Genomic DNA, 56327 nt, shown 5'->3' with positions numbered 1-56327 from the left:
CTCGCGGGCGGTCTCGGTGTCCGGCGGTACGCGCAGCCAATAGGTGCGGATGGTGCCGTCCGGTTCGGGGGTGGAGTTGAGCACCTCGACCATCACGATCGGCTCGTCGTCGTCGAGTTCGATCTCCCACAACACGCCGGTCTCGTCCCGGTCCAGCGGTTGCGCGCCGACCTCGCGCAGGTAGCGGGCGTAGCCGTAGATCTCCAGCATCACCCGGCGCAGCTCGGCGTTGTCCTCGTTGTGGATCGCGCGTACGGTCAGCCGGCTGCCGCCGGGGCCGAGCCCGCCGACGAAGTCGGCCGGGACGGGCATCCCGCGCCACGCGTGCAGCGCGAAGCCGTCGGCGTAGCTCAGTGCGGGGCCGTCGCCGTTGTGCAGCCGCGACTGGTCGTCGCGGTGCATCGTGGTGGGCCGCTCGCTGACGAGCACGACCCGCTCGTACGGCCACCACCAGCCGATGTGCCGGGCCACCTCGCCGAGTTCGGCCAGGAGCGGGAACTCGAACTCGGGGAAGCGCTCCTTGAGTCCGTCGAAGACCGCGAGCCAGGCCGCGTCGTGCTGACCGCCCAGGGCACTGTGCGTGGTCGCGCGGACCTTGTCCGCGACGTCCCAGCGGCCTCGCGAGGCGGGGGTGCGCACGGACGGGTCCCACGCGCCGACGCCGGAGTGCACGGCCTCACGGATCCGTTCGGTGAGCTGCCGGGTGGGCTCCCACAGCCGATCGGCGCCCTCGGCCCAGGCGAGATCCCAGCCGGTTGCGCCGAGCGCCGCGGTGGCCTCGGCCTTGGCGGCCGTCCAGGGGCCGCTCCAGAGCCGTTCCTGCACGGGGCGGCCCGGACGGCCGGGCACCTTCACCGACAGCCGGGTGGCGGCGAGGTCGGCGGGCTTGCAACTGCCGGCCGCCACGGCGGCGGCCACCGCCGCCGCGAGGGGCGAGTCGTACCAGACCACCCGCTCCGGCTCGGGCATGCCGGCAGCCCGGTACACGGCCTTGATGGCCGCCTCGGCGGCGGGTCGGTCGGCGGGACCGGTGGCGGCGGCCACGTGCGCCCAGTCGGTGACGGCCTCCGCCAACGCGAGCCGATCCGCGAGGTCGAGCACGGCGAAGTGGCGGGGGACGGTCGCGTGGTGGGCGGTCGCGGTCGGCCCCGGTCGGCGGGTGGCGGCGGGCCGCGGGGTCTCGGGCCCGGTCGGCCCGGGCTCGTCGGCCGTGTGGGTCGGGGCGTGATGCGGGGCGCGCCTGGCGCGGAGGGCGGCCCGTGCCGCCTGGTCGGCTTCGGAGATCGCCGCTGGGGCGGGAGCCTGGGCGTCGGCTGCCGCAGGAGCCGGGGGAGCGGCCGGCGTCGCCCCTTCGGCCGCCCGGGCCGCCCGTGCTACGCGGTCACGGTGCGCGGCCCAGGACGCGGCGGCCGGGTTGGCGGGCGGAGCGGGTGGAGCCGGCGGGGGCGGGACGACCGCCTTGCGCGGCAGCGCGATCCCGGGCAACTTGCGGGGCGGCGTGGCCATCGTGTCTCCCGTGACTTGCGGTTGCGTCTTGGTCGGCTTGGGACGATCGCGCCCACCGGCTCCGCCCGAAGCATCCGAAGGCGGAGCCTACGGTTCTACCGGCAACGCCGTGCCCGCCTCCACCCGGCCGGCTCGATGGCAGTCGGGGAGCGGCTCCCGGCGTTCGGCGGTGATCCACCGGAACACTTCGGCGGGTGCGTTTCGGCGCGCGGTGGGTGTGGCGACCGGTCGTCGTGCCCTGCGCGCCACGCCGGGCGTGCCGCGGTGTCTCCGCTCCGCGGCTCGGAGTTCGGCGCCGAGCCGCGTCCGGCAGGTCTCTCGCATCGCCCACCGCGCAGGCACCGGCGGAGGTTCGGTGCGGGCCGCCGAAAGCCCCGGGCGGGCCCTACACCCGGCTTCAACCCTCGACAGGGCCCCGCGGATGCGATGCCGCGCGTCGCGGCGCTCGGCGAAGCGTCGAATTCGACGCTAGTCCGCCACCATCCGGACCGCGCCCGGGATGTACTCGCGCTGGCGGACCACGCGATACCAACCCATCGGGAGGTCGATCGTGGCGTGCTCCTCGTGCACGATGCGGGTGGCCTCGTCGAGGCGGAGGTGCCCGATCAGCATCGGCTCCGGGGCCAGGTAGAGCGTGCCGCTGCCCACGACGGCGTGTGCGTGCCCGGTGGCCTCGCCGAGCGCGAGCACCAACCGCCCACGCGCGTCACGGGGTTTGGTCGGCAGCGCCTTCACCCCGTTCGGCACGGTCTGCTCATGGATCGGCTGCAACAGGATGTCGCCCTGACGAAACACGGCGAACCTCCATCGTGATAGTCGAATCAGGGTCGGCTCAACCCCACCGCCCCACACGCTAACCACCCCGACCGACACCCGCGCCCCACCCGTGCGCCGGACCCCGCGTGCGCCGAAGAGCGACAGCCGACTCGGCCATCCGCCGGCGATGTCCCCCAAGCACCGACCGGCCCGTACATCCTCGTCGGCGGCACAGCCCCGAGCGCCCGCCGGCGCCGCCCGGCCACGCGCGCTCGGCCGGGCCCGACCGGCCCCACGTGCCCACCGGCGACACCCACCCCGCAGCCCCGAAGGCCCAGTGCGACACCGGCTCCGCCCCGAACCACCCGATCCCGCCCCGCGCGTCCCACGCACCGACCGCACCGCACCGCCCCGCGCGCTCGCCGCTCAATAGCCCGTCGGGCGGATCAGGCCGGATTCGTAGGCGTAGACCGCTGCCTGGGTTCGGTCGCGGAGGCCCAGTTTGATCAGGATTCGGCCGACGTGGGTCTTCACGGTTTGTTCGGCCACCACCAACGCGGCGGCGATCTCCGCGTTGGACAGGCCCTGGGCGATCAGGGACAGGACTTCGGTCTCCCGCTCGGTGAGGTCGCCGAGGCGCTCTTTGAGCGGGGTCCGGGGAGCGCCGCCGAGCCGGGAGAACTCGGTGATCAGGCGCTTGGTGATGTTCGGCGCCAGGAGCGCGTCGCCGGCGGCCACCACCCGTACCGCGTGCGCGAGTTCCTCTGCGGAGGCGTCCTTGAGCAGGAAGCCGGAGGCACCCGCGCGCAGCGCCTCGTACACGTACTCGTCCAGGTCGAACGTGGTCAGCACGAGGACCTTGGCCGAGCCGTCGCCGGCACCGGTGATCCGCCGGGTGGCCTCGATGCCGCCCAGCCGAGGCATCCGGATGTCCATCAGCACCACGTCGGGGGAGAGTTCGGCCACCCGCCCGACCGCGTCGAGGCCGTCCACGGCCTGCCCGACCACCTCGATGTCGGGCTCCGCGTTCAGCAGCACGGTGAAGCCCTGTCTGACCATCATCTGGTCGTCGGCGATCAACACCCGGATGGTCACGAACGGTCCTCCAACGGAAGCCTTGCCACTACCTCGTAACCGCCGCCGGGAATGGGCCCGTCGGCGAACTCCCCGCCCAGCATCGCGACCCGCTCGCGCATCCCGAGCAACCCGTGCCCGCCGGTCGACGCGGCCGGTTGCCCGGGCGGCTCCGACGCCTCGGCCGCGGTGTTGGCGATCCGGATGGCCAACCCGGTCGCCTGGTAGCCCAGTTCCACCCGGATCGCCGCGCCGGGCGCGTGCCGCAGCACATTGCTGAGCGCCTCCTGCACGATCCGGAACCCGGACAGCTCCACCCCCGGCGGCAGCGCCCGCCGCTCGCCGGTGATCCGGGTGTCGACCCGCAGACCCGCGCCGCGCACGTTGTCGACCAACTCGTCCAGCCGGTCCAACGTGGGCTGCGGGGCGTGCCGCATGGCGTCGGACAACTCGTCCTCCGAGCGCAGCACACCCAGCACCCGGCGCAGTTCGGTGAGCGCGTCGACCGCGTTCGCGCGGATGCCGACCAGGTTCTCCTTGAGCGCGTCGGAGGGGTTCTCCACCAGGTGCGGGGCGACCTGCGCCTGGATGGAGATCACCGACATGTGGTGCGCGACCACGTCGTGCAACTCGCGGGCGATCCTGGTGCGTTCCTCCAGGAGGGTGCGCCGAGCCCGCTCCTCGGCGGTCAGTTCCGCCTGGACCACCAACTCGGTCCGGGCCACCCGACGCCCGCGCAGCGCGGCGCCGATCACCGCCGCGGCCGTCATCATCAGCGCGGCCTGCATCAGGTCGGACCGGGACCCGGGGAGGGGGTCCGCCATGCAGCCCAGTCCGGCCAGCACACTGATCAGCAGCGCCTCGGCCGCGATGCGCGGGCGCGAGCGCAGGGCCACCAGGAACAGCACGCCCGCGTGCACCGCGATCCCGGCTCCGGTCCACGGATAGAGCTGCGGGCCGGCCGGATCCGCCAACAGGGCGGTCAGCACCATCGCCGCGGTCGCCACCCACCAGGCCGGCACCGGCCGGAACATCGCGGCCACCACCGCCGCCGGCCCGATCCCGCCGAGCAGCAGGCCGACATCGTTGCCCAGGCCGTACTGCCACGCGCTCTGGTTGACGTTGATCGCCCCGACGGGGATCACCAGGACCACCAACAGCACCGCGGAAGCCGGTTGCCAGTCCCGCCAGCCACGCGGCAGCGGATCGGGTTTCGGGTTCCACAGGTCGTGCCGCAGCACGCGCGCCACCGCGGTCGCCGCCGTCCCGATCCGCCCGATCCTCCCCTTTCGCACAGGATCAACCCTAGGCATGCCCCACCTCCGCCCTCCGGGCGGGCTCCGAGCACGCCCCGGAGGCGACGCTAGGCGCCCTCCGCACCCGCGGGCGTCCCGCCCAGGGGCCCACCCGCGGGGTAGCTCGGAAGTACTACGGGTATCGGGGCGCGCCCGCCCGCGTGGCCGACCCGCGCCGCCCGGCCCTCGGCCGAACCGCGCACCCCGACCCGCGCAGCCCGGCCCGCACCGGCCCGCGCGCCCCGACCCCGCACCCTCAGCTCCGCTCCTTGACCCCCGCCAGCATGCCCTCGATGCGATCGGGCGGCCCCGGCCGGGAGAAGTACCAGCCCTGCCCCGCGTCGCAGCCGATCGCCCGCAGCCGCTCCGCCTGGACCGCCGTCTCGATGCCCTCGGCCGTGACCGTGAGGCCGATCGCGTGCGCCAGTTCGACCAGCGAGGCCACGATCCGGCCGTCCACCGGATCGGAGTCGCCGGGTTGGCGCAGGCCCTCGACGAAGGAGCCGGCGATCTTCAGCTCGCACACCGGCAGTCGGCGCAGATAGGCCAGGTTCGAGTAGCCGGTGCCGAAGTCGTCGATCGCGATCCGGATGCCCATCGCGGCCAGTTCGCGCAGCCGCTCCAGCGGACCACCGTCGGTGGACATGATCTGACTCTCGGTCAGCTCGAATTGCAGCCGACCCGGATCCAGGCCGGTCTCGGCCAGCACCCGCTCCACCTGACGGACCAGGCCCGGTTCGCGGCACTGGCGTTCGGCCAGGTTGACGCTGATGAACGGCGCGCCGTCCGGCTCCAGGTCCTGCCAGCGGCGCGCCTCGCGGCAGGCCTGCTCCAGCACGTGCATGCCCAGCGGCACGATCAGCCCGGTCTCCTCGGCCAGCCCGATGAATCGATCCGGACCGACCAGGCCGTTGCGCGGATGGCGCCAGCGCACCAGCGCCTCGACGCCGAGCACCCCACCGTCGGCGAGCGAGACGAGCGGTTGGTAGTCGACGTAGAACTCGCCGTGGTGCAGCGCGGCGGGCATCTCCGCGGACAGCGTGTAGCGGGCCACCTCGCGGTCGTTGCGGTCGGTGTCGAACACCGTCCAGCGCCCCCGCCCGTCGGACTTGGCCCAGTACAGCGTTATGTCGGCCGCGCGCAGCGTGTCCGCCGGGCTGGTGCCGGCCACCGGCCGCTCGACGATGCCGATGCTCGCGGTGACCGTCAGGTCGTGGCCGCGGATCCGGAACGGCTCGCGCAACGCCGCGAACACGCCGTCGGCCAGCGCCACCACCTGCCCGGTCCCGGTGGAGTGTTCGACCAGGATGACGAACTCGTCGCCGCCCATCCGGGCCATCAGATGCCCGGCCTGGCCCGCGTACCGGCTCAGCCGCCGGGCCACCGCGACCAGGAGCTGGTCGCCCACGTCGTGCCCGAGGCTGTCGTTGACCACCTTGAACCCGTCCAGGTCCAGGTAGCACAGGCCGACCCGGTCCCCGGGGCCCGGGTGTTCGAACGCCGCGGTCAGCCGCTCGACGAACAACGCGCGGTTGGGCAGCCCGGTGAGCTGGTCGTGCATCGCCTGGTGGCGCAGCCTGGTGTGCAGGCGATGCCGGTCGGTGACGTCCTCCAGCATGCAGACCTGGTACTCCGGGTTGCCCTTGGAGTCGCGGACCAGGGACAGCGACAGATGCGTCCACAACGTCTCGCCGTCGGCCTTCTCGAACTGCTTCTCCAGGGCGAAGTGGTCGCGTTCGCCGCTGATCAACTCGTCGTAGAGCTTCCACATGTGGTCGGTGTCGCCGTCGTGCATGAAGTCGCGGACCTGCCGCTTGCACATCTCCTCGACGCTGGCCGCGAACATCGTGGTCATCGCCTGGTTGACGTCGATCACGTTGCCGTCGACGTCGCCGATCCCGATGCCGAGCGCGGCCTGATCGAAAACCGCCCGAAAGCGCGCTTCACTCGTGTGCAGTGCGTGCTCGGCACTGTCACGAGCGACCAGGACGGCGGCGTGGATGGCCTCCTGCTCGTCCAGGGTCCGTCTGCGCAGCGCCTCCGCGTAGCCCGCCGCGAGGGCGCCCATCAGCGCGGCGATCCGCTCCAGGTACGCCTCGGGGTCCTGGCCGCGGGCGACCGCGTCGCGGCGCAGGATGGGCCACCACGGGCCGACCAGGCCCAGCGTGCGCTCCAGCGTGCCGCTGCCGGTGAAGTGTTCGCCGACCAGGGACGCGCCCACGTCGCGCGCGGCGGCCGGGTCGAACGGCTCGGTGCGCAGCGCCTGCGCCATGCGCAGCGCCTGCCCGCGCAGGTATTGCTCGATCTCGGCACCGCTCAACGGGACGAAGCTGGTGCCCTCGATGGTGCGGGCCCAGTCGCGGGCGAACCGGCTCAGCGACGCCTCGGCCCCGTCGGCCCGCGCGTCGTCCGTTCCGCCGTTCACCCTGCGCTCCCCACGGTGGTCCGGGCGCACGCGCCGGCCCCCCGGCACGCCTGGACCCACGCTGTGCCCGGCGCCCACGATGGTCGATCCACCGCCCCACCTTTCCTCCTCGGGGGCGATCCGCCACCGCGCAATGTCGGTGCGGTCGCCGCTCGGACGAGCCGGCCGCAATCCCCGGCGGCCGTGTGAACGAGCCATATCACCCGTTATCACCCGTTCGGACGAGCCGGTTGGTACGTCCGGTGCGCCCCGACGATCGCGTGATCATCGTTGACGGTATCCGCCGCGGCGCGGAAACGTCTTGCAGTTGGACACGGCGCGAGGAGCATCACTCCGGAGAGGGACAGGTGGTGCGCGCGGGTCCGTACCGAATTGTGGCGTACGCCCTCGTACTCCGGCGCACGCAGGGCTCCCGACGCGACGACTGACGGACCATCAGGTTGCCACCCCCGGGCCACGGTACGCTCTACCGGCTTGCGTCGGCGAGGTGGGGCGCAGCCGCCGCGGGCGAACGACGCACCACCCGAGTGGGGGTCGTGGTCTCGATGTTGGTGGAACTCGCGGTCGGTGACGCGTACGGGGCCGGGTTCGAGTACGCGGATCGGTCGTTTGTGGCGCGAGGCAACACACTCGCCGGTTATGTGCAGCATCCTCGTCATCGTGACGTGCTGCCCGGCCGATACACCGACGACACGCAGATGAGTATCGCGGTCGCGGAATGGATACTCGGCGACGATCACGGAATCCCGGCGCTCGCGGACCTGTTCGTGCGGGCGTACAAGCGCGACGCGCGCGCCGGATACGCGCGGGGCTTTCGAGGCGTTCTGGAGGAAGTCGCGGACGGGGCGCAGCTCCTGGCGGTGCTGCGGCCGGAGAGCGACAAGAGCGGCGCTGCGATGCGCGCGGGTGTGCTGGGCCTGCTGCCCGACCTTGCCGAGGTACGCCGCACGGCGGCGCTGCAGGCCCGGATCACCCACCGCACGCTCGGCGGGATGACCTCGGCGACCGCCGCGGCGCTCGCGGTGCACTACTGCCGGTACGGCCTGGGCCCGGTCGCGGAGCTGCCGACCTGGCTGGCCGCGACGTTGCCGGCCTCCACCGGCCCGGCGGTGTGGGCCACGCCGTGGCGCGGCAAGGTCGGTTCGCCCGGCATGGACAGCACCCGCGCGGCGATCACCGCGCTGGCCGCGAACACCGGCACGGCCGCGCTGCTGAAGGCGTGCGTGGCGTACACCGGCGACGTGGACACGGTGGCCACGATCGCGCTCGCGGCGGCGAGTTGCTCCGCGGAGTACGCCCAGGACCTGCCGCCGGCGCTGTTGGCGGGCCTGGAGAACGGCCCGTACGGGCGGGACCATCTCGCGGGCCTGGACGCCCGGTTGACGGCCCGGTTCGGCTGAGTGTCGCCGCCGGCACCGCCCGACCGTTTCCGGGGGGTGTGGGCCGGTGAAAGGTCGGCGAAAGACCGCCCCCGAGTCGTCCCGAGGCGCGCGCGGGCGACGCGACGGGATGGGCGGAAAGACGGTCGGCCCGAACCGCCGTCGGGCGACGCGCCGGACGGGCCTGCCGGCGGCTCGGTGACACCCCGGTCGGGCGACGAGCCGGACGCGCGAAACACGAGAGGCCCCCCGGCGGACCGGGGGGCCTCTCGCTTGCCTGGAGCCCCAATACGGAATCGAACCGTAGACCTTCTCCTTACCATGGAGACGCTCTACCGACTGAGCTATTGGGGCCTGCGCGGCGAAAACTTACCGGATCCGCGTTCGGTTCGCCAACTTGATCCACGAGCGGGTCCCGGGCCGGTTCGCCGGAGCGTGTTCACCACTCGCCGGGGCTCATCGTGAACTGCGCGTAGGGGACCGTCCAGACCACGTCGCGCGCGTCGGCCGTGTCCGCTTCGCCGCCCTCGGCGTAGGCGGTTCCGTGGTCGCTGGTGACGATCGCGAAGCAGGGCCTGCGGCAGCTCATGGCGCGAAACAACCGCCCGATGTGTCGGTCGACGTACTCCAGCGCGGCGGCGTGGGTGTCGCGGTTGTCGCCGTCGGCGGCGGTGGCACCGGGGGTGTGGAACCAGTTCGGGTGGTGGATGGCCGCGACGTCGACGAGCAGGAACAGCCGGCGGTCCGGGTCCAGGCCGCCGACCACCAGTTCGGCGCGGGCGACCTGGGCCTCGAACGAGATCGGTGAGGTGACGCCGAGTTCGGGGTCCCAGTGGCTCTCGGCGAACATGCCCGGCAGCACGGAGTCGAGCGCGCCCTGCTTGTCGAAGCAGCCGACGCCGCCGATGCACGCGGTGTGATAGCCCGCCTTGGTCAGCGCGCTGGGCAGGTCCGGGGTGTCGAACTGCCACGTGTGCGCGTTCGTGGACTCGGTGTCGCCGAGCCGGGCGGCGAACAGGCGCGGGTGCGGGCCGGGACCCGCGGGGGTGGGCAGGTAGCCCGCGAGGAACGCGGTATGCGCGGCGAAGGCCAGGCTGGCCGGGGTGAATCGGCGCTGCCAGCCGCCCTCGGGCAGGACCCGGGAGAGGTTGGGCAGCCGGCCGGCCGCGGCGAGTTCGACGGCCACGTCGTACCGCAGCGCGTCGAGCGTGACGAGCAGTAGGTCCTGCTCGCCGACGACGGCGTTCATGTCGGGACCGGTCATATCGGACATGCCACCTTCTCCGCTTCTGCTCGGGTGTTCCGGGCCGCCGCCGGTGGCCCGCACGCGGGCGGCGAATGGATCGCCCATGCCTACCAGAGGGAGGCGACTCTTCGAGGGATAACCCCCTCGCCGGTGTCCGGGTCGCCGTGTATGTTGTTCTCAATCTAAGAACATCTCATTCGGAGAACAACCGTCGCGTCGGTATCGGGAACGTGAACCGCCGGGGCCGCGTCGGACGTGCAGCGCAGTGGGCACATCGGAGGGAAGTGCGACATGGCCGACACCGCCATCACCGAACGCGACTGGCTCGCGTCCTACGACCCCAGAGCCTGGGAACCGATCGCGGTGACCGTCGACATCGTGGCGCTGACGATTCGTCAACTCACCGGCGCGGCCGGGGGCGACCCCGACGGCGCGGCCGAAGGCCCGGCCAAGGCGCTGCACGTGCTGCTCGTGCGGCGCGGCGAGATGCCCTTCGCGGGCCGGCTCGCGCTGCCCGGCGGCTTCGTGCGGCCCGTGGTCGACCCGGACGGCACGCGGCGCGAGGAGGACCTCGGCGAGGCCGCCGAGCGCGAACTGGCCGAGGAGACCGGGCTCGCCGCCAGCGCCCGGCTCGACCGGGTGCACCTGGAACAACTCGGCACCTACGGTGCGCCCGGGCGCGATCCGAGGATGCGGATCGTCTCGGTCGCGCACCTCGCGTTCGCGCCGGACCTGCCCGACCCGACCGCCGGCGGCGACGCCGCGCACGCCCTGTGGGTGCCGGTGGCCGACGTCGATCCCGGCGCGCTGGCCTTCGACCACGCGCGCATCCTGGCCGACGGCCTCGAGCGCGCCCGCGCCAAACTCGAATACTCGCCACTGGCCACCGCGTTCGCGGGTGAGGAGTTCACCGTCACCGAACTGCGCGAGGTCTACCAGGCGGTGTGGGGACAGCCCATGCACGCCGGCAACTTCCATCGCAAGGTGCTGTCGGTGCCCGGCTTCGTCCGCGACACCGGCGCCACCACCGCGCGCGGCGGGGCTCGCGGCGGTCGCCGCGCCCGGCTGTACCGCGCGGGCCCCGCACGTCTGCTGCACCCGGCGCTGCTGCGCCCGTCCCCGGAGGAGGACTCCCGATGACCAGGACGCCCGGCACCACCTCGACCACGCCCACCACCTTCGAAGCCGCGCTCGACCTGCTGGTCGGAGCGCCGGATCCGCAAGGTGTCTTCGGGCCCTACGACGGCACGCCGGAGGCCTGTCTGCGTGCGGGCAACCGCACCTACCGACAGTTGGCCCGCCTGCTCCACCCGGACACCGCCCCGGCCGCCCGCCGGGCCGAGGCCGCCGCGGCCTTCACCGAGCTGGGCGAGTTGTGGAACCGCTATCAGCAGGACATCACCGGCGTGACCGGCCGCCAAGTGGTGATCACCACCAAGCGCCGGGTCTACTCGGTCGGCGAGGAGCGCGCGAGCGGCGACATCGCCACGCTGTACAAGGTCGGCTACCGGGCCGAGGACGACGGCGAGGCGCGCGCGCTGCTCAAGCTGCCGCGCTCGGTCGCCGACAACGACCTGATGGAGCGCGAGGCCACCGCACTGGAGCGGATCGCCCGCGAGGGCGACCCCGAGTACGCGAACTACGTGCCCCGGCTGATCGAGACCTTCCGGCACCGGGACGCCAAGTCGGGTGTCGAACGGCGTGCCAACGTGATCGAACGGGTGCGCGGCTTCCGCTCGTTGACCGAGGTGCGCGAGGCGTACCCGGACGGGCTGGACGCGCGCGACGTGGCCTGGATGTGGCGCCGCCTGCTGGTGGCGATCGGGTACGCGCACCGCGCCGGCGTCGTGCACGGCGCGATCACCCCCGACCACGTGCTGATCCACCCACGCGAGCACGGCCTGGTCCTGGTCGACTGGTGCTACTCGGTGCTGCTCGACGGCCCGGGCGACGCCGCCCGACCGGAGGCGATCCTGCGCGCCAAGGCGGTCGAGCACGTGCCCGCGATGATCGACCGGCACGCGGACCTGTACCCGCCGGAGATCCCCGGAAAGCAGCCGCCGGAGACCGCCGCCGACGTGTACATGGCGACCAAGTGCGTCACCGGCCTGCTCGCCCCGGACGCGCCCAAGCCGCTGCTGCGCTTCGCCCGGGGCTGCTCGTTGCCGGCTCCCGCGCGCCGCCCGCACGACGCGTGGAAGCTGCTCGGCGAGCTGGACGAACTGCTCGGCAAGCTCTACGGCCCGCGTCGCTTCCGGCCGTTCGCGATGCCCACGCGGCGCGAGCCGCGAGCCGCGGGCGGCGCCGACCGGACCGAGCGCGCCGGCGGCGAACCGGCCGACGGCAAGCCGGCCGCGAGCAAGCCGGCCGCGGGCACATCGACCGGGGGCGGGTCGGTCGCCGGCGGGTCCGTCGATTCCGTATAGAGCCGGCGCGGCCCGACGGCCGTCCCGGCGCAGTGATCCATTCGTCCCGATCGGGGAGTGAGCACCATGGGCAGTGGCAACTGGTCCACCAACGTCTACGACGCGGCACAGAGCTACAACGCGGCCGCCGGCCGCAGCGCGTTCCACTACAACCACGTCACCAAGCACAGCACGCCGCGCAGCGCCTGGAAGGCGCACGCGGACCTGGACCCGACCCTGGCGAGCACGCGGGAGAGCCGGGACAGCGACGAGCACCCCACGTCGCTGGCCATCTCGGTGCTCTTCGACGTGACCGGCTCGATGCTTCGGGTTCCGCAGACCCTGCAGACCAAGCTGCCCGAACTGTTCGGCCTGTTGCTGCGCAAGGGCTACGTGCAGGACCCGCAGATCATGTTCGGCGCGATAGGGGACGCGACGTGTGACCGAGTCCCGTTGCAGATCGGCCAGTTCGAGTCGGACAACCGGATGGACGACCAGCTCGGCAACATCCTCCTGGAGGGTGGCGGCGGTGGACAAAAGCGCGAATCCTACGAGCTGGCGCTGTACTTCATGGCCCGGCACACCTCGATCGACTGTCACGAAAAGCGCGGCAAGCGCGGCTACCTGTTCGTGATCGGCGACGAGATGCCCTACCGCAAGGTGCGCCGTTCCGAGGTCAAGGAGTTCATCGGCGACGACCTCGCCGAGGACATCCCGATCGAGCGCATCCTGGCCGAACTCCAGCGGATGTACGAGGTCTACTACATCCTCCCGGCCGGATCGTCCTACGTGGGCGACGCCGAGGTGCTGGGCGAGTGGAAGGGCCTGCTGCGGCAGAACGTGATCGAACTCGACGATCCGGACGGCGTGTGCGAGACGATCGCGCTGACCATCGGACTCGCCGAGGACGCGATCGACCTGGACGAGGGCCTGGACCACCTGCGCGAGGTGGGCGCCACGGCCCAGGTCGCGAACGTCTCCAAGGCGCTGGCGTCCTACGCCCGCGCCGGCGGCGGCGTGGCCGTCTCCGGCTCGCTGCCGGGCCTGGACGGCGACGGCACGGGCACCCCGCGTCTGTGACCCCACGTCATGTCGCGGTCGTTGACCTGGGGTTCGGCGACGCGGGCAAGGGCACCACGGTGGACCGGCTGTGCGCGCGAGCGCGCGAGGAGGGACGGCCGGTCCACGCCGTGGTGCGCTTCAACGGCGGCGCGCAGGCCGCGCACAACGTGGTCACCGACGACGGGCGGCACCACACGTTCGCCCAGTTCGGCTCGGGCACCTTCACCCCGGGCACGCGCACCCACCTGTCCCGGTTCATGCTGGTGGACCCGCTCGCGCTGGCGGCCGAGGCCGAGCACCTGCGCGGGCTCGGCGTGCCCGACCCGTTCGCGCTGCTCACCGCGGACCGGGAGGCGCTGCTGACCACGCCGTACCACGCGGCGGCCAACCGGGCCCGGGAGCTGGCCCGCGGGGCCGATCGGCACGGGTCGTGCGGGATGGGCGTGGGGGAGACCGCGGCGTTCGCGCTGGCCCACCCCGAGGCGGCGCCGCGGGTGGGGGACTGCGGCTCGCCGCGGCTGTTGCACCGCCGGCTGAGCGCCGTACGGGACGCGCTGAGCGCCGAATTCGGGACACCGCTGGGGCCGGACGTGGCGGCCTGCGCGGAGGCGTTCCTGGGCTTCGGGCGGGCGGTGCGGGTGGTGGATCGCGCGTACGCGCGCGAGCTGCTGCGCGGCGGTCCGGTGGTCTTCGAGGGTGCGCAGGGCGTCCTGCTCGACGAGTGGCACGGGTTCCACCCGTACACGACGTGGTCGACCACGACGTTCGCGAACGCCGAGACGCTGGCCACCGAGGCGGGCGAGCCGCTGTATCGGCTCGGCGTGCTGCGCACCTACACCACCCGGCACGGCGCGGGGCCGCTGCCCACCGAGGACGCGGCGCTGACCGCCGCGTTGCCGGACGCGCACAACGGGACCGGGCGCTGGCAGGGCGCGTTCCGGGTCGGCCACTTCGACGCGGTCGCGCATCGGTACGCGGTCGCGGTGTGCGGGGGCGTGCACGGGCTGGCGCTCACCCACGCGGACGTCCCCGGGCGGGCGCCGGTGGGCGTGGTCCGGTCGTACCGGGGTGTCGAGCCCCGAGTGGGTCCGGACGGCGACCTCGCGCATGCCGAGAGTTTGACCGGGCACATGTTCGCCGCGCGGCCGGTCGTGGAGCCGGGGCCGGCGCCCGCGGCGTGGCCGGAATTCGTCGCTGCCGAACTGGGTGCCCCGGTGACCTTGCTCTCGTTCGGACCGCGTACCGGTGACAAGCGTGAGGAGCCGGTACTAGGCTCCTATTACTCTCCGGTAACATAGCTGTCGGGGGGTCCGCAGGAGGTCGAGTTCGGGTCGGTGGTCAGCGGCTTTACCGGAACCGCGTACTCTCGAAGCAGAAGTTGACGGACCGTCAGAACTGAATGTGCCCTGTGTCACGCGTGTGCCCCCGCGCGGGCGTGGCATCGTGGCGCGAAGATCGATGGATCTTGGGGCCGGAACCGTGGGCCTGTCGCCGACCCGGTCGACGGGCATGACACCCTCGGACCGGCACCTGGGTGACCGGACGACCACAGGAGAACTGTTGTGAAAATCGTTGTCTGCGTGAAGTACGTACCCGACGCGACCGGGGACCGGGGCTTCAACGACGATGGCACCACCGATCGCGAGTCGGTCGACTCCCTGCTGTCGGAGCTGGACGAGTACGCGATCGAGCAGGCTCTCAAGATCGTGGAGTCCGGCGTCGAGGCCGAGATCACGTACCTGACGGTCGGTCCGGACGATGCCAAGGACGCGCTGCGCAAGGCGCTGGCGATGGGCGGCGACAAGGCCATCCACGTCAACGACGACGACATCGCGGGCACCGACGCGCTGGGCACCTCGCTGATCCTGGCGAAGGCGATCGAGCACGCCGGCTTCGACCTGGTCCTGTGCGGCATGGCCTCCACCGACGCCTCGATGGGCGTCGTGCCGGCCATGCTGGCCGAGCGCCTGGGCGTCCCGCAGGTCACCTACCTGGACGAGATCGCGGTCGAGGGCGGCACCGTCAAGGGCCGTCGCGAGGGCGACGTCGCCACCGAGCGCATCGAGGCCGCGCTGCCCGCCGTCGCGTCGGTCACCGACCGCACCGGCGAAGCCCGTTACCCGTCCTTCAAGGGCATTATGGCGGCCAAGAAGAAGCCGCTGGAGTCGCTCGACCTGGACGACCTGGGCATCGAGTCGGACCAGGTCGGCCTGTCCGCCGCGTGGTCGATCGTGGACACCGCGACCAAGCGCCCGCCGCGCGCCAAGGGCGAGGTCGTCGAGGACGAGGGCGAGGGCGGCGTGCAGCTCGCCGCGTTCCTCGCCGCCAAGAAGTTCATCTGAGTCGGTCAGCAGCACCGGACTGTTTCGACACGTTTGTGGCGGTCGCTCCCGGAGCGACCAAGCATCGCAACCCGGCCGGAGAAATCCGGGCTGTACCGGACAAGGAGAGAACCCCACATGGCCGAGATTCTCGTTCTCGTCGACCACGCCGACGGCGCGGTCCGCAAGCCGACCCTGGAACTGCTCACGCTGGCCCGCCGCCTTGGTGAGCCCGCCGCGGTCTTCCTGGGCAAGGGCGCCGAGGGCGCCACCGAGACACTGGGCAAGTACGGCGCGCAGAAGGTCTACGTCGTGGACGCTCCCGAGGTCGACGACTTCCTCGTCGCCCCGGCCGTCGACGCGCTCACCCGGATCGCCGAGAGCGGCGAGCCGGGCGCGATCCTGGTCGCCTCCTCCGCCGACGGCCGCGAGATCGCGGCGCGCGTCGCGGTGCGTCTGGAGTCGGGCCTGATCACCGACGCCGTCGACGTCGAGGCCGGCGCCGACGGCCCGGTCACCGAGCAGTCGGTGTTCGCCGCGACCTACCAGGTCAAGGCGCACGTCACCAAGGGCACCCCGATCATCACCGTCAAGCCCAACGCCGCCACCCCGGAGGAGGCCCCGGCCACCCCCGCCGTGGAGGCCGTGACGGTGGACTTCAGCGCCGCCGCCACCGGCACCAAGGTCGTCTCGCGCGCCCCGCGCGAGAAGTCCGACCGCCCGGAGCTGACCGAGGCCGACATCGTCGTCTCGGGTGGCCGCGGCGTCAACGGCGCGGAGAACTTCCACGTGATCGAGTCGGTCGCGGACGCGCTCGGCGCGGCCGTGGGTGCCTCGCGCGCGGCGGTGGACGCCGGTTGGTACCCGCACAGCCACCAGGTCGGCCAGACCGGCACCCAGGTCTCGCCGCAGCTCTACATCGCGGTGGGCATCTCCGGCGCGATCCAGCACCGCGCGGGCATGCAGACCTCGAAGACCATCGTGGCGATCAACAAGGACGAGGACGCGCCGATCTTCGACCTGGTCGACTACGGCGTGGTCGGCGACCTGTTCAAGGTGATGCCGCAACTCGAAGCGGAAATCAACAAGCGCAAGTAGCGCACGGGGGCGCCTTCCAGGCCCCTTCGCGCGCGTGACGACCCCGCACCGGGACGACCGGTGGCGGGGTCGATCCATTCCCGCCGGGCCGACACGGGCGCCGGCGAGTCCCCGCCCCCGGACGCTACTTGCCGGCCGCCGGGCCGTACCACTGGAGTGCCTGCCCGGTAACGGCCGCGATGCAGTCGAAGTCTCGATCGCGGTGCAGGAGTGTCAGGCCCTGGAGTTCCGCCGTGGCCGCGACGACCAGATCCACGGCTCCGGCGCTGCGATGATGCCCCCGATCGGTGAGTTCGCCCTGGACCTGCCAGGCGCGGTCGTACGCCCGGTCGTCCACCGGAACCCAGCCGAACAGCAGCCGCATGTCCTCGATGCCCCGGGCCCGGTCCGCCGCCGTACGGGCGCTGTAGAAGAATTCGAGTTCGGTGATGGGGCAGGTCGCGATGAGGCCGGCCCCGGCGGCTTGGTCCCAGCCGAATTGCTCGGCGTCACCCCGCATGAATCGCGCGAGCGCGCTGGTGTCGATCAGGAATTGCGCGGCGCTCACCGACGGTAGTTTCGCTTGTCCTCGAGGACATCGAGGTCGAAGGCATCGGCGTCGGCCGCCGCACGCAACCGAGTGAGCGCGAGTGCACGCCGCCGATTGTCCAGGACTTCGCGGAGGGCGGTGTTGACCGTCTCCCGCTTCGTGCCGGTTCCCAAGGCCTGGGCCACGGCGGCGACCAGATCGTCGTCGAGGTCGATCACGGTTCGAGCCATCGATGCACCTCCGTTGATATCATCTATTGCGTCAATGATATCCGATCCGGAATCCGGGTGCCGGCCAGTGCCGGTCGCGGGTCCGCACGCGGGACCTCGGCGGCCTCGTTGGGGTGGAGCGCAGCCGCCATTCGTTGAATATGTTCCGAAATCCAGGGTGGCTCGAGGCCGGCCATCGGCGCCCGCGAGGTCGGGTCAGGTTCGGGTGCCGCCGGTGGCTTCGAGGGGGAGTGGGGGGAGTGGCAGGTTGGTGGACGACGCGGTGGGGGTGGTCGGGGGCGGCTTGGGGGTGCCGGTGAAGGTTGCCAGGCCGATGCCGATGAGGACGATCGCGGCGCCGAGGGATTCGAGCCGGCCGGGGCGTTCGCCGAGGATGGCCCAGGCGGTGACGATGCCGACGATCGGGACGAGGAGGCCGTAGGGGGCCACGGCGGAGGCGGAGCGGCGGCCCAGGAGGGCGAACCACAGGCCGTAGCCGAGCCAGGAGGACAGTACGACGGTGAAGGCCAGGCCGCCGACGCCGCTCCAGGAGGCGGAGGTGAGCGCGTCCAGGTCCCGGCCGGGGCCCTCCACCGTCAGCGACAGAGCCAGCAGCGGAAGCGGTGCGGCGAGCGCGGACCACACCACCAGGCCGGTGCCGCCCGGGATGCCCGCCTTCCGGGTGAGCATGTTGCCGAAGCCCCAGGACGCCCCCGCGCCGATCACCAGTACGAAGGGCCACAACGACGCGCCCTGGCCCCGCCCGAACGCGATCACGCCCATCCCGAGGGCGGCCACCGCGAGCGAGATTAGCCGGGTCCGGCCCGGGATCTCGCGCAGCATGACCACCGCGAACAGCACGGTGAACATCGCCTGGCACTGGATCACCACCGAGGACAACCCGGCCGGCATCCCCGCGTGCATCGCGCTGAACAGGAACGCGAATTGGCCCACGTTGACCGTGAGCCCGACCCCGATGATCAGCCACCAACTCGTCTTCGGCCGCTTGATGAACAACACCGCCGGAAACGCGACGAGGGTGAACCGCAGCGCGGCCAGCAGAAAGGGCGGGAAGTCGTCGAGGCTCGCGTCGATCGCGACGAAGTTCACTCCCCAGATCACGCTGACGAGCGCGGCCCACAGGGAATCGGTACGGGTCATGATCAGAAGTGTGTGGCCCGGCCATCCATCAGGTCCATCTACATTTTCCGGACTTCAATCGGTAGTTTTCCTTTATGGAACTCAAGCGACTGAACATTCTGCGCGCGCTCGACGAACACGGCACCGTCGCCGCCGCCGCGCAGTCGCTGCACCTGACCCCGTCCGCCGTCTCGCAGCAGTTGGCCGTGCTCGCCCGCGAGGCGGACGCGGTGCTGCTGGAGAAGCACGGTCGCGGCGTACGCCTGACCGCCTCGGCGCACGTGCTGCTCGGCCACGCCGACGCGATCGCGACCCGCCTGGAGCAGGCCCGAGCCGACCTCGCGGCGCAGCGCGACGGGCGGATCGGCCGGGCCCGGATCTCCGCCTTCCCGTCCGGCATCTCCGGCCTGGTCGGGCCGGCGCTGGCCCGGCTCAAGGTGAGCCATCCGGGCTGGCGCTTCGAGGTGGTCCAGTACGAGACCGAGGAGGCGCTCCCGCTGCTGCCCGCCCGGGAACTGGACGTGGCGGTCGTGATGACGCACCCGGACATGCCCGCGCCCGACCATCCGCGGATCGAACTGCACCCGTTGTTGGACGAGCCGTTCGAGATCGCGCTGCCCAGCGGGCACCCGCTGGCCGAGCGGGCCGAGGTGTCCCTGGCGGCCGACCTCGCCGACGCCGACTGGATCATCACCGCGCCCGGGACCGCGTGCCACGGGTTGCTCCTGACGGCCTGTCATCAAGCCGGGTTCCAACCCCGCCTGGTGCACACCTCGACCGACTTCGGCGCTCAACTGGCGCTGGTGGCGGCCGGTCTGGGGGTGACGATCATCCCCCGGCTGGCCCAGCCGGCCCTGCCGTCCGGCGTACTGCTGCGGCCGATCGCCGCGCCCGCGCCGCGTCGGCATCTGATGGCGGCGGTCCGTCGGGGGTACGGCCCGTCGCCGCTGCTGAGCACGCTGCGGGCGGTCGGCGCGGAGCTCGCGGCCCGGGACCGAGCGGGAGCCGGCCGGCTCTGAGGGCCGGCCGCCCCCGGTCAACCCCGCGCGGCGGCCTCGGGCGTCTCGGCGGGATCCGGATCCGGCGTGCCGGAAGGCTCCTGCGGTTCGTGCTTGCCGAAGTACGCGACGGCCACCGCGCCGGAGACCGCGAGCACGAAGCCCAGCACGGCCATCCAGGCCAGTCCGTCCCGCGAGGTGTCGCCGAGCCACAGCACGCCCACCGCGCCCGGCACCACCGTCTCGCCGACCACGAGCGCCGCCGTCGCGCCGTTCACCGAGCCGATCTGCAACGCGATGGTGTGCAGGTACATCCCGCCGATGCCACCGATCAGTACCGCGTACAGCGCCGGGTCGGCGGCCAGCTTGCCCAGGTCGAACGGGTCGACGCCGTCCAGGATCCGTACGCCGATACCGAGTCCGCCGAAGCCGAGTCCGGAGAGCAGGCCCGCGACGATCGCGCCGTTGGCGCCGAGGAAGCGGACCAGCACCGTGCCGCCGACGATCACCACGAACGTGACGATCAGCACCCACCAGTGCGTGGCGCGCGGACTGTGCCCGTCGCCCTCGGGCCCGGCCGCGATGCCGAGCAGGACCAGCGCCCCGCAGACCACCCCGATCGAGGTCCAGTCGGCCCGGTACAGCTTGATTCCCAGCAGCTTGATCCCGAGTACGGCGGTGATCACCAGGTTCGCGCTGATGATGGTCTGGGACAGGAACAGCGGGAGCAGCCGAGCGGCCAACGCGCCCAGCGCGAAGCCGACGAAGTCGAGCAGGGTCCCGACGATGAACTCCCACGTGACCGCGGCCTTGGCGGTCGAGGACAGGCTCGGACCGCCGTACCCGGTCACCTGGGCGGTGCCGCCGCCCCGCTCGGCCCGCTTGGCCTCCTCCTCGCGCGCGGATCGCCGCGACCCGACCGCTTGCAGCACCGACCCGACGCCGTAACACGCGGAGGCCGCGACAGCGGTGACCAGTCCGACGATCACAGAAGACTCCCATGCACCAAGATTTCGGATGTACCGCGAGGACGGCTACGGACACCCTGCCGGCCACGCGAGGGTGCGACGCACGACCCCTGCGGCGGCCCGTCCGCGCGCGGCTCGATGCCGACCCTCGCGCGGCGCCCTCCCCGCCTCGTCTCGCCACGCCAACGATCGTGTTCCGTACCCGGTTTCCGATTCGGACCGGCGGATCACATCCCATACCTGCGGCGTAGGCGGACCGTACGCATCTCGGTTGACGACGAGCGACGCGCCGCCTCGGAAGAGGCATTCGGGGGAATCTCCTGCGCGCCTTGTGACGATTTGTAGACTTATGTCCGATCTTTCATGAATGCACAGGAAACCGAACGCCCGGATCCGCGCGACGGGCCTCGCGCTGTCCGGAGTCGTCACCCTCGGCGGTGTGATCCTCGTCTGCGTGTTCGCTGTCATGGGCTTCGCCAAGCCGCTGCCCGGCGGCCTCGGCCCCTGTATTCCAGGGACCTGTCCGGACACCTCGAATGTCGAACCCAACTCCGGTCCGATCCTGGGTCGAGACAACGGCATCAACATGTTCGTCGGCGGTGACTGGTCCGTGCGCGGATCCGCCGCGGAGGCCGAGGGCAAGCTGGTCGCCCTCGGCAACTTCGACTTGAACAAGACATCCCCACCCGGGTCCAGCGTCTACAACGTGGGCGTCGTGGGCGTCGGCACCCGGGTGCCCCCCGACAACGGTACGGACTTCCTCACCGTCGGCGGCAACCTCACGGTCGCGACCGGCCAGAGCCTGCTCGCCGAGGAGGGAGCGGTCAGTGGCGTGGTGCGCTACGCGGGCAACTTCACCGGTGGCACCGTGACGCCCGCCCCGGTGAAGGACGGGTCCGCGGCGGCGCCGTACGCCGGGCTGCGGCCCCAGTTGACCGACTCCTCGAGCTGCTACGCGTTCCCGGACGGGAGGCTTCGCGCCGCCACGGGCACCGCCACGAACGTGGGCTTCGAGACGCTGTTCACCGGTGACGGTACGTCCGATCTCCAGGTGTTCAACGTCGACTTCGACATGGTCAATCCCAATCCCATGACCAACGGCGACCAGGGCATCTCGTTCGTCGGAATCCCCGCGACCGCCACGGTCCTGGTCAACCTGACCGGAACGACCCGGGTGATCAGCTCCTTCATCGGCAGCACGAGCATCCCCGCCGGGCTGCGCGAGCGGCTGCTGTGGAACTTCCCCGAGGCCACGTCGGTGACCATCAAGGGCTCTGCCCAGTTCCAGGGCAGCGTGCTGGTGGGCAACCCGGCGAGCACCACGACCGTGTCGGTGCCGGGGATGAACGGGCGGTTCTTCACGGCCGGTTCGTTGATCCACGAGTCGACGTCGGGTTCCGAGTTCCACCGGTACCCGTTCGACGGTGACCTGCCGGACTGCGGCGGACCCACGTCGGCGTCGCCGTCCGTGTCGCCGTCGACCAGCCCGTCGGCCTCGCCGTCGGCGTCTCCGTCGACGTCCCCGTCCGCTTCGCCTTCGGCGAGCCCGTCCGCCTCCCCGTCGGCGAGTCCTTCGGCCAGCCCGAGCGCGAGCCCGTCCGCCTCCCCGTCGGCGAGTCCTTCGGCCAGCCCGAGCGCGAGCCCCTCGGCTTCGCCTTCGGCCTCCCCGTCCGCGTCTCCTTCGGCCAGTCCGTCGGCGTCGCCGTCCGCGTCTCCTTCGGCCAGTCCGTCGGCTTCCCCGTCGGTGTCGCCGTCCGCCTCGCCGTCGGCCAGTCCGTCCGGCTCCTCCTCGGCCTCGCCCTCCGCCAGCAAGTCGGCCGTACCCTCCGGTGCGCACACCAAGCCGCACGGCGGCGCCGGTGGTGGCCACGCCGGCGGCCCGGGCGGCGGCCACGGCGGTAACGGTGGCGGTGGTGACGGCGGTGGGATCGGCGGATCCGGTGGATCGCACCTCGCGCACAGCGGGATGCCCGGCAGTGCCGCGGTACTGCTCGGTGGAAGTGCGATCGTCATCGGCATCGGTGTGGCCCTGATGTTCATCTACCGCTCGCGTGGTCGTAGCCGCGCGTAGCACCCATCCGACCCCCGAACGGCCCCCGATCTCCGAGGAGATCGGGGGCCGTTCCTACCTCCGGCGGCCGGTCCCGTCTCGGCGGCCGTCGTCGAGGGCCGCTACCCGAGCCAGGCGCCCGCCGCGATCAGGAGCGCGCGTACGCCGGTCTCGATGGTCGGCTCGATCACCGGCGCGAAGTACGGCGAGTGGTTGGCCACCACCGGTCGGCTCGGACCGTCCGGACCGAAGTCGGCCGGGTCGTCGCCGCCGAACATCCAGAACACCGACGGCACGCCGGCCTCGGTCGCGAACAGGCCGAAGTCCTCGCTCGCGGACGCCGGGCCCATGATCCGGACCCGCTCCTCGCCCAACGCCGCCGCGTGCGCGGCCCGGACCCGCTCGGTCTCGGTCACGTCGTTGACGGTGACCGGGAAGTTGTGGATCGTCTCGATCTCCGGGTCCCTCGGCGCGCCCGCCCCCTGCGCCTCGGCAACCGTCAACCGCTCGATCGCGGCCAACACCCGGGCCCGCACACCCTCGTCGAAGCTGCGTACGTTGACGCCCAGTTCGGCCTCGGCCGGGATGATGTTGTCCTTCGTGCCGGCCTGCAACCGGCCCACCGTGACCACGGCCTGCTCCATCGGACCCACCGTCCGGGAGACCACCGTCTGCAACCGCATCACCAACGACGCGGCCATCACCACCGGGTCCACCGCGTGTTCGGGCTGCGACCCGTGTCCGCCCCGGCCGTGCAGCCGGATGGTGAGCGAGTCGGCGGCGGCCAGCATCGTGCCCGGGCAGTGCGCGAGCATCCCGGCCGGCCCGGGGGCCACGTGCTGACCGAGCACCACGTCCGGACGGGGGAAACGCTCCAGCAGCCCATCGTCGAGCATCGCCCGCGCGCCCCGACCGATCTCCTCGGCCGGTTGGAACAGCGCGACCACCGTCCCGTGCCACGTGTCGAGGTGGGTCGCGAGCACCTGGCACGCACCCAGCAGGCAGGTCACGTGGACGTCGTGCCCGCACGCGTGCATCACCGGTACGCCGTCCGCGGTGGTGACCGTCGACGCGTAGTCGAGCCCGGTTGCCTCGCGGACCGGCAGCGCGTCCATGTCCGCGCGCATCCACACCGTGGGTCCGTCCCCGTTGCGCAGCACCGCGACCACACCGGTGCCGCCGACGCCCCGGGTGACCGTCCAGGCCGTGTCGAGCCGTTCGGCGATCACGTTCGCGGTGCGGTGTTCGTGGAAGGAGAGTTCGGGGTGCGCGTGCAGGTCCCGGTAGAGCTCCGCGAGGCCGGGCGGAACCTCGTCCGGTCCGGTCGGCAGGTTCCCCATGGGGCAGCTCCTTTCGCGACCCGCGCGCCGTGCGCGCGTCGTTCGACCGCGTGGTCCGACAAAGGATGTACGCGGCAACGGTCTCAACATACTGTGACCTCCGTAGCGGTCGTCGGAAGCGGTCGACAAGCATCGGAGGGGTCACATGAGCGGGATCTGCGAGGGACGCGTCGTCGTCGTGACGGGTGCGGGCAACGGCATCGGGCGGGCGCACGCGCTGGCGTTCGCGGCCGAGGGTGCCAAGGTCGTGGTGAACGACCTCGGCGGCGCGCGCGACGGCACGGGCGCGTCGGCGGGTCCGGCGCAGGCCGTGGTGGCGGAGATCGTCGCGGCGGGCGGCGAGGCGGTGGCCAACACCGACGACATCTCCGACTTCGCCGGTGCCGAGGCGCTGATCGGGCAGGCGACCGAGACCTATGGCCGGCTCGACGTCCTGGTCAACAACGCGGGCATCCTGCGTGACCGGATGCTGACCAACATGTCCGAGGCGGAGTGGGACGCGGTGATCAGAGTCCACCTCAAGGGCACCTTCGCGCCCGCGCACCACGCGGCGGCGTACTGGCGGGGGCTGGCCAAGGCGGGCGAGCACGTCGACGCCCGGATCATCAACACCAGTTCACCGTCCGGCATCTTCGGCAACGTCGGCCAGACCAACTACGGCGCCGCCAAGGCCGGTATCGCGGGCTTCACCATCATCGCGGCGCAGGAACTGGGCCGCTACGGCGTCACGGTCAACGCGATCGCCCCCACCGCGCTCACCCGGCTGACCGAGGACCTGGCAGGTTTCGCCGACGAGGACGCCGCCGCGAAGCTCGCCGAACAACTCGCTCCCGAGCACATCGCCCCGCTGGTGGTCTGGCTCGGCAGCCCCGCCTCGGCCGGCGTCACCGGCCGGGTCTTCTCCGTCACCGGCAGCTCGATCAGCGTCGCCGAGGGCTGGTCCAACGGGCCCACGATCGACAAGGGCGCCCGCTGGACGCCCGCCGAACTCACCGAGGTGATCCCGGACCTGGTCGCCAAGGCCGCCGGCAACGCCGACATGAGCGGCACCCGCAAGTAGTCCACCCGAAAGTGCTTCGGTCCCTGGGGCGGCCGCCGTCGATTTCGCTTCGGGCGGCGGCCGTTGCCACGGCGAGGGCGCCGCACGAACGAAGCCGCCGGCCGCGCCCCGGGGGAGTGGGGTGCGGCCGGCGGGGGTTGGGCGGTGGGCTACTTCGTGATGCCGAAGCGCTCCAGGCCGAAGGCCTTGATCGCGTTGGTGCGGAAGAGCTTGTCGCACTCGGCCTGGGTCAGACCCGCCTTCGTGGCGATGTCGAAGGCGACCTTGTGGGTGTTCGGGAAGGTCGAGTCGGCGTGCGGGTAGTCGACCTCGAAGCAGATCTGGTCGATGCCGATCACGTCGCGGTTCCGCAGGCCGATCTCGTCGTCGAAGATGCAGCCGTAGATCCGGTCCTGGATGTACGAGCTGGGCTTCTGGGTCAGCGACGAGCCGAACGCGTTGTCGTCGCGCTCCTCCCAAAGCTTGTCCGCGCGCTCCATCACGTACGGCATCCAGCCGACCTGGCCCTCGGCGTAGGCGATCTTCATCTTCGGGAAGCGGTCGAAGACACCGGAGAAGATGTAGTCGACCATCGAGCCCATGGCGTTTTGGAAGGTCAGCACCGAGGAGACGATGAACGGCGCGTCCGGCGACGTGGACGGCATCTTCGAGGACGACCCGATGTGCATGCAGACGATGGTGTTCGTCTCCTCGCACGCCCGGAAGAACGGGTCCCAGAAGCGGTCCTTGTCGTGCACCGACGGCAGTCCCAGCGGAACCGGGTTCTCCGAGAAGGCGACCGCGAACGAGCCCTTCGCCGCGCACCGCCGCACCTCCGCGGCGGCCAGGTTCGCGTCCCACAGCGGGATGATCGTCATCGGCAGCAGGCGGCCCTTGCCGTCACCCGCGCACCACTCGTCGATCATCCAGTCGTTGTAGGCCTGCACGCACAGCAGCGCGAGTTCCTTGTCCTCGCGCTCGTAGAACGCCTGGCCGCAAAAGCGCGGCAGGATGTTCGGGAAGCACAGCGACGCGTCCACGTGGTTCGCGTCCATGTCCTTGAGCCGCTCGGACTGGATCCACGCGCCCGGCCGAATGTCGTCGAAGGTGACCGGCGTCACGTCCAGGGTGTCGAAGCCGACCGCGGCCGAGAGCTTGGGGAACGGGTAGACCAGGTCGTCGTACAGCCACCAGTCGCACCACTCGCCGTCCTCGACACCGCGCTCGTAGGAGAACACGCCGCCGATGAAGTTGAACTTCGCCTTGTCGCGGACCACGCGCGGGCCCCGGTCCTTGTACTTGGCGGGCAGCCGCGAGGTCCACAGGTCCGGGGGCTCGACCACGTGGTCGTCCACGGAGATGATGCGCGGGATCTCAAGCGTCATGACCTGCTCCTAGGTGCACGTGCGGTGGGCCTCGGTGGCGGCGGTGGCCCCGCTTGCTGCGCGTGGACCCTGCGCTCTCCAGGAAACCTGCTGACGGGTCGTCAGCCAAGCCCCTGTTCTTGCTAACGTTATGCCGACACGGCATAGGTGGGTATCCATGGAACTGCGCGACCTGAGATGTTTCCTGGCCGTCGCCGAGGAACGGCACTTCGGCCGGGCCGCGGCACGGCTGTACCTGTCCCAACCGATGGTCAGCAAGGCGGTGCGCCGTCTGGAGCAGCAACTGGGCACCCGACTGGTGGACCGATCCTCGCTGCCGGTGGCGCTCACGCCGCTGGGCGAGGTGTTCCGCAGTCGGCTCGACGAGTCGTTGCGGGTGCTCGACGACGCGTGCGCCGAGGTGCGTCGGCGGGCCAGTTGGGACGCCGATCAGGTGCGCGTGGGATATACCTCGGGCCTGGGCCCATCACTCGTGTCCGCCGCGATCTCCGCGCTGCACATCCGCCACCCGGCGCTGCGCGTGCAGTGGACCAGCGAGCCGACCGCCCGTCAGGTGGCCGACGTGCGCGAGGGTGTCCTGGACGCGGGGCTGGGCTGGCTGCCGGACCTGGGCCCGGGCTTCGAGTCCGCGCGGGTCGGTACGTTCGCCTTCGTCGCGCTGCTCCCGCAGGAACACGCGCTCGCCGGGCGGTCGTCGGTGAACCTGACCGAGTTGGTCGGCAGCGGCGAGCCGGTCGTGGTGTGGCCGCGGCAACCGCACCCCCGGCTGTTCACCCGCGTCACCGAGGCGCTGCGGCGGTCGGGGGCGACCGAGATCGTCGAGGCGTACGGCAGCGTGGACGACGTGATCGCGCGCGTGGTGGATCGCCAGGGGGTGGGCCTGTCGCCGCGCGGGTGGGCCCGGCAGCGTCCCGTGCGCGGGGTCGTCCAGGTCCCGCTGACGGGGGCGCCGGACGTCGCGGTGACCGCCTTCTGGCGGGCCGACGCGGACCACGAGGGGGTCGGCGTACTGGTCCAACTGCTGCGCGAGGTGGCGGCGGCCAGCGACCTGGCCGATCAGCTCTGAGCGTGCCGCACACCGCATCCGCCCGCGCGGCCCCCGGTGACGCGTGCCTGCGGCCCGAGTGCGCTTCCGCACGACCCCGCACACCGCGTCCCGGCGCGCGGCCCCGATGGCGCGCGATCGTGCCCGAAGCGTTGGCGAGGCCCTTCACCGTCCCCAGTAAAGGGCCTCCCCTGCTCAACGGCGCGGCCCCGTCGCCGGTTCCCGCCGCGCCGGACTCATTGCAACAGGCGCCCCAGCCGTCCCGGCAGGTTGGGCAGCCCGGGAATCCCCGGCGTGCCCTGCTGCCCGGCGGGCTGGTTGGCCGCCGCGGCCTGGGTCGGGATCAGATTCGGGTCGATGGAGATCTCCGAGGACTGCATCAGCACCGTTCCGCTACCGACGAAGTCGTACTGGTGCTCCTCGCCGGACGCGCCGCCCAGACCGGTCAACCGCCGCGCCATGCCCAGCGCGCCGCGCATGTACTTGGTGTCGAAGTGGTGGCACGGCGTCGGGCAGTCCGCCCAGCCGAGCAGTGCCTCGGGGTCCACCCGGATCGGCGGCTCGACGAAGTGCACCGCGCCGTTGGAGGCGGCCACGAACTTGCCGGTGCCGATCAGGGTGACGAACCCCGGCACGATCGACTGCTTCAGGTCCAGGCCGGGCTGGAACGCGAGCAGGTTGGCCGCCCGGATGGTCAGGTTGCCCAGTTCCAGGTCGTACGAGTTGACGTCGAAGCCGCGGTCGGCGAGCAACAACCGGCCCTTGCCCTGCGCGACGATCCAGTCCTGGATGTACAGCGGCGAGTTGAAGTTCGCGGTGACCAACCGGTCGAGCGCGCCGACGCCCAGCGCCTCGAACTTGATCCGCCCGTAATAGGCGATCATCTTGCCCTTCTGCACGAACCACTCGCCGTCGAGTGCCACGCAGAAGGCGTACGGATTGACGTTGTCGTCCTCCGGCAGCGTTCGTGCGTCGAACACCGCGGGGCCGGAACCGAGGGCGGTCACAACTTCTCCTCGCTCGCCTGGACGTAGACCGTGCCCGTGCCCGACAGTTCCAATTGGAACGCCTCGCCGGAACCGCGTCCGATCACGTCGCGCCAACCCACGTTGGCACCGATCCGGTTGTCGATTCGGCCGCGATGTGCCACATATGCCTGCGGGTCGACGTGGATCGAGCGGCCCGGCTGGACCGGCAACTCGATCACGCCGCCGTGCGCGAGCACCCCGCACCAGCCGTGGCCGGTCAGCGTCGTGGTGAACAGCCCCTGGCCGGTCACCTGGCCGCGGATCATGCCGCGCACGCCGCCCTGCGAACCCATGAACATCGTGCCCTGCTGCAACGAGTCCTCGAACACGAGCAGCCGGTCCGCCTCCACATGCAGGGTGTCCCCGGTGATCTGGATCAGGTGCACGTGCCGGCCCGCGTGGCCGAACATCACCGTGCCGTCGCCCTCGGCCTTCATCAGCGGTACCGACTCGCCCGCCAGCCGCCGTCCGATCATCCCGCCGACGCCTTGGGCTCCGGTGGTGGTCGGGGTGAAGGAGACCTCGCCCCGGTAGGCCAACATCGCGCCGCGCAGGCAGTACAGCGTCTGCCCCGGACGTACGGTGGCCTCGATCATCTTGGAGTTGACCTGGTCGAACGTCACGTCTGGCCCCCGATGGTCTGCCGCTCGGTGGGCTGTACGTAGACCAGCCCCTCGCCCTGGAAGCGCAGCTGCACGCTCTCGCCGGATCCCTCGCCGATGAAGGTGCGCCAGTTGACGTCCTTGACGAACTCCTTGCGGAGTTGCCCGGTGTGCGCGACATACGCCCCCGGGTCCACCGACAGCGGTTCGCTCTGCGACACCCGCAGTACGATGGCCGGCCCGTCGGAGGTGACCGCGACCGTGCCCTGACCGGACACGGTCGTGGTGAACAGACCCTGGCCGCTGGTCGCGCCGCTGAGACCGGTGAACTCGGTGCCGGTGCGCAGACTCTGGTCGACGGCGAGCAGGTTGCTCGACTCGACGTGCAGTGTCTCGCCGGTCAGCTGGACGAGATTGATCTCGGTGGCCCGGTCGGCGAACCAACAGGTGCCCTCACCGCTCACCTCCATGAGGGTCATGCCCTCACCGGTGAGACGACGGGTCACCATGCCGCGCAGGCCCTCGCCCCCACCCGACAGTCGTTTGAAGGTCATCCGTCCGTCATAGGCGATCATCGTCCCGTTCCGGGCCTTGACCGCCTCTCCGCTCATGCCCACCGCGAGAACTCGCGTGCCATGCATCACAAAGGTCGCCACGGTCCGGAAGCTAGCAGCGGGCCACCGGTTGCCGGAGGGTGGAAACCCCTCATCTTGCCGGGGTTTTACCAGCGGCGGGGCGATCGGCTGCGGGACCGCGGGTGCGGGAGGAAGCGGTGGTGTCGCCGGGACGACCGGGGCAGCGGTGGGGCGTCGTCGCCGGAACCGGCACGCGGTGCGACGGGCGCCTCGGTGGAGGACGCGGACGGCGCCCGCCCGCCGGGTCCGGCCTGCCCGGTGGAGCCGACCCGGGAAGAGCGGAGAACTCCCCACATGTCGGCCGTTCGGCGTCGGGGGTCGGGCATGTGACGGTCTGTCAGGTGCATCGGGTGGCGATTCGGGCGGTACGGCCACGCCGTTGCGTCGGCGCGGAGGGCCTCTTGTAGCTTGAGAGGGCAGCCGGCCGGATCCGGCGCATCGGCAGGCCGCGGACCGCGAGGAGTGCACCACCATGACGATGTTCGCCTCGCCCGAGGACGCCCGCAGTCGGCTCGGCGCCGTCGACTACCTGACCGACCCCGGCATCGCGACCGCCGTCTTCCTGGCCGACGCGCTCGGCAAGCCGCTGCTGATCGAGGGGCCGGCGGGGGTCGGCAAGACCGAGCTGGCCAAGGCGGTCGCCGCGGCCGGCTCCGCCGAGCTGATCCGGTTGCAGTGCTACGAGGGCCTGGACGAGTCCCGGGCGCTGTACGAGTGGGACTACCGCAAACAACTGCTGCGCATCCAGGCGGGCGTGGACGGGTGGGACGAGGCGCGCGCCGGGATCTTCGCCGAGGAGTTCCTGCTGGCCCGGCCGCTGCTGACGGCGATCCGTCGGGACGAGCCGACCGTGCTGCTGATCGACGAGACGGACAAGGCGGACGTCGAGGTCGAGGGGCTGTTGCTGGAAGTGCTCTCCGACTTCCAGGTCACCATTCCCGAGCTGGGCACGATCACCGCCTCACGGCGCCCGTTCGTGGTGCTCACCTCGAACGCGACGCGCGAGCTGAGCGAGGCGCTCAAGCGGCGCTGCCTGTACCTGTACATCGACTACCCGACGCCGGAGCGCGAGCGGGACATCGTGCTCACCCGGGTGCCCGGCATCCGCGCGCAACTCGCCGAACAGGTGGTCCGCACCGTCGCGTCGCTGCGCGCGTTGGAACTCAAGAAGGCGCCGTCCATCGCCGAAACCCTGGACTGGGCACGGACGTTGATCGCGCTGGAGGCCGACGTGCTGGACGAGGAGGCGATCGCGCGCACGCTCGGCGTCGTGCTCAAGCACTCCTCCGACCACACGCGGGCCGCGAAGGAACTCGGCCTGCCCGGCATCGGCGGCTGATCGCCGATGTCCCTCCTGGACCGTCACACCGGATTCGTCCGGGCACTGCGGCACGGCGGATTGCCGGTGTCACTGGCCGAAGGGCTGGACGCCGCCCGCGCGTTGACCGTGCTCGACCTCGGAGACCGGGAGACACTGCGGGCCGCCTACGCCGCGTCGCTGGTCAAGCGGCACACCCACCGGGACGTCTTCGACACGCTGTTCGAACTGTGGTTCCCGGTGGGCACGGCGGCGACGACCGAGGTCGATCCGATGGACGCGGCGCCCGAGGAACCGGCCGGCGCGGCGCGGGGCGGGGCAGATCCGGACGTCGCCGACGCCGAGGTCTTCCGCGACCGGCTGCGCGAACTCCTGCTCGGCGAGGACGACATCGCGCTGCGCCGGTTGGCGCGCGAGGCGGTCGGGCGGTTCGGCGCCTTCGACGGGTCCTCGGGGCCCTCGTGGTCCGCGAACATGGTCGGTCGCGCCCTGGACCCGCGAACGCTGATGGCGGGCCTGCTGCGCGCGGTGCTGGGTGGCGAACTCCCGGGCGGGGTGGCCGAACGCAACGCGCGACGGATGATCCAGACCCGGATGGACCGGCTGAACGGGCACGTCCTCGCCGACGTACGCCGTCGACTCGCCGAGGAACGCGGTGTCGACCGGGTCGCCGAGACCGCGGTCAAGCCGGCGGTGGAGAACCTCGACATCCTGCGCGCGAGCCGGACCGACCTGATCGCGCTGCGCCGGGAGATCCAACCGCTCGCGCAGCGCCTGGCCACCCGGCTGACGATCCGTCAACGGGCGGGCCGGCACGGCCGTCTCGACTTCCGCCGCACGGTGCGCGCGTCGTTGTCCACCGGCGGCGTGCCGCTGACCACCCACCACCGGCCGCGCCGGCCGCACAAGCCCGAACTGGTGGTGTTGTGCGACGCGAGTGAGTCGGTCGCCTCGTTCGCCCATTTCACCCTGATGCTCGCCTACGCGCTGCGTGAACAGTTCGCCCGGGTAAGGGCGTTCGCGTTCATTGACACGGTGGACGAGGTGACCCGGTTCTTCGAGCGACCGGGCGGGGACGTCACGGAGGCGATGCGCCGACTGACCGCCGAGGCGAATCTGGTGCGGCTGAGCGGACACAGCGACTACGGACACGCGTTCCGAGTCTTCGTGGAGCGCTACGGCGACGTGATCGGGCCGAAGACCTCGCTGCTGATCCTGGGCGACGCGCGGAACAACTATCAGGACCCGGCCCTGGCCGCCATCGAGGCCATGGTGGCGCCGGCCCGGCACGCGTGGTGGCTCAACCCGGAACCGGAGCGCGACTGGGACACCGGCGACTCGATCGCGAGCGTGTACGGTCGGCGGATTTCCATGATCGAGTGTCGCAATCTGACCCAACTAGGGTCCTTCATCGGCGAGTTGGCCTGATCGCGAGCAGTCGACCGCAGCCCGGGGATGGCCGCGAAAGGTCGGCCGAAGGGCTCGATCGAACGTGTTCGTACATTCGGGGGAGTGCCTTGACGTGCCGACTTGACTACCTCTCGGCAAGCCGCGAGGGTACGTGCCGTGATCACGGCACACGTCGATGCCCCTGCTCCGCGAGGCGGGCGGGAGAGATGCCTCGACGGTCGCCGCCGGCTTTTGAGGATGGGTGACAAATGCGAGCTCAGGCCGACGCTCCCGCATGGCGCAAGAGTTCGAAGAGCGGCGGAGGCAACTGTCTCGAGGTCGCGGTCCTCGACGGTGTACTCGTGCGCGACTCGAAGCAGTCGGCAATCGGTCCTCGGCTGCGATTCGCCGGAGCCCAGTGGCGGCTGTTCACGACGCTGACGGGTGCGGCCCGGGTATCCCGGTAGAACCCGCGGAGAGATGGTCGAGCGCTCGTCGAATCAACTCCTCCGCCTGATCGAGATGGGCGATCTGTTCGAGTCGCCAGAAATCCTCCAGGTAATTCAACGGCGCCTCGACCTCCGAATTCTCCCGAATGGTCAGATGCTTTTCCTCGGGACCCTCGACGGAGAGCACCAGACCGTCCTCGGGATCGCGGAACTCGAAGATCGTGTAGCCGAGATTCACGATCGAATTCAGTCCGGCGCTCAGCGGCGCGATCCGTACGAAGACCCGAGGGTATTCCCGGACCGTCAGCAGATGGCGCAACTGCTCGCACATCGCGGAAACCCCGCCGACCGGGCGATACAGCACACCTTCGTCGATCACGAAGTTCAACAGCGGCTCGTCCTCGCCGTTCTGCAGGATCCGCTGCCGGTCCAGGCGCAGCCGAACCTGCTCGTCGACGTGCCGGCCCGGGCTGAGGTGTTCCAGGATCGCCCGCGCGTACCCCTCGGTCTGCAACAGGCCGGGGATGCGCAGCGGTTCGAAGTTGCGGATCAGCGTGGCCGAGGACTCATAGCCCAGGAAGGTGAGCAGGGCCGGGGAGACGATCGTGCGATACGCACTCCACGGGGTGCGTCGCCGTGCGCCTCTGGCCAGGGCCAGGAGTTCGTCCACCCGGGTGCGGTCGGTGATGCCGTACTGCTGGATCAGCGCCCGCAGATCGGTGACGGTCACCCCCACGCCGCCGGATTCGATGCGGATCACTTTCGAAAGCGACCATTCCAGACGGGTCGCCACATCGCGTTGGGTCAATCCGGCCGCTTCGCGAAGTCGCCGCAGCTTGTCGCGTAAGCGCCGACGCAAAATCATCGGATCCTGGCTCGTCGGCATCCATGCCCTCCCCGTGGTGGTCGAAAAGATCACCCATCGGCTTTCCGGTCGGCCATCTCGCGTCTGGCGAGGTGGCAGAAAGCCAACGCACGACCGACATATCGAGCTGTACTGCATGGGGATACCCCACGGCAAGAGGCCCGGCACCCGAGGTCCCGCCACGCGTCGTGCCGGGCGGGAAATTCGGCCGGCCGCGCGAACTCGCGAGCCTGGGGCCGAGGTGGCGGGTGGGTGTGCGGATGCGAGTGGGGCGCGAAGCGGGTGGGCGCGAGCGGCCTTCGAGGCGGTCGTACATCCACCCGGTCGGTGCGAACGTGGCCGGTTTGTCGTCGCCCGATCGCCGGGTTCGATCTGTCAGGCTCGATCCCATGGACGCGAATCGGCTCGCCGTGGACTTCTGGGACAACGCCTACGCGGACGGGATGTACGCCGACGCCGGACCCGATCCGTTCGTGGACCGCATCCTCGCGGTGGCCGCGCCGGGCACCTCGGGCGTCGAGATCGGCTGCGGCAACGGACGCAACCTGATCCCGTTGACCGAGGCGGGCCTGGACCTGGTCGGCGTCGACCCCTCCCGCCTGGCACTGGAGCAACTGGCCGCCCGCGCCCCGGAGTCGACCCTGGTGCACGGCACCCAGGAGGATCTGCCGCCGGGTCGACGCTACGACCTGGTGATCGGCATCCAGGTGCACCAGCACGGCACCCGCGACGCCGCCCGCGAACTGCTGCGCGGCTCGCTGGCCCGGGTCGCCCCCGGCGGCCTGCTCGCGCTGCGGACCGCCTCCGCCGAGACCGAGGCGGTCGAGGCACACGAGGTGCTGGACGTCACGAAGGACGGCGGCAGAACCTTCCGCTACCTGGAGGGCTTCAAGGCCGGCCTCGTCGTGCACTACTACGGCCGACTCGAACTGGAGTCCCTGCTCCGCGACTTCGAACCGGTACTGCCGCTGCGCGCGGAACACACCGAACGCCGCGACCCGCCGGCGGGCATCTGGACCCACTGGGAGACGATCGTGCGCAGGCCGGCGTGACCGGGCCCGATCGGTCCCGCGCGGGCGCGGTCGCTCTTGTGATGGTTGTCGACCTGGGCTAGAGATCATCCGGAGGCGAGAGTCGATCGATCGTGAAGGAGCCTGCCATGACGGTGACCACCGAGCGGCGCGGACGGGTGCTGGTCGTCTCGATCCGGCGGGAGGCCAAGCGCAACGCCATCGATCAGCGGGTGGCCGACGGGATCGAGGCGGCGCTCAACCTCCTCGAAGACGATCCGGAGCTGTGGATCGGGGTATTGACCGGCACCCCGACGGTCTTCTCGGCCGGCACCGATCTGGCCGCCGGGCTGAGCCCCAAGGGTGAACGCGGCGGCGAGTACGGGGTGATCCGCAGGCGGCGGAGCAAGCCGTTGATCGCCGCAGTGGAGGGGTTCGCGCTGGGCGGCGGCTTCGAGATCGTGCTCGCGTGCGACCTGGTGGTGGCATCGAGCACGGCGCGGTTCGGACTGCCCGAGGTCAAGCGCGGACTGATGGCGATCTGCGGCGGCACGTTCCGGGCCCCCCGGGCGCTGCCGCTGAATCTGGCCAAGGAAATGCTCCTGGTCGGCGACCCGTTGCCCGCCGAACGGCTGTACCAGGCGGGCGTGGTCAACCGGGTGACCGAGCCGGGCGAGGCGCTGGCGGGCGCCCTCGAGTCGGCCGAGCGGATCTGCGCGAACGGCCCGGTCGCGGTGCGCGCGAGCCTGAAGGCGGTCGAGGACGTGGTCGCGGCCGACGACGAGCTGGGGTGGAGCAGCACCGCGGAGGGGTTCGCGAGCATCACCGCGTCCGAGGACATGAAGGAAGGCGTCGCCGCGTTCCTGGGCAAGCGGGCACCCGAGTGGACCGGCCGCTGAATCGCTACGCCTCCACGTCCGCGGCCGTACCACCCGTCATCCGCAACAATTCGGCGTACGTGGTCGGGTACATGTGGTTGTGGTCGCCGGCCCCGGCCCAGACCACCTCGTGCTTGTCCAGCCAGGTGTCGACCAGGGTGCGGATCCGGAACGGGTGGCCGACCGGGGCCACGCCGCCGACCTCCTGGCCGGTGGCCGAGAGCACGAACTCCGGGTCGGCCCGGCGCATTTTGCGGATGCCGAGCAGGCGGGAGACGACCCGGGTGTCCACCCGGTGCGCCCCACTGGTGACCACCAGCAGCGGTTGGCCGTCGGCGGAGAACACCAGGCTGTTCGCGATCGCGCCCACGTCGCAGCCCAGTACCTCGGCGGCGGCCGCCGCGGTCGGCACCGTCTCGGCGAATTCCCGAATCTCTCCCGTGCCGCCGAGCGCGCGCAGCGCCTCGGCGACCTTCTCGACCGGCGTATGCATGAGGTGAGACTAGTACCCGTGCGGTGCTACCTTGACCGGCCATGACAGCCAATCGTCGGGTGCTCTTGATCAGTGGGTCGTTGCGGGCGCAGTCCACCAATTCCGCGCTGGTGCGGACCGCGCGGGCGGTCGCGCCGGAGGGGGTCGAGACCATCGTCTTCGACCAGTTGCACGCGCTGCCGCACTTCAACCCGGACGAGGACCGCGAACCGTTGCCGCCCGCCGTGGTCGAGTTGCGGACCGCGATCGACGCCGCCGACGCGGTGCTGTTCTCCACCCCCGAATACGCCGGTGCGCTGCCCGGCTCGTTCAAGAACCTGCTGGATTGGACCGTCGGCGGCGTGGAGACCAGCGACAAGCCGGTCGCCTGGATCAACGCGTCCACCAACCCGAACGGCGCGGCCAAGGCACACGAGTCGCTGCGCGTCGTGCTCGGCTACACCGGAGCCGACGTCGTCGAATCGGCCTGCGTACGCGTCGGCGTGGCCCGCGACGCGGTGGGCCCGGACGGCCTGATCGCCGACCCCGAGGTACGCGCGGGCATCTCCGCGGCCTTGACCACACTCACCCACGCGGTTCCCCCACGCGCCTGACCGCCCCGGCCCGTGGAGCGGTCGATGGCCCGGGCGCTGCTTGCCCGGGTGAGGACCGGCTGATCCATCGCCGGAAGTGGCCTCCCGAACGGTGTTTCGCCGCTCTATGCTGACCCCGCCATCGAGACGGGGGTTACGCGTGCCTGTGATCGTGATCGCTCTGGGGATCGTCTTTCTGGTCGACATCCTGCGGGTGTGGTTGCCCTCGCTGATCACCGTGTACGGCGACGCCGGGGCCACTCCCGCCGAACAACTGGGCCTGTTCGCGATCGCGTGGTTCGCGGTCGCCTTCGCGGTGGTGCCGCTGTGCCGTCGGGTCGGCGGACGACCGGTCGCGGTCCTGGCCGGCGTGGCCATGGTGATGCTGCGGCTGTGGCTGCAGTTCACCGACGGCGGCGACGCGCAGCTCTACCTCGCGTGCCTGGCGCTGGTCGCCGCGCTGTGCTGGCTGATCGCGGTCGCGCACACCGGCTGGGACGCGAGCGTGGGCGTGCCGGCCGGCCTGGCGGCGGCGGTCGCGCTGCACGCCGGGCTCGGCACCCTCGACCCGATGTGGCTGGAGGTCTGGCGCGGCTGGGCCGTACTGGGCACGCTCGCCGTGGTGTTCGTCGCCGCGCAGGTGTGGATCCAGGCCCCGGCCGTACCCGCGCCCGGGCCGGTGTTGTGGGCCGTGTTCGGTCCCGCGCTGTTCCTCACCGGCGTGTTGTTCGGCAACGTCGGTGTCGCACATGCCGCCGCCGGTGAACCACGATGGGGCGTACCGGTGTTGGTGGCCGCATGGGCGCTCGCGGTGCCGGTGTCCCGGCTGCGCGGGGTGTGGGTGCTGCCAGTGGGTCTGGCGCTGCTGATCGCCGGCGTGGCCGGCGCGGGCTACCTGGAGACGAGCGCGCACGACGGCGTCGTCGGCCTGGCCCCCACCGGCGCGGCCGGTTGGCAGGCGCTGGGCGTGCTCGGCCTGGGTCTGGTCCTGGGCGACGCCGCCGCGCGGACGCGGCCCGCGGTGCGCTGGGCGCCGGCCTGGAGCATGGTCGGCTTCTTCGCGCTGACCTTCCTGCACTATGCCCGCTACGACATCGAGATCGGCGTACTGGCTCGCGGGCGGGTGCTGCTCCTGGGGGTGCTCGCGCTCGCGGTGCCCGCCGGCCTCGCGGCGGTACGGGACCGGCGCACACCCACCGCGCCCGAGCCCGAGCCGGAGGCCGCGCCCGTGCCCGCCCGGGCGCCGGTGCGTGGTCGGGGCCGGACCGTGGCGCACGGCGGCGGGCACGGCGGCGGGCACGGCGGCGCCCGGTCCGACGTCCCGCTCGGCGGCCGAACCCGCGCCGGCCGGCCCGCGCAGCGACCCGGCCACCGGCCCGGCGCACGTCCCGGCGCCAAGCCCGCCACCGGTCGTGCGGGCAGCCGACCGGGAGCACCCGCCGTCGGCGGTCCCGCCGGACGCAAGGCGGATCGGGGTCGGGAACTCCCGCCGCCGCCGTCCCTGGCCGAGCGCGTGCACGCGCCACTCGCGCTGGCGACCGTCTTCCCCGTACTGATCGCCCTCGCCGCGTTCGGGCTGCGCCCGGGTGCCGGGTCGGCGCCGGAGCCGGACGTGGCGGCGGGGACGATGCGGGTGGTCACGTACAACATCCGCATGGGGTACGGCGTCGACGGGCGGTTCGACCCGGATCGCACGGCGGACACGATCCGGGCGTTGAAGCCGGATGTGCTGGTGCTCAACGAGGTGGACCGGGCCTGGTTCCTCAACGGCGGCCACGACGTGCTGACCCTGCTCGCGCGCCGGCTCGACCTGCCCTACCGGTTCGCGCCGGCGGCCGACCCGCAGTGGGGCGACGCGGTGCTGACCCGCAAGCCGATCCGGCACCTGGAGTCGATCAAGTTGCCCGCCGGTGGTGCGCCGACCGGTGCGCAGGCGTTGGGCGTGGTGATCGAGGCGGCGCCCGGGAAGCTCGTCGGCGTCGTGTCCACTCATCTCCAGGACGCCGACGACAAGGTCCCGCAGGAGCAGGCGGAGCGGGCCGCGGCGTTCGCCGTGCGGTTGGGGGCGTCGGCGCCGGTGGTGGTGCTCGGCGACATGAACGCGACGATCGACAGCCCCCAGATGCGGGCGTTCACCGGGCGCGGACTCGTGGACGGCCTGGGCCGGGTGCGGCCGTTGCGGACCTATCCGGCGGATGAGCCGAAGCAGGAGATCGACCAGGTCCTGGTGGACCCGCGGTTGCGGGTCGCGGCCGTCGACGCGCCGCCGTCGACGGCGTCCGATCACCTTCCGGTCGCGGTGACGCTCGTGTATTGACCCGGATCGGGCGCGGGCGGGAGGGCCCGCGTACGGTCGACCGCCGGGCGGCGGCAGGCGAGCGGACCGCCCGGGATCGACGGGTCACCCGGGCGGCGGCCTTGCGGGTGGGGAATGTGGGCACCGTCCTTCGGATGGCCACCATCGCGGTGGCTGCGGAGGAGGGGTGTGGGACGGTGACCGAGCGCGACGAGCCCGATCCGCATCGGTGGCAGGCGCTCGCGGTCTGTCTGATCGCGGGGTTCATCACCCTGCTGGACGTGTCGATCGTCAACGTCGCGCTGCCGTCCATCCGCGAGGGCCTCGGCGCGAGCGAGAGCGAGATCCAGTGGGTGCTGTCCGGCTACGCGCTGACCTTCGGACTCGCCCTGGTACCGGCCGGGCGGATCGGCGACGCGCGCGGTCGCCGGATGATGTTCATGACCGGCCTGGCGCTGTTCACCGGCGCCAGCGCGCTGTGCGGCGCGGCGCAGACCTCGCAGTGGCTGGTCCTGGCCCGACTGCTCCAGGGCATCGCCGGCGGCATCCTCACACCGCAGGTGTCCGCGCTGATCCAGCAGATGTTCTCCGGCCGCGAACGCGGCCGCGCGTTCGGCATGTTCGGCACGGTGATCGGCATCTCCACGGCCGTCGGCCCGCTGCTCGGCGGCCTGATCATCAAGGCGTTCGGCGCCGAAGAGGGCTGGCGATGGGTGTTCTACGTCAACCTCCCGATCGGCATCGTCGCGTTCGTGTTGGCCTGGCGCCTGCTGCCGGGGCCCGACCACGCGCATCGGGCCTGTCTGCGCGAACTCGACCCGATCGGCGTGCTCCTGCTCGGCTCCGGCGTGGTGTCGCTGCTGCTTCCGCTGGTCGAGGAACGCCAGTGGAAGGGGCCCGCGAAGTGGCTGCTGGTGCCGGTCGCGGCGGCGTTCTTCGGTCTCTTCGTGCTGTGGGAGATCCGCCAGGGCCGACACGGTCGCAAGCCGGTGGTCGACCTGGCGCTGTTCAAGGTGCGTTCGTACACGCTGGGCCTGCTGGTGATGTTGTTCTACTTCGCCGGATTCACCTCGATCTTCTTCGTCTTCACCCTCTACTTCCAGTCCGGACTGGGCTACAGCGCACTGCTCGCGGGCGTGGCGATCACCCCGTTCGCGCTCGCCTCGGCGGTGGGCGCCTCGATCGGCGGACGCCTGGTGAACCGCTTCGGACACGCGCTGGTGACCGGCGGCCTGGTGCTGGTCGCGGTCGGCCTGGGCGGCGCGATCCTGGCGGTGTACGAGGTGCCCGGGGAGGGAGCCGGCTGGGCGCTGGTGGCGCCGCTGGTGTGTGCGGGGCTGGGCAGCGGAATGGTGATCTCGCCCAACCAGACGCTGACCCTGGCCGAGGTGCCCCCAGCGCAGGGCGGGTCGGCGGGCGGGGTGTTGCAGACCGGCCAGCGGATCGGCTCGGCGATGGGGATCGCGGCGGTGGGGGCGGTCTTCTTCTCCCGACTGGCGGCCGTGCACGGGCAGGACTGGGCCGGGCCGCTGCGTCACGGGCTGGTGGTCTCGGTCGGGTTCGTGCTCGCCGCGTTCGTGGTCGCGTTCCTGGATCTGCGCAAGGAACGCGCGCCGGCGCCGGCCGAGGCGGGCCGGGGCGGCTCGCGGGTGACCCGGTAGCGTCCGGGCATGACCTTCGACATCCACGCGGCACTGCCCTCCGCGCTCGCGGATCGGGCCGGAGCCTGGGAGTTCATCCGCGCGTTCGCCGCCGACCGGTCCCGGGCGATCGGCGCCTCGGACGGCTACGACCCGACGGAACTGGACGCGAGCGCCGCGCGACTGGGCGTCCCGTTGCCGACCGCGCTCCGGGAGCTGTACGAACTGGTGGGGCGGCGCGCGGACCTGACGAGCAATCACGATGTGCTGCTGCCACCGGACAAGCTCTACATCGAGGACGGCGTGCTGGTGTTCCGCGAGGAGAACCAGGGCGTCGCGTGGTGGGGCATACGGCCGGACGGCGACGATCCCGCGGTGATCGCGAGCTACAGCCTGGCCGAGCCCGACGTGGAACGGTGGTCGGCCTGGCTGCCCCGGTTCTCGCTCGCGGCGATCGAGACGGTGCTGTCCGAAGTGCTGCTGTTCGACGACGAACTCGTCGAGGCGATCGAGTTCGCCCCCGAGGAAGTGGAGCAACTCCCGGAGGGACTCACCGAGTTGGCTTTTCCCGGATATCCCGAGTGCGAGGACCCCGGGAACCGGGTGCGCTGGTTCGCCGGCCCCGACCTGCTGGCCCGCTACGACGGCGGGATGATCCTGGTCCGCGCCCGCACGGAGGAGGACCTGGAGCGGTTCTTCGACGCGGTCTGCGGCGAAGAGGAGGACGGGGAAGAGGACGGTAGGGACGGCTGACCCGCCGTCACCACGCGCCGAGGCCCGGAGCACCCCCGACGGGGCACCCCGGGCCTGGGCGATCGCAACGACCCGATCGCGACGAGATCAGGACTGACTGTTGCGGAACGGCTCCTTGGGCTTGCCCAGGTTCGGCTTGCCCAGCACGTCCTTGGACGACAGCGCGTAGATGCCGTGATTGGTCAGCACCCACACCACGTTGCGGTCCCACTCGACGTAGACGCCGTGCGTCTGGTTGCCCATCGCCCACTCCGGGAAGGTGCCGTCCTCGGTGGGCCAGTCCTTGGTCTTGGTGCCGAACGCCTTCGGCACGAAGTACGCCTCGATCTCCGGCCGGGCCGGGTTCCCGACGTCGAAGACCTGGGCGCCCGCGTTGTAGAAGCCGTACACGAGCGTGCCGTCGTCGTGCCGGCCCGGGTTGGTGTAGTAGCCGGTGCGCTTGGGGCCGAAGCTGCCCCGACGCTGGCAGTAGTCGGTGATCCCGGCCGACCTCGGCGGCGTGGGTCGGGGTAGTTGGCCGACGATTCGGGGGTTGGCCACGTCCCGCGCGTCGATCTGGTAGATCGGCTTGTACGGCTCGTAGCAGTCCTCGGTCAGCGGGTACCCGGAGAGGTAGATCATCCCGGTCTTCTCGTACTGCGACACGTCGATGTTGTCGCCCTCGGTGCCCGCCACCGACGGCGGCAGGTCCACGTGGCCCACCTGACGCATCCGCGCCGGGTCCGAGATGTCGAGGATGGTCATGCCCAGACCGCCCTGCACCGCGAAGCCGTACCGGCCGCCCTGCTCGACCGGCTTGGGCACGAACAGCGACATCCGCGCGCCGAGCCAACTGGTTCGGTTGCCGCAGCGCGGGTTCTTCGCGTACGCGTCGTCCTCGCCGGTGACCTGGCCGGGCAGGTGCCAGGTGTCCAGGAGCTTCGGCCTGGTCGGGTCGGACATGTCGTAGGACTGGTAGCCCGCCGAGTGCAGGTTGGTCGGGTACTCGGTGTTGGCGAAGGTGTCGTTCGGCGCGACGGCGATGAACATGTACTTGCCGCCGTCCCAGTACGGCACGTCCAGTGAGCCGGAGCCCTGCTGGGCCCTGGTCGGGTCGCTGTTCAGCGGGTCCGGTTGGGTCGAGTCGGTGCTGACGGTCGAGATCAGCCGCCAATCGGTTTTCCGGGGCCCGTCCAGGCGATAGACCTTGAAGCCCTTGAGCCCGGGCTTGGTGCGCAACTTCTCGACACCGGCGGGGTTGCCGTACTTGTCGTGACCCGGCTCGTCGGTCAACTCGCTGATCTGCCGCTTGTCCTCGAAGGACTGCACCATCACGTAGGCGTTCAGCCGTTTGTTCCACTGGATCGTGGACGCGCCCCAATAATCGCCCGCCGCCCATGTGCCGTTGGCCTTGAGTTCGTCGCCGCCGACGTCCTCGCGGGTCATCCGCTCCACCACCGTGACGTGCTTGACGTCGGTGATGTCGTAGACGCGGCCTTCGGAGCGGTCGTACTGGAACATGTACCGGCGCCCGCCGAAGTCGACGATGTTCTGCCACGTGTGGAAGAAGTCCGGGGTGAAGTCGTAGCCCTCGTAGGCGGCTTCGACGTTCATGTTCTTCACGTACTGCCTGGCGTCGTACTCGGCGCGGCGGCCCGGGAACGGGTGCGGGTTCTCCTCGTCGAGCGGGGTCGCCGCGGGCGCCAGGAACGTGCCGTCGAGCTGCATGCCGTAGGCGTTCGGGTCGGCCGGTTGCGGACGCCGCTCCTGGCACACGAACGGGATGTTGGGATCCTGCTTGCCGGCCGCGGCGTTCGCGGTGTGCGGCGAGGGACCGGCGGCGTCGTCGCCGTCGGGGCCGCCTGGGTAGCCGGCGGTGGTGACCGCCACCAGGGCGGCCACCGCGAGGGCGCCGGATCTGCGATATCTGGCGGATCTACCGGATCTGTTGCCGGGGGCGGGCTTGCGGCGCATCTGACGAACCTTCCGACACGGGACAATGACGGGGAAGTGCGCTTGCGGTGGGACGGGGTGCCACGCGGGGACGGCGCCGAGGTCGCCGGCGGGTTCGGCCCGCTTTCCAGCAGGCGGCAGCCTCCGAACGCGCCGTGATGGCCGGCCGCACCGCTCCCCGTTACCTCTTCGCAGGCGAATGCCACATCCTGCGAAGCAACCCGACCCGGTGGCCCCGGAAGCTCCGGTGCCACCGCGCGTTGGTCGAGGACCGCGGTGCCGACGGACCGGCACGCTCCGCGGCGCGGAACGCGTCGGCGTCGTGGCCGAACAACAACGGCGCGTCGTTACCCGACCCGATCGCCCGTATCCGGGCGAACGGCTCGTCAAGAAGCTGTCGCCACGTGCATGATGGCTGCGTTGGCGCATGTCCATCCAATGCCGATCCGGCGCCACAACATCACCAAACAGGTATGCGTCCCCGTCGGGTTCGCACCATCGGACCGGTACGGGAGCCTGCGTGGACCTGCTCGACGGACGCCTCAAGTTCCGCCATCTGACCCTGATCACGGCGATCGCCGAGCACGGGGGAGTCAGCCGGGCCGCCGAGGCACTGCACCTGACCCAGCCCGCCGCGACCCGCACCCTGCGCGAGTTGGAGACGATGGTCGGCGTCCCGTTGTTCGAGCGGGGCCCGCACGGGATGAGCCCCACGCTGTACGGCGACGCGCTGGTGGCCCACGCGCGGGTGATCCTGGCCGAGGTGCGCCGGGCGGGCGACCACATCGCGAGCCTGCGCGAGGGGCAGACCGGTACGGTCACCGTCGGCACGCTGCTCGCGGGCACCAGCGTGCTGCTGCCGCGCGCGGTCTCCGCGCTCAAGCGGGACCGGCCCGGGATCACCGTGATCGTCCGCGAGGCCACCTACGACGTGCTGTACCCGCAACTGCTCGCGGGCGAGATCGACGTGGTGATCGGTCGGCTCGGCCGGGCCGCGGACGCCGGTCGGGTACGGCAGAGCGCGCTGTATCGCGAGCCGATCCGGCTGGTGGTGCGGCAGGGCCACCCGCTCCTGGACAGCGCGCGCGCTCTCGCCGACACGATCGCGCATCCGTGGATCCTGCCGCTCGAACAGACCGCGTTGCGCAGCGAGTTGGCCCAGTTGTTCGTGCGCAGCGGACTGCCGCTGCCGGCCGACCGGGTGGAGTGCACCTCGATCCTGACCATCCGGGCGCTGCTGCTGGCCACCGACATGATCGCCGCGCTGCCCGAGCTCGTGGTCACCGGCGACGAGCGGCTCGCGGTGTTGCCGGTGCCGCTGGAATCGGTGCGCCGCACGGTGGGCACGACGCTGATCGCGGACCGCACGCCGACGCCGGCGGTGGGTGCGTTCCTGGCCTGTATCGGCGAACAGGCCGTCGCGTTGCGGGCCGCGCTCGGCGACGAGGCGGCGCTCGACCCGGACTGAGCACGCCCGACCCCCGGCCGCGGGGCCACGAACCGCGGCGCTTCGGTACGGTTCGGTCGATTCCCGGATATTCCCCGTCGCAACGGGTAGCCGGCACCCCGATCCGGGTGCGACAGTTCCTGCAACGCGTCAAGGGTTTCCCGAGCCCCGTGCCGGCCACCTACCGGATCGCGCCGCGCGTGTCCATGGTGCTCGACCCCCTCGCGGGGTATGCAGCCTCCCCCCACGATCGGGGGGCTTGTCGGATCGTCCCTCGGGCGGTTGATCAATAGCGTCGAGATGGCGCCAAGCCACCGCGCTCACCCGACCACCCCTCACCCAGAACCGGGACGCCCCATGACCTTGACCGCACCAATCCTGGATAAGCCGGATATATCGCAAGAGCGTCGGGGTAGTGACTTCGCACCGCTGCTCGCCGAGCTGAAGACGGCGGGGCTGCTGGAGCGGCGCACCGCCTGGTACGCCCGGATGATCGGCCTGAACCTGCTCCTGCTGCTCGGCTCCTGGGCCGCGGTGCTCTGGGTCGGCGACTCCTGGTGGCAGCTCGCCCTGGCGATCCCGGTCGCGCTGTTCACCACCCGGGCGTCCTTCGTCGGCCACGACGCCGGTCACCAGCAGATCGCCCGCAAGGCGCGCACCCACCGCGTGCTCTCGCTGCTGCACGGCAACCTGCTGATGGGGATGAGCTGCGGCTGGTGGAACGCCAAGCACAACAAGCACCACGCCAACCCGAACCACCTGGAGAAGGACCCGGACGTCTCGGTCGGCGTGCTGGTCTGGGACGCCGACCAGACCGCCGGCCGCACCGGCCTGATGGGCTGGCTGACCCGGCACCAGGCCCGGCTGTTCTTCCCGCTGCTGCTGCTCGAAGGGCTCAACCTCAAGGTCAACGGCCTGATGGCGCTCAAGGAGCGCACCCCGCGCGAGCGCCTGGTCGAGGGCTCGGTCCTGGCCGTGCACTACGCCCTGTACTTCTCCGTACTGCTGATCGCGATGTCGCCGGTGAAGGCGCTGGTCTTCGTGTTCGTCACGCACGCGCTGCTCGGTCTGCATCTGGGCATGGCGTTCGCGCCCAACCACAAGGGCATGCCGACGCCCGAGCCGGGCGTGAAGTGGGACCACCTGCGGCGCCAGGTGCTGACCTCGCGCAACGTCACGGGTGGACCGGTCACCGACTGGATGCTCGGCGGCCTGAACTACCAGATCGAGCACCACCTGGTGCCGAACATGCCGCGCGTCAACCTGCGCCGGGCGCAGCCGATCGTGCGCGCGCACTGCGACCGGCTCGGGGTGCCGTACCTGGAGACGAGCCTGGTGCGGTCCTATCGGCAGGCGCTGGGTCACATGCACGGCGTGGGCGCGTCGCTGCGCGCCGAGCACGCCGGGTAGGCCGGCCGCGGCGGGATGCCGCGGGCGAAGGCCCGCGGCAAGGTGCGCGGAAACGGTGCGCGGAAACGATTGATGTGTTGTACATCTATCCCTAGGGTGGGGCCGACCATCCCCTTCCCCACCCAGGAGCGCCGTCCCGTGGCCGGTCCCGCCCCCACTCCGCAGGACCCACGGCAACGCTTCCTGGTACCGGTCCTGGGCGCGTGCGGCATCGTCGCCGCGCTCATGCAGACCGTGGTGGTACCGCTGCTCCCGGATCTGCCCGCGCTGACCGGCAGCTCGGCGTCGACGGTCAGCTGGACGCTGACCGCGACCCTGCTCAGCGGCGCGGTGTGCACGCCGCTGCTGGGCCGGGCCGGCGACATGTTCGGCAAGAAGCGCATGCTCGTCGTGGCGATGAGCGTGCTCTCGATCGGCTCACTCATGTGCGCGCTCACCTCCGACATCGGCGTCCTGATCGTCGGCCGCACCCTTCAGGGCATGGCCACCGCGGTCGTGCCGCTGGGGATCAGCATCCTGCGCGACGAGCTGCCGCCGGCCAAGGTGGGCGGCGGCGTGGCGATGATGAGCTCGACGCTGGGCATCGGCGCGGCCATCGGGCTCCCGCCGGCCGGTCTGGTCGTCGATCACGCCGACTGGCACGCGCTGTTCTGGGGAGCCACCGCGCTGGCCCTGCTGGTCCTGGTGTCCATCGTGCTGGTCGTGCGCGAGTCGCCGGTGCGCAACCCCGGCCGATTCGACGTGATCGGCTCGCTCGGCCTGGCCGCGTTCCTGGTCTGCCTGCTGCTCGCGGTGTCCAAGGGCACCGCGTGGGGCTGGACGAGCACCCGCACGCTGGGCCTGCTCGGCGCGGCCGTGCTGATCCTGCTCGCGTGGGGCGCGCACCAGTGGCGGGTGAGCACCCCGCTGGTGGACCTGCGGGTGACCGCGCGGCCGGCCGTGCTGCTGCCCAACATCGCCGCGCTGTTCATCGGCTTCTCGTTCTACGCCAACAGCCTGTCCACCGCCCAACTCGTGCAGACGCCCAAGGACAGCGGCTACGGGCTGGGCGTGTCGGTCGCGGTCGGCGGCCTGTGCCTGCTGCCCGGCGGGGTGATGATGGTCGCGCTCTCGCCGATCTCCACCCGGCTCACCGCCACCCGAGGGCCCAGGTTCTGCCTCGGCGTCGGCGCCATCCTGCTCGGCCTGGGCTACGTGGTGCGGATCTTCACCAGCCACGAGTTGTGGACCATCATCCTCGGCGCGACCGTGGTCGCCTCCGGCACCGCGATGTGCTATTCAGCGCTGCCGATGCTGGTCATCCGGGCCATCCCCGCCGCGCAGACGGCCGCCGCCAACGGCATCAACGCGCTGATGCGCACCATCGGCCAGGCCCTGTGCAGTGCGGTGGTGGCGGCCGTGCTCACGTCGTACACGATCGACGTCGGCGGCCTCGTGCTGCCCGCCCTGCACGCTTACATGGTCGTCTTCGTGATCGCCGGCGTGGTGGCCTGCTGCGCGCTCGTCGCGTGCCTGTGCATCCCCGAGCCCACCGGCCAGACGGCCGCGGCCATTCCGCCGCAGCCGTCGAGCTCCGCTCAGGAGAGCAAGCCTTGGTCGGCCGCCCCTAGCCCAGACCCAACCGGTCGAACATGATCAGCCCGTCCTCGAACACGGTCAGGTCGAGCACCTTCGCGTCCTTCGCCTGGATCGCCGCGGTGAACGCCTGCTCGTAGGCGAACATCGGTACGTCCTTGGCCAGTTCCTGTTGCACCAGCGCGTACGCGGCGCGCCGGCCCGGCGCGTCGGTGCCCGCCCGGGCCCGATCCAGCGCCTGGTCCACCGCCGGGTTCTTCCACTGCATGTGGTTGTCCTGGCCCTTGGAGTGCAGGAAGTTGTACAACACCGGCTCCGGGTCGTCGAAGGACAACACGAACTCACCCGCGTCGAACTGCCGCTGGATCTGCACCTTCTGCAGGTATTGGGTGCCCTCCAGGAACTCGGTCTTCATGGAGATGTTCTTCATCTCGGCGAGTTGCGCCAGCCAGTACTCGGCGGTCACGTGCGAGCCGGGACTGTTGTACGTGCTGTAGGTGAAGGACAGCGGCTTGCCCTCGGCCGCGAGCGCGTCCAGGAGCCGCTGTGCCTCGGCCCGGTTGTTCGCCGGCATCGGCGCGTCCGGCGCGGCGAAGTCCGAACCCGGGCGCAGGAACGTGCTCAGCGGCTTCCCGGCGTTGTCGGTGACCACCTTCGCGCGCTGGGTCGGATCCATGATCAGCGCGAACGCGCGGCGTGCGCGGGGATCGTCGAACGGCGGCCGACTGGTGTTGAACAGCGTCATGAACCCGCCGCTCTTGGCCTCGGTCAGCACCGGCAGGCCCGCCTTGCGGGCGTCCCCCATCAGCTTGGCCTGGGCCGTGGTCAGCACCTGGGCCTGGTTGGCGCTCAACATGGCCAGCCGCTGCGTCTGGTCGACCACCGGCTTGAGGGTCAACTCCTTCAGCGGCGGCCGTCCGCCCACCTGCCAGTACTTGGGGTTGCGCTCCAGGACCATCTGCTGGTCGCGCACCCAGCTCTTGAGGCGGTACGGCCCGGCGCCCACCGGCTTGGCGCCGAAGCCCTTCGGGTCGGCCTTGATCGCGGTGGGCGAGCCGATGAACGCGAGGTTGTGCGCGATCACCTTGTCGAAGTGCGCGTTCGGCGCCGGCAGCGTGACCTTGAGGGTCCGGCTGTCGGCGACGGATATGCCGAGCCCGGCGACCACGCGCGCCTGCATCGACTTGTTCGCCGGATCGGCGTGCCGCTCCCAGTTGAACCGGACCGCCTCGGCGTCCAGCGCGGTGCCGTCGGAGAACTTCAGATCCGGCCGCAGACGCAGCGTCCAGACCCGGCCGTCCTCGGCCGCGGTCGCGCTCTCGGCGAGCTGGGGTTGGGCCCGCCCGGTCTTGGGATCGATCCACAGCAGTACGTCGAACACGGCCGCGGCCTGGGTCCCACCGGTGATCTGGGACAGGCTCGCCACGGTCGGGTCCAGGCTGCGCGCCTCCTGGGTGACCAGGACGGTCATCGCGGCACGCGACGAGCCGCCGGTGCCCGATGATTGCGAGCCGCAGGCGGCGGTGGTCAGGGTCAGCCCGGTCAACGCGGCGAACAGGGCCGCCTGCCGGGGGAGCACGGATCGCACGGTGGTCGCTCCTCGCACGGGCCCATCCCGGGTCGGGCGGACCCTGGGTCTCCATGGGTGCTGCGTCTCGACGAGCAATGGGGATCAACCTAGGGTCACTCCTGACTCACCGTCAACAACCGTTCCATGCAGAGTGATCGCCCCGGGGCGGTGGGTGATCGACGCGGAGCCTGCGGGCCGGTCGGGTGATTCATGCGATTTCCGTGGTAAATCGGGCATAGGACGCTGTGTTTGTCGGCCCTCGACGGACACGGCGTCCAAGCCCGAGACCCCCGAACGCAACGCACGCCAGGAGACCGCATGACGACCGCCGCACTGTCGCCGGAACTGCTCGCCGAGCTGCGCCGCCCGCGCGCGTACCCCGCGGTGTCCTTGACGCTGCCCACGCACCGGCACCGCCCGGAGAACCAGCAGGACCACATTCGGCTGCGGAACGTACTGGCCGAGGCGGAGAAGCGGCTCTCGGCGGATCCGGAGGTCGGTCGGGAGGCGCGGATCAAGACCGTGGACCGCCTCAAGGCCGCGGCGGCCGAACTGGATCCCGAGCACTTCCTGGACGGCCTGGTGCTGTACGCGTCGGCCGAGGAGCACTACGCGTTCACCGTGGAGGCGCCGGTGAGCGAGCGGGTGATCCTGGCGACCACCTACCTCACCCGCAACCTGGTGTCCGCGGCCGAGCGGCTCACCCCGTACTGGGCGCTGGTGCTCAGCGAGCACGAGGTAAGGCTGTGGCACGGCCGGGGCGACGGGGTGCACGAGATCCGCGACGGCGGCTTCCCGGTCACCTCGGGCGGCCCCGAGCGGGACGGACCGCCCACCCGCGAAGGCGGCGGCATGGGGGTGAGCGAGGACTTCCGGCGGCTGTTGAACGAGGCCGACGAGCAGTTGGCGCGCGCGCTGGCCGGGCGCCCGGGCAAGGTCGTCGTGGTCGGACTGCGGCCGCAGGTCAAGGCGTTCCGTGAGGGCACCCGTAACGGCGCGCACCTGGCCGGGACCGAGTTGGAGGTCGGCGGCGTCGTGGAGGCCACTCCCGCGCAATTCGCCGAGATCCTCGCGCCGGCACGGGCCGCGCTGGCGGCCGAGGCGACCGCGGCGGCGCTGCGCGGGTTGGACGACGCGCGCAGCGCCAAGCGGTACGCCGGCGGCATCCAGGAGACGTGGGCGCCGGCCCGGGCCGGCCGCGGCGCCCTCCTCGTGGTCGAGGAGGGGCTGCGGGTGACCGGGCGCCTGGTCACCGTCGACAGCACCGGGGAGATCGCGCTTCAGGTGCTGACCGGACCGCACGCCGAGGATGCGGTACTGGCCGGCCGGGCCGAGGACGACATCGTGGACACCGTGGTCGAGGCGGTGTTGGAGGCGGACGGCGAAGTGGTCTTCGTACCCGACGACACCCTGAAGGAGGCCGGCGGCATCGCGCTGGCGCTGCGCTACTGAGCCGCGCCGGCGGGCGGACGACCGGCGGGCCCGGAACGTGACGAGTGCGGCGGCACCCGGAGGGGGCGCCGCCGCACTCGTGTGACACGTGTCATGGTGGGGGTGGGGCGGCGATCAGTGCAGATCGCGTTCCAGCGCCTCGAGATCGTCCTCGTACGCGGTGCTGGTCTCGAATCGGTAGATGATGCTGCGCGGATCCGCGTCGTCGAACGGCGCGTCCAGCCACTCGCCCGGTTCGGTCGGCTCGATCGCCGACACCCACAGGGTGGAATCGCCGGGTTCGAGGCCGAGTTCATCGGCGCGCTGGGCGATCTCGTCCGGGTCGTAGACGTCGAACAACACCGCGACCGCGCTCGACGCGCTGTCCGTGCCGGTGTCGCGCGGGGACGTCGGCGGTTCGGCGTCGCCGGCCTCGGCGTCGGCCCGGCGGGCGTGGTCGACGAGCGTGATCAGGTCCTTGATCGCATAGTCCCGGCGGATCAGCACGGTGACCGCCTCCGGGTTGGTCGGACCCTCGTACTCGGCTTCCTCGCTGCTGCCGGGCACCTCGAACGGGGTGACCTCGTCATAGGCGTCGTACAACAGCTCGTCGTACGCCTCGGCGGCGGCGGCGAGCGCGTCGTACGCGGCGAACACGGCCGGGTCGCTCTCGCCCTGGCGGGCTTCGACGGCGGCCAAATGGTCGTCGATCGCCGATTTGAGAACGTCCGCGGCGGCACGGACCTGCTCTGGCGTGGGCTCTGCGACACCGGTCATGGGCTGACGTTATCCGCAAGAGCCCCACGCGCGCACAATGGTTCACTGATGGCGGAGTCGGAGAGTCACCAAAAGGCCGGTCACCGCGCCTCGGCGCGGCCGCCGGGGAATGGAAACATGGCGGACTACGAGTTTCGGCAACTGGACATTCCGCGCGGCACGTCCCGCACCGACGCGTGCCGGATCCTGACCGAGCATGCGGAGTACGGGTATTGGGAGCTGGATCGGTTGCTCCTGCGCGGCGACGGGAGTCGCCGGGTGGTGCTGCGGCGCCGCATCATCCGGCAGGTGCGCACCATGTGACGGATCGTCACAAAAAAGAGGACTGCCCGCCCCTGTCCTCCCAGGGGCGAGCGGTCCTCGGGTCGTGCGTCGCGTCCGTCGTGCTCAGTCCTGCACGGGGCGCGAACGGCGGTAGAGCACGAAGCCGCCGAGCAGCAGCGCGGCGCCGATCGGGGCCACCACCAGTGCGTCCGAACCGGTCTGCGCGAGCGAGCCGCCGTTGTTCGTGGACCCGCCGGTGCCGCCGCCGCTGGTGCCGGTGGTGTCGCCACCGGTCGTACCGCCCGTGACCCCACCCGTCGTGCCACCGCTGGTGCCACTGGTGGTCGGCGGCTTCGTCGTCGGCGGCTTGGTGGTCGGCGGCTTGGTGGTCGGGGGCTTCGTGGTGGGCGGCTTCGTCGTCGGCGGCTTCGTGCACGGGGGGCACGAGGTCGGCGGCTTGGTGGTCGGGGGCTTCGTCGTCGGCGGGTGCGTGGCGGGCGGGTTGTGCGACCCGTTGACGCAGTTGTTGCCGAACGCCGGGTTCAGCGCGCCGACCACGTTCACCGTGTTCCCGCACACATTCACCGGGACGTGGATCGGGACCTGGATGTTGTTGCCCGACGCCACGCCGGGTGAGCCGGCCGCCGCACCCTGGGCTCCACTGCTGGCGCCGGCCACGCCGACCGCCGCGGACGCGAGTGCGCCCGTGGTGGCGACGACGACCAACAACCCCTTCTTGGCGAGCTGGTGCATGTAAGTACCCCTGTGTCTCTCTCGCGAGGGGCGGGGGATGTTGACCCCGCACGGACGTCAACGAGAGCCGACGCAGGAGGTCACCGGGGCTGGGTCGATTCGCTCGTACGGCTGAGTTTCGGGATCCTCCGGAACCGGATTCCGATCGTTTTTGATCGCTCCGATTCCCAGGCGGGCGCTTGGTCGACCGATGGCGACCGCGCTTCGGGATACGGGAACATCGGTGCGAAAGCACCGTCGCGGGCCCGCCGGCGGTCGCCGCGCGGCCTCGTGGGGAGCGCCGGGGTCGGCCCGGGTGATCCCGATGAGGACCTGCGCGGTCCCGGCGCGGACCGCCCCGTCCGGCCCGCTGCCCGCGGGCGGTCGTACCCGCACGGACCACACAGCGGGACGGCCCCGAGACCGCGTGGGTCTCGGGGCCGTCCGCACGCCAACGAGCGTGTGGGCCTGGATCAGGCGTTGATGCAGGTGTTGCCGAACGCGGGGTTGAGCACACCGATGATGTCGACGGTGTTGCCGCACAGGTTGATCGGGATGTGGATCGGAACCTGGAGGTTGTTGCCCGAGAGCACACCGGGGGAGCCGACGGCCGCACCCTCCGCCTCGGAGTTCGCCATGGCGCCACTGGCGCCGGCGAGCACAAGACCACCGCCGGCCGCGACGATGAACGCGACCTTGCCCATCTTCTTCATAATTCTTCCGTCCTCCTTGTCGACACCACGACGCGCTTGCGCGCCGCACAAGGGGAAACGACGGGATCGGGCGGAGGCTACGCGCGAGCCGAGGTATTCACTCGATCGGGCCCGAACCCGGTGAACGCCCGGGCTCCGGGACCAACCGGCGTGCGGCCGGGGTGCCGGGAGCCATCCCGGGCCCGACCGCACGCCGTTCGCTCACGCGTTGTCGAGGAAGTGATCCAGCACCCGCACGCCGAACTTGAGCCCGTCCACCGGGACCCGCTCGTCGACACCGTGGAACATGCCCGCGAAGTCGAGGTCGGCCGGCAGCTTCAGCGGCGCGAACCCGAAGCAGCGGATACCCAGATCGGCGAAGGACTTGGCGTCGGTGCCGCCGGACAGGCAGTACGGCACCGCGCGCGCGGCCGGGTCGTGCGCGCGTAGCGCGGCCGACATCGCCTCGACGAGCGCGCCGTCGAATCCGGTCTCCAGGGCCTGGTCGGTGTGCACCGTCTCGCGGCGCACCCGCGGGCCCAGCACCGCGTCCAACTCGGCGTGGAACTCGTCCTCGAAGCCCGGCAGGAACCGGCCGTCCAGGTGCGCGGTGGCCTGCCCGGGGATCACGTTGACCTTGTATCCCGCGTTCAGCATGGTCGGCTGCGCGGTGTTGCGGATGGTCGCGCCGATGATGCTCGCGATCGGGCCCAGCCGCTCGATGGTGGACTCGATGTCGTCCGGGTCGAGTTCGATGCCCAGCGCGTCCGAGATCTCGTCCAGGAACGCGCGCACGGTCTTGGTGACCCGGATCGGGAACTTGTGGCGACCCACTCGGGCGACGGCCTCGGCCAGTTCGGTGATCGCGTTGTCCTTGGCGATCATCGAACCGTGGCCGGCGGTGCCGTCCACGATCAGCCGCATCCAGTCCATGCCCTTCTGGGCGGTCTCGACCAGGTACAGGCGCAGATCGTCGTTGACCGTGAAGGAGAAGCCGCCGACCTCGCCGATACCCTCGGTGACCCCCTCGAACAGGTCGGCGTGGTTGTTCACCAGGTGCCGTGCGCCGAACACGCCGCCGGCCTCCTCGTCGGCCACGAACGCGAGCACGATGTCGCGCGAGGGCAGCCGGCCGGTGCGGACCCGGTCGCGCAGCACCGCGAGCACCATCGCGTCCATGTCCTTCATGTCGACCGCGCCGCGGCCCCACACGCAGCCGTCCTCGACCTCGCCAGCGAACGGGTCGTAGGTCCAGTCCGCGGCGTTGGCGGGCACCACGTCGAGGTGACCGTGGATCAGCAGCCCCGGCCGGGAGCGGTCGGTGCCCTCGATCCGCACGATGGTGCTGGCCCGCCCGCGCTCGGATTCGTAGATCTTCGGTTCGAGGCCGACCTCGGCGAGCTTCTCGGCGACGTACTCCGCGGCGGCGCGTTCTCCCGGACCCGAGCCGTCACCGTAGTTGCTCGTGTCGATCCGAATCAGATCGCGGCACAGGTCGACGACCTCGTTCTCCGCGGTGGTGGTGGGCTGGGGACGGACAGCCTCCGTCATGACGGGCTCCTCGGGAAAGGCGGAACGGCACGTGTGTACGGGTGTACCACCATCCTGCACCCGTACGCGGGGTCGGCATGGACCCGGGCGGTGTTCTGACGACCAGTCAGTTGAATGGGACGGCCGAGCGGGTCGCGCACGGGGCGGCGACAGCGTGGCGACAGGGCGGCGAAGGAGCCGCGACGGGCCGTCGACGAGGCGGCGAAGCAGCCGCGGCAGGGGCGGCGGCGAGGACCTCCGCGGAACGTAGGGAGATGCCTCTGACCGGGTGGATCGAGCCGCTGCTACCTTCCGGATCAGGATGAACAAGCAGACCAAAACGGCGAGTCGGACCATCGGGAGGGACGTCACATGAACGGCACCGCGTGGGGCCTGACCGGTCCCGAATTCCTCAAGCTCTACGGCGGGATCCTGGCCGGCCTGTTCGTCCTGGCGATCGTGCTGCGGATCGTGATGGCGTGGGCGGTCCGCGGCCAGGCGAGCCGGGCACCGCTGGGCGCGTACGACGCCGCCTACCTCGCGGGCGGGCCGATGCGGGTCGCCGACACCGCGCTGGCGTCGCTGATCACCGAGGGATACGTACACGTCCAGCGCGCCGGCAGGGTCACCGTCGCCACCGGATCACGGCCGGCGGAGCCGGTCGCGGCGGCCGTGATGGACTGCCTGCGCACCACCCGGGGCACCCGATTCGCGCTGCTGCGGGCCTGGTCGCGCAGCAGCATGATGGCGCAGATCGAGGGCAGCCTGGTCGAGCGCGGGCTCGCGCACTCCCCGTTGGCCCGTCGGATCGGCAAGATGCCGGCGCGGCTGATGCTCGTGCTCGCGCTGGTCGGCATCGCCCGCTTCGTCAACGGCCTGGCGCACAGCAGGCCGGTCGTATTCCTGGTCCCGCTGTTGGTGCTCACCTTCGTCCTCGCGGGCCTGACGAGTGCTCCCTTGCGAGCCACCGGGGCGGGCCGCAGGGCACTGCGCGAGTTGACCACGCAGCTGCGGGCGGACCGGCGCTCCGGTGCCCTGGTCGGCTCCGGCGCGTTGGTGGGCCTGTTCGCGGTCGCCTGCCTGGGCATGGCCGCGCACCCGGACCCGGAGGCCCGGACCGCGCTGGTGGCCTACGGCGGCAGCAGCGGCGGCGGCGGAGGTGGTGGCGACGGCGGCGGCAGTGGCTGTGGTGGCGGCAGCAGTTGCGGTGGCGGCGGGGGTTGTGGCGGCGGCGGGGGCTGCGGAGGCTGACCTCCCGACGGGGAGCGGGAGCGGGGGTGTGGCGAGCGGATCGGCCTTCGGGCCGATCCGCTTTCGCGTTGTGCCGTCGTCGTGTTGTCCCGCCACACACGCAGGACAGGCACATACGCGGTTCCCACCGACGATCGGGAAGAGCCGCGCCCGAAAAGGAGTTCTACGATTCGCCGTTCCTTCCCGGTGCGGGCAACCACCCACCGTGCTGCCCGAGTCGGGCGGAATCAGGCGCCGACGGTCACGTTGCACCATCCGGGTGCGCGGCCGTTTGTGGCTCGGGTGCGAGGGGAGCGGCGCCCATACACGGTGCGACCCCTGCTCGGTCCGATCCCGCGTCACCCGGTGGCGCCGCACCTCGGCGCGGCTCGGAACCGCCGGTTGCCCGGGCCGTGGCCGCGCGGCGCGCCCGTGGTGCGGCACAGGACTGGAGGGAGTCTGCGTTGAGTGTGATCGAGGTTGCCCCGACTCGGATCGACCCGGTGCGTTGGCCCGATGTGGCCGAGGTGCCGAGGCGG

49 protein-coding genes and 1 tRNA gene (1 of these 50 running past the window's edge) are annotated in these 56327 nt (G+C 71.4%); 26 read left to right on the top strand and 24 right to left on the bottom strand.

Annotated elements, in window-relative coordinates; translation table 11 throughout:
* From ACIRL2_RS42880 to ACIRL2_RS42860, 5 genes are all read right to left on the bottom strand, one after another.
* Positions 1-1506, bottom strand: partial view of a DUF6745 domain-containing protein gene (locus tag ACIRL2_RS42880; protein ID WP_402239909.1) — the 5' portion only. The gene continues 60 nt to the left of window position 1, outside the view; the window shows 1506 of its 1566 coding nt (coding positions 1-1506); the start codon lies at positions 1504-1506; the stop codon falls past the left edge of the window.
* 468 nt (positions 1507-1974) lie between these two features.
* A complete protein-coding gene (locus tag ACIRL2_RS42875; RefSeq protein WP_395868965.1) occupies positions 1975-2301 on the bottom strand; it encodes a hypothetical protein in 327 nt (108 codons plus the stop codon).
* 387 nt (positions 2302-2688) lie between these two features.
* Positions 2689-3357 (bottom strand): response regulator, encoded by a 669-nt coding sequence (locus ACIRL2_RS42870; protein WP_395868963.1) that lies wholly within the window; start codon positions 3355-3357, stop codon positions 2689-2691.
* The gene (locus tag ACIRL2_RS42865; protein WP_395868961.1) at positions 3354-4649 is read right to left on the bottom strand and encodes a sensor histidine kinase; all 1296 of its coding nucleotides are present in this window, start codon (positions 4647-4649) and stop codon (positions 3354-3356) included. The genes ACIRL2_RS42870 and ACIRL2_RS42865 overlap by 4 nt, the downstream gene beginning before the upstream one ends.
* Before the next feature lie 238 nt (positions 4650-4887).
* Positions 4888-7056 carry a putative bifunctional diguanylate cyclase/phosphodiesterase gene (locus ACIRL2_RS42860; protein ID WP_395868959.1) on the bottom strand — a complete coding sequence of 723 codons (2169 nt, stop codon included), beginning with the start codon at positions 7054-7056 and terminating at the stop codon, positions 4888-4890.
* Between the two features lie 545 nt (positions 7057-7601).
* Here ACIRL2_RS42860 and ACIRL2_RS42855 point away from each other — a divergent pair.
* Positions 7602-8456 carry an ADP-ribosylglycohydrolase family protein gene (locus tag ACIRL2_RS42855; protein ID WP_395869254.1) on the top strand — a complete coding sequence of 285 codons (855 nt, stop codon included), beginning with the start codon at positions 7602-7604 and terminating at the stop codon, positions 8454-8456.
* A gap of 257 nt (positions 8457-8713) precedes the next feature.
* On the opposite strand, the gene ACIRL2_RS42850 is transcribed toward ACIRL2_RS42855, so the two are convergent.
* Together ACIRL2_RS42850 and ACIRL2_RS42845 are read right to left on the bottom strand one after the other, a co-directional pair.
* Positions 8714-8789 (bottom strand) — tRNA-Thr (locus tag ACIRL2_RS42850).
* 85 nt (positions 8790-8874) lie between these two features.
* On the bottom strand, positions 8875-9684 hold the full coding sequence (locus tag ACIRL2_RS42845) for an STM4013/SEN3800 family hydrolase (protein ID WP_395869252.1): 810 nt from the start codon (positions 9682-9684) through the stop codon (positions 8875-8877).
* A gap of 288 nt (positions 9685-9972) precedes the next feature.
* Between ACIRL2_RS42845 and ACIRL2_RS42840 the strand changes: the two genes are divergently transcribed.
* The 6 genes from ACIRL2_RS42840 (at position 9973) to ACIRL2_RS42815 (ending at position 16567) form a co-directional block, all read left to right on the top strand.
* On the top strand, positions 9973-10821 hold the full coding sequence (locus tag ACIRL2_RS42840; RefSeq protein WP_402239906.1) for an NUDIX domain-containing protein: 849 nt from the start codon (positions 9973-9975) through the stop codon (positions 10819-10821).
* Complete coding sequence (locus ACIRL2_RS42835; protein ID WP_395868955.1) at positions 10818-12107, top strand: lipopolysaccharide kinase InaA family protein; 1290 nt, start codon at positions 10818-10820, stop codon at positions 12105-12107. The genes ACIRL2_RS42840 and ACIRL2_RS42835 overlap by 4 nt, the downstream gene beginning before the upstream one ends.
* Before the next feature lie 66 nt (positions 12108-12173).
* The gene (locus tag ACIRL2_RS42830) at positions 12174-13166 is read left to right on the top strand and encodes a hypothetical protein (RefSeq protein ID WP_395868953.1); all 993 of its coding nucleotides are present in this window, start codon (positions 12174-12176) and stop codon (positions 13164-13166) included.
* Positions 13163-14446 carry an adenylosuccinate synthetase gene (locus ACIRL2_RS42825; protein WP_402239903.1) on the top strand — a complete coding sequence of 428 codons (1284 nt, stop codon included), beginning with the start codon at positions 13163-13165 and terminating at the stop codon, positions 14444-14446. The genes ACIRL2_RS42830 and ACIRL2_RS42825 overlap by 4 nt, the downstream gene beginning before the upstream one ends.
* Before the next feature lie 282 nt (positions 14447-14728).
* A complete protein-coding gene (locus tag ACIRL2_RS42820) occupies positions 14729-15490 on the top strand; it encodes an electron transfer flavoprotein subunit beta/FixA family protein (RefSeq protein WP_395868949.1) in 762 nt (253 codons plus the stop codon).
* Positions 15491-15607: 117 nt separating this feature from the next.
* Entirely contained in the window at positions 15608-16567 is a 960-nt protein-coding gene (locus tag ACIRL2_RS42815; protein ID WP_395868947.1) for an electron transfer flavoprotein subunit alpha/FixB family protein, read from the top strand.
* 124 nt (positions 16568-16691) lie between these two features.
* On the opposite strand, the gene ACIRL2_RS42810 is transcribed toward ACIRL2_RS42815, so the two are convergent.
* From ACIRL2_RS42810 to ACIRL2_RS42800, 3 genes are all read right to left on the bottom strand, one after another.
* Positions 16692-17114 carry a PIN domain nuclease gene (locus tag ACIRL2_RS42810; RefSeq protein ID WP_395868946.1) on the bottom strand — a complete coding sequence of 141 codons (423 nt, stop codon included), beginning with the start codon at positions 17112-17114 and terminating at the stop codon, positions 16692-16694.
* The gene (locus tag ACIRL2_RS42805; protein WP_395868944.1) at positions 17111-17326 is read right to left on the bottom strand and encodes a type II toxin-antitoxin system VapB family antitoxin; all 216 of its coding nucleotides are present in this window, start codon (positions 17324-17326) and stop codon (positions 17111-17113) included. The genes ACIRL2_RS42810 and ACIRL2_RS42805 overlap by 4 nt, the downstream gene beginning before the upstream one ends.
* A 195-nt stretch (positions 17327-17521) precedes the next feature.
* Positions 17522-18466: an EamA family transporter gene (locus tag ACIRL2_RS42800; RefSeq protein ID WP_395868942.1), complete on the bottom strand. Its 945-nt coding sequence runs from the start codon at positions 18464-18466 to the stop codon at positions 17522-17524.
* A 74-nt stretch (positions 18467-18540) separates the two neighbouring features.
* Here ACIRL2_RS42800 and ACIRL2_RS42795 point away from each other — a divergent pair, with 74 nt between their 5' ends.
* Complete coding sequence (locus ACIRL2_RS42795) at positions 18541-19464, top strand: LysR family transcriptional regulator (protein ID WP_395868940.1); 924 nt, start codon at positions 18541-18543, stop codon at positions 19462-19464.
* A gap of 17 nt (positions 19465-19481) precedes the next feature.
* Here the strand turns inward: ACIRL2_RS42795 and ACIRL2_RS42790 are convergent, their stop codons facing one another.
* A complete protein-coding gene (locus ACIRL2_RS42790; RefSeq protein WP_395868938.1) occupies positions 19482-20432 on the bottom strand; it encodes a hypothetical protein in 951 nt (316 codons plus the stop codon).
* Between the two features lie 346 nt (positions 20433-20778).
* Between ACIRL2_RS42790 and ACIRL2_RS42785 the strand changes: the two genes are divergently transcribed.
* A complete protein-coding gene (locus ACIRL2_RS42785) occupies positions 20779-22482 on the top strand; it encodes a choice-of-anchor A family protein (RefSeq protein WP_395868936.1) in 1704 nt (567 codons plus the stop codon).
* A 101-nt stretch (positions 22483-22583) separates the two neighbouring features.
* Here ACIRL2_RS42785 and ACIRL2_RS42780 read toward each other — a convergent pair whose 3' ends face one another.
* Positions 22584-23801 carry an amidohydrolase gene (locus tag ACIRL2_RS42780; protein ID WP_395868935.1) on the bottom strand — a complete coding sequence of 406 codons (1218 nt, stop codon included), beginning with the start codon at positions 23799-23801 and terminating at the stop codon, positions 22584-22586.
* 145 nt (positions 23802-23946) lie between these two features.
* On the opposite strand from ACIRL2_RS42780, the gene ACIRL2_RS42775 reads away from it, so the two are divergent.
* Positions 23947-24861: an SDR family oxidoreductase gene (locus ACIRL2_RS42775; protein WP_395868933.1), complete on the top strand. Its 915-nt coding sequence runs from the start codon at positions 23947-23949 to the stop codon at positions 24859-24861.
* Between the two features lie 149 nt (positions 24862-25010).
* Here the strand turns inward: ACIRL2_RS42775 and ACIRL2_RS42770 are convergent, their stop codons facing one another.
* Positions 25011-26225, bottom strand: a complete 1215-nt coding sequence (locus ACIRL2_RS42770; protein WP_020551241.1) for an amidohydrolase family protein — start codon at positions 26223-26225, stop codon at positions 25011-25013.
* Between the two features lie 157 nt (positions 26226-26382).
* On the opposite strand from ACIRL2_RS42770, the gene ACIRL2_RS42765 reads away from it, so the two are divergent.
* The gene (locus ACIRL2_RS42765; protein WP_395868931.1) at positions 26383-27291 is read left to right on the top strand and encodes a LysR family transcriptional regulator; all 909 of its coding nucleotides are present in this window, start codon (positions 26383-26385) and stop codon (positions 27289-27291) included.
* A gap of 215 nt (positions 27292-27506) precedes the next feature.
* Here ACIRL2_RS42765 and ACIRL2_RS42760 read toward each other — a convergent pair whose 3' ends face one another.
* The 3 genes from ACIRL2_RS42760 to ACIRL2_RS42750 are packed head-to-tail and all read right to left on the bottom strand — an operon-like array spanning position 27507 to position 29541.
* Positions 27507-28277 carry an AIM24 family protein gene (locus tag ACIRL2_RS42760; protein WP_395868929.1) on the bottom strand — a complete coding sequence of 257 codons (771 nt, stop codon included), beginning with the start codon at positions 28275-28277 and terminating at the stop codon, positions 27507-27509.
* A complete protein-coding gene (locus ACIRL2_RS42755) occupies positions 28274-28894 on the bottom strand; it encodes an AIM24 family protein (RefSeq protein WP_402239970.1) in 621 nt (206 codons plus the stop codon). Before ACIRL2_RS42755 ends, ACIRL2_RS42760 begins: the two co-directional genes overlap by 4 nt.
* Positions 28895-28917: 23 nt before the next feature.
* On the bottom strand, positions 28918-29541 hold the full coding sequence (locus tag ACIRL2_RS42750) for an AIM24 family protein (protein WP_395869248.1): 624 nt from the start codon (positions 29539-29541) through the stop codon (positions 28918-28920).
* Between the two features lie 472 nt (positions 29542-30013).
* Here ACIRL2_RS42750 and ACIRL2_RS42745 point away from each other — a divergent pair, with 472 nt between their 5' ends.
* From ACIRL2_RS42745 to ACIRL2_RS42735, 3 genes are all read left to right on the top strand, one after another.
* Entirely contained in the window at positions 30014-30874 is an 861-nt protein-coding gene (locus ACIRL2_RS42745) for an AAA family ATPase (protein WP_395869246.1), read from the top strand.
* A 6-nt stretch (positions 30875-30880) separates the two neighbouring features.
* Positions 30881-32281, top strand: coding sequence for a VWA domain-containing protein (locus ACIRL2_RS42740; protein ID WP_402239895.1), 1401 nt, complete (start codon positions 30881-30883; stop codon positions 32279-32281).
* A 230-nt stretch (positions 32282-32511) separates the two neighbouring features.
* A complete protein-coding gene (locus tag ACIRL2_RS42735) occupies positions 32512-32709 on the top strand; it encodes a DUF397 domain-containing protein (RefSeq protein WP_395868925.1) in 198 nt (65 codons plus the stop codon).
* Here ACIRL2_RS42735 and ACIRL2_RS42730 read toward each other — a convergent pair.
* A complete protein-coding gene (locus tag ACIRL2_RS42730; protein WP_402239893.1) occupies positions 32672-33577 on the bottom strand; it encodes a helix-turn-helix domain-containing protein in 906 nt (301 codons plus the stop codon). The two genes, ACIRL2_RS42735 and ACIRL2_RS42730, sit on opposite strands and share 38 nt — an antisense overlap.
* A 368-nt stretch (positions 33578-33945) precedes the next feature.
* Here ACIRL2_RS42730 and ACIRL2_RS42725 point away from each other — a divergent pair, with 368 nt between their 5' ends.
* Both ACIRL2_RS42725 and ACIRL2_RS42720 read left to right on the top strand, forming a co-directional pair.
* Positions 33946-34608: a class I SAM-dependent methyltransferase gene (locus ACIRL2_RS42725; protein WP_402239892.1), complete on the top strand. Its 663-nt coding sequence runs from the start codon at positions 33946-33948 to the stop codon at positions 34606-34608.
* A gap of 107 nt (positions 34609-34715) precedes the next feature.
* Positions 34716-35465, top strand: a complete 750-nt coding sequence (locus tag ACIRL2_RS42720; protein ID WP_395868919.1) for an enoyl-CoA hydratase-related protein — start codon at positions 34716-34718, stop codon at positions 35463-35465.
* Positions 35466-35469: 4 nt separating this feature from the next.
* Here ACIRL2_RS42720 and ACIRL2_RS42715 read toward each other — a convergent pair whose 3' ends face one another.
* Positions 35470-35937 carry a YbaK/EbsC family protein gene (locus tag ACIRL2_RS42715; RefSeq protein WP_402239889.1) on the bottom strand — a complete coding sequence of 156 codons (468 nt, stop codon included), beginning with the start codon at positions 35935-35937 and terminating at the stop codon, positions 35470-35472.
* A gap of 41 nt (positions 35938-35978) precedes the next feature.
* On the opposite strand from ACIRL2_RS42715, the gene ACIRL2_RS42710 reads away from it, so the two are divergent.
* The 4 genes from ACIRL2_RS42710 to ACIRL2_RS42695 all read left to right on the top strand — a co-directional run bounded on the left by ACIRL2_RS42710 (position 35979) and on the right by ACIRL2_RS42695 (position 41198).
* Positions 35979-36530, top strand: coding sequence for an NADPH-dependent FMN reductase (locus ACIRL2_RS42710; protein WP_402239887.1), 552 nt, complete (start codon positions 35979-35981; stop codon positions 36528-36530).
* Between the two features lie 139 nt (positions 36531-36669).
* The gene (locus ACIRL2_RS42705; RefSeq protein ID WP_402239885.1) at positions 36670-38826 is read left to right on the top strand and encodes an endonuclease/exonuclease/phosphatase family protein; all 2157 of its coding nucleotides are present in this window, start codon (positions 36670-36672) and stop codon (positions 38824-38826) included.
* A 134-nt stretch (positions 38827-38960) separates the two neighbouring features.
* Complete coding sequence (locus ACIRL2_RS42700; protein ID WP_395868911.1) at positions 38961-40466, top strand: MFS transporter; 1506 nt, start codon at positions 38961-38963, stop codon at positions 40464-40466.
* Positions 40467-40475: 9 nt separating this feature from the next.
* A complete protein-coding gene (locus ACIRL2_RS42695; protein ID WP_402239882.1) occupies positions 40476-41198 on the top strand; it encodes an SMI1/KNR4 family protein in 723 nt (240 codons plus the stop codon).
* Positions 41199-41285: 87 nt separating this feature from the next.
* Here ACIRL2_RS42695 and ACIRL2_RS42690 read toward each other — a convergent pair whose 3' ends face one another.
* Positions 41286-43151, bottom strand: coding sequence for a hypothetical protein (locus ACIRL2_RS42690; protein WP_402239881.1), 1866 nt, complete (start codon positions 43149-43151; stop codon positions 41286-41288).
* 499 nt (positions 43152-43650) lie between these two features.
* Between ACIRL2_RS42690 and ACIRL2_RS42685 the strand changes: the two genes are divergently transcribed.
* The 3 genes from ACIRL2_RS42685 to ACIRL2_RS42675 all read left to right on the top strand — a co-directional run bounded on the left by ACIRL2_RS42685 (position 43651) and on the right by ACIRL2_RS42675 (position 47622).
* Complete coding sequence (locus ACIRL2_RS42685; RefSeq protein ID WP_395868905.1) at positions 43651-44598, top strand: LysR substrate-binding domain-containing protein; 948 nt, start codon at positions 43651-43653, stop codon at positions 44596-44598.
* Positions 44599-44934: 336 nt separating this feature from the next.
* The gene (locus tag ACIRL2_RS42680; RefSeq protein ID WP_395868903.1) at positions 44935-45987 is read left to right on the top strand and encodes a fatty acid desaturase family protein; all 1053 of its coding nucleotides are present in this window, start codon (positions 44935-44937) and stop codon (positions 45985-45987) included.
* 72 nt (positions 45988-46059) lie between these two features.
* Positions 46060-47622 (top strand): MFS transporter, encoded by a 1563-nt coding sequence (locus ACIRL2_RS42675; protein ID WP_402239877.1) that lies wholly within the window; start codon positions 46060-46062, stop codon positions 47620-47622.
* Here the strand turns inward: ACIRL2_RS42675 and ACIRL2_RS42670 are convergent.
* Positions 47594-49150 (bottom strand): ABC transporter substrate-binding protein, encoded by a 1557-nt coding sequence (locus ACIRL2_RS42670; protein WP_395868899.1) that lies wholly within the window; start codon positions 49148-49150, stop codon positions 47594-47596. The genes ACIRL2_RS42675 and ACIRL2_RS42670 overlap by 29 nt on opposite strands.
* Positions 49151-49450: 300 nt before the next feature.
* Between ACIRL2_RS42670 and ACIRL2_RS42665 the strand changes: the two genes are divergently transcribed.
* The gene (locus tag ACIRL2_RS42665) at positions 49451-50584 is read left to right on the top strand and encodes a chemotaxis protein (RefSeq protein WP_395868897.1); all 1134 of its coding nucleotides are present in this window, start codon (positions 49451-49453) and stop codon (positions 50582-50584) included.
* Positions 50585-50698: 114 nt separating this feature from the next.
* Here the strand turns inward: ACIRL2_RS42665 and ACIRL2_RS42660 are convergent, their stop codons facing one another.
* Positions 50699-51340 (bottom strand): hypothetical protein, encoded by a 642-nt coding sequence (locus ACIRL2_RS42660; protein ID WP_402239872.1) that lies wholly within the window; start codon positions 51338-51340, stop codon positions 50699-50701.
* A gap of 117 nt (positions 51341-51457) precedes the next feature.
* On the opposite strand from ACIRL2_RS42660, the gene ACIRL2_RS42655 reads away from it, so the two are divergent.
* Positions 51458-51643, top strand: a complete 186-nt coding sequence (locus ACIRL2_RS42655; protein ID WP_395868893.1) for a DUF5703 family protein — start codon at positions 51458-51460, stop codon at positions 51641-51643.
* A gap of 84 nt (positions 51644-51727) precedes the next feature.
* Here ACIRL2_RS42655 and ACIRL2_RS42650 read toward each other — a convergent pair whose 3' ends face one another.
* From ACIRL2_RS42650 to ACIRL2_RS42640, 3 genes are all read right to left on the bottom strand, one after another.
* Positions 51728-52357: a chaplin gene (locus ACIRL2_RS42650; protein ID WP_395868892.1), complete on the bottom strand. Its 630-nt coding sequence runs from the start codon at positions 52355-52357 to the stop codon at positions 51728-51730.
* Positions 52358-52809: 452 nt separating this feature from the next.
* Complete coding sequence (locus ACIRL2_RS42645) at positions 52810-53049, bottom strand: chaplin (RefSeq protein ID WP_395868891.1); 240 nt, start codon at positions 53047-53049, stop codon at positions 52810-52812.
* 201 nt (positions 53050-53250) lie between these two features.
* A complete protein-coding gene (locus ACIRL2_RS42640; protein WP_395868889.1) occupies positions 53251-54579 on the bottom strand; it encodes a M20/M25/M40 family metallo-hydrolase in 1329 nt (442 codons plus the stop codon).
* Positions 54580-54930: 351 nt separating this feature from the next.
* Here ACIRL2_RS42640 and ACIRL2_RS42635 point away from each other — a divergent pair, with 351 nt between their 5' ends.
* Positions 54931-55809 carry a TIGR04222 domain-containing membrane protein gene (locus ACIRL2_RS42635; RefSeq protein ID WP_402239867.1) on the top strand — a complete coding sequence of 293 codons (879 nt, stop codon included), beginning with the start codon at positions 54931-54933 and terminating at the stop codon, positions 55807-55809.
* Positions 55810-56327: the final 518 nt, after the last annotated feature.

This window comes from Embleya sp. NPDC127516, assembly GCF_044765325.1.
Lineage (GTDB): Bacteria > Actinomycetota > Actinomycetes > Streptomycetales > Streptomycetaceae > Embleya.
The sequence above is the reverse complement of the archived record's forward strand: the minus strand, read 5'-3'. Positions and strand labels throughout refer to the sequence as shown.

Bases quoted from the DNA above. Each gene is read 5' to 3' on its own strand.
- ACIRL2_RS42780 (WP_395868935.1), bottom strand. From the start codon at position 23,801: ATGGGGAACCTGCCGACCGGACCGGACGAGGTTCCGCCCGGCCTCGCG.
- ACIRL2_RS42840 (WP_402239906.1), top strand. From the start codon at position 9,973: ATGGCCGACACCGCCATCACCGAACGCGACTGGCTCGCGTCCTACGAC.
- ACIRL2_RS42680 (WP_395868903.1), top strand. From the start codon at position 44,935: ATGACCTTGACCGCACCAATCCTGGATAAGCCGGATATATCGCAAGAG.
- ACIRL2_RS42795 (WP_395868940.1), top strand. From the start codon at position 18,541: ATGGAACTCAAGCGACTGAACATTCTGCGCGCGCTCGACGAACACGGC.
- ACIRL2_RS42740 (WP_402239895.1), top strand. From the start codon at position 30,881: ATGTCCCTCCTGGACCGTCACACCGGATTCGTCCGGGCACTGCGGCAC.
- ACIRL2_RS42750 (WP_395869248.1), bottom strand. From the start codon at position 29,541: ATGCATGGCACGCGAGTTCTCGCGGTGGGCATGAGCGGAGAGGCGGTC.
- ACIRL2_RS42835 (WP_395868955.1), top strand. From the start codon at position 10,818: ATGACCAGGACGCCCGGCACCACCTCGACCACGCCCACCACCTTCGAA.
- ACIRL2_RS42720 (WP_395868919.1), top strand. From the start codon at position 34,716: ATGACGGTGACCACCGAGCGGCGCGGACGGGTGCTGGTCGTCTCGATC.
- ACIRL2_RS42770 (WP_020551241.1), bottom strand. From the start codon at position 26,225: ATGACGCTTGAGATCCCGCGCATCATCTCCGTGGACGACCACGTGGTC.
- ACIRL2_RS42695 (WP_402239882.1), top strand. From the start codon at position 40,476: ATGACCTTCGACATCCACGCGGCACTGCCCTCCGCGCTCGCGGATCGG.
- ACIRL2_RS42730 (WP_402239893.1), bottom strand. From the start codon at position 33,577: ATGCCGACGAGCCAGGATCCGATGATTTTGCGTCGGCGCTTACGCGAC.
- ACIRL2_RS42725 (WP_402239892.1), top strand. From the start codon at position 33,946: ATGGACGCGAATCGGCTCGCCGTGGACTTCTGGGACAACGCCTACGCG.
- ACIRL2_RS42660 (WP_402239872.1), bottom strand. From the start codon at position 51,340: ATGACCGGTGTCGCAGAGCCCACGCCAGAGCAGGTCCGTGCCGCCGCG.
- ACIRL2_RS42800 (WP_395868942.1), bottom strand. From the start codon at position 18,466: ATGACCCGTACCGATTCCCTGTGGGCCGCGCTCGTCAGCGTGATCTGG.
- ACIRL2_RS42785 (WP_395868936.1), top strand. From the start codon at position 20,779: ATGCACAGGAAACCGAACGCCCGGATCCGCGCGACGGGCCTCGCGCTG.
- ACIRL2_RS42655 (WP_395868893.1), top strand. From the start codon at position 51,458: ATGGCGGACTACGAGTTTCGGCAACTGGACATTCCGCGCGGCACGTCC.
- ACIRL2_RS42675 (WP_402239877.1), top strand. From the start codon at position 46,060: ATGTGTTGTACATCTATCCCTAGGGTGGGGCCGACCATCCCCTTCCCC.
- ACIRL2_RS42845 (WP_395869252.1), bottom strand. From the start codon at position 9,684: ATGAACGCCGTCGTCGGCGAGCAGGACCTACTGCTCGTCACGCTCGAC.
- ACIRL2_RS42635 (WP_402239867.1), top strand. From the start codon at position 54,931: ATGAACGGCACCGCGTGGGGCCTGACCGGTCCCGAATTCCTCAAGCTC.
- ACIRL2_RS42865 (WP_395868961.1), bottom strand. From the start codon at position 4,649: ATGCCTAGGGTTGATCCTGTGCGAAAGGGGAGGATCGGGCGGATCGGG.
- ACIRL2_RS42805 (WP_395868944.1), bottom strand. From the start codon at position 17,326: ATGGCTCGAACCGTGATCGACCTCGACGACGATCTGGTCGCCGCCGTG.
- ACIRL2_RS42715 (WP_402239889.1), bottom strand. From the start codon at position 35,937: ATGCATACGCCGGTCGAGAAGGTCGCCGAGGCGCTGCGCGCGCTCGGC.
- ACIRL2_RS42650 (WP_395868892.1), bottom strand. From the start codon at position 52,357: ATGCACCAGCTCGCCAAGAAGGGGTTGTTGGTCGTCGTCGCCACCACG.
- ACIRL2_RS42775 (WP_395868933.1), top strand. From the start codon at position 23,947: ATGAGCGGGATCTGCGAGGGACGCGTCGTCGTCGTGACGGGTGCGGGC.
- ACIRL2_RS42815 (WP_395868947.1), top strand. From the start codon at position 15,608: ATGGCCGAGATTCTCGTTCTCGTCGACCACGCCGACGGCGCGGTCCGC.
- ACIRL2_RS42830 (WP_395868953.1), top strand. From the start codon at position 12,174: ATGGGCAGTGGCAACTGGTCCACCAACGTCTACGACGCGGCACAGAGC.
- ACIRL2_RS42665 (WP_395868897.1), top strand. From the start codon at position 49,451: ATGACGACCGCCGCACTGTCGCCGGAACTGCTCGCCGAGCTGCGCCGC.
- ACIRL2_RS42735 (WP_395868925.1), top strand. From the start codon at position 32,512: ATGCGAGCTCAGGCCGACGCTCCCGCATGGCGCAAGAGTTCGAAGAGC.
- ACIRL2_RS42700 (WP_395868911.1), top strand. From the start codon at position 38,961: ATGGCCACCATCGCGGTGGCTGCGGAGGAGGGGTGTGGGACGGTGACC.
- ACIRL2_RS42690 (WP_402239881.1), bottom strand. From the start codon at position 43,151: ATGCGCCGCAAGCCCGCCCCCGGCAACAGATCCGGTAGATCCGCCAGA.
- ACIRL2_RS42855 (WP_395869254.1), top strand. From the start codon at position 7,602: ATGTTGGTGGAACTCGCGGTCGGTGACGCGTACGGGGCCGGGTTCGAG.
- ACIRL2_RS42745 (WP_395869246.1), top strand. From the start codon at position 30,014: ATGTTCGCCTCGCCCGAGGACGCCCGCAGTCGGCTCGGCGCCGTCGAC.
- ACIRL2_RS42645 (WP_395868891.1), bottom strand. From the start codon at position 53,049: ATGAAGAAGATGGGCAAGGTCGCGTTCATCGTCGCGGCCGGCGGTGGT.
- ACIRL2_RS42640 (WP_395868889.1), bottom strand. From the start codon at position 54,579: ATGACGGAGGCTGTCCGTCCCCAGCCCACCACCACCGCGGAGAACGAG.
- ACIRL2_RS42755 (WP_402239970.1), bottom strand. From the start codon at position 28,894: ATGATCGAGGCCACCGTACGTCCGGGGCAGACGCTGTACTGCCTGCGC.
- ACIRL2_RS42765 (WP_395868931.1), top strand. From the start codon at position 26,383: ATGGAACTGCGCGACCTGAGATGTTTCCTGGCCGTCGCCGAGGAACGG.
- ACIRL2_RS42710 (WP_402239887.1), top strand. From the start codon at position 35,979: ATGACAGCCAATCGTCGGGTGCTCTTGATCAGTGGGTCGTTGCGGGCG.